A 57,042-nucleotide genomic window follows, 5' to 3' on the forward strand; every position below is an offset into this window, starting at 1 on the left:
GTCGCCGTCGGCGCGGTGCGACTCTCCACCCGGCTGGGTGTGCCAAGCCTGCTGGTCTACCTGGCGCTGGGCGTGGCGATCGGTGAGAGTGGTCTGGGCATCCACTTCGACGACGTCGAGTTGACCCGTACCCTCGGCTTCTGCGCACTGATCGTGATCATCGCGGAGGGCGGTCTGACCGCCCGGTGGTCCACGCTGCGACCGGTGCTCGGGCTGGCGTCCGTGCTCTCCACGGTCGGCGTGGTCGTGAGCATCGTGGTGGTCGGCGTCGCCGTGCACCTGTTGCTGGGGCTGGACTGGCGCCTGGCGCTGCTCTACGGGGCGGTGCTCTCGTCCACCGACGCGGCGGCTGTCTTCGCCACCCTGCGCCGGCTGCGGTTGCCGCCCCGCCTGGTGGCGACGCTGGAGGCCGAGTCGGGCATGAACGACGCCCCGGTGGTGCTGCTGGTGGTGCTGCTGTCGCACCAGGGCTGGTCGCACCCGTGGTGGTACGAGGTCCTGCTGGTCTGTTACGAGCTGGGCGTCGGCGCGGCGGTGGGCGTGGGCGCGGGCATCGCCGGCACCTGGGCGCTGCGGCGGGCCGCGCTGCCCTCGGCCGGGCTCTACCCGATCGCCGCGGTGGGCATCACCGTGCTGGCGTACGCGGCGGGGGCGGTGCTGCACGCCTCGGGGTTCCTCGCCGTCTACGTGGCCGGGGTGCTGCTGGGCAATGCCCGGCTGTCCCACCGGCAGGCGATCCTCGGCTTCGCGGACGGGCTGGCGTGGCTCGCCCAGATCGGGTTGTTCGTGCTGCTCGGGTTGCTGGCCTCGCCGGGCCGGCTGGACGCGGCGGTGGTGCCGGCGGTGGTCGCGGGGCTGGCCCTGGTGCTGCTGGCCCGCCCGCTGTCGGTGGCCGTCTCGGCGCTGCCGTTCCGGGTCGGCCTCCGCGAACAGGCGTTCCTGTCCTGGGCGGGGCTGCGCGGGGCGGTGCCGATCGTGCTGGCGACCATCCCGCTCTCCGAACGGGTGCCCGGGGCGGAGCGCCTCTTCGACGTGGTCTTCGTCCTGGTGGTGATCTTCACGCTGGTGCAGACCGGCACGCTGGGGCCGTTCGCCCGCCGGTTGCGGGTGACCGCGCCGGCGGAGGCCACCGAGATCCACCTGGAGACCGCGCCGCTGGAGCGGATGCGGGCGGATCTGCTCCAGTTGGAGGTGCCGCCGGGCTCGCGGCTGGCGGGCGTGCACGTCGACGAGTTGCGGCTTCCGTTGGGCGCGTCGGTCACGCTGGTGCTGCGCGACGGGGTGGGTTTCGTGCCCACTCCGGGCACCCGGCTGAAGACCGGCGACAGTTTGCTGATCGTGGCGACGGCCGGGGTGCGCGACGCCGCCGAACGGCGGCTGCGGGCGGTCAGTCGGCGCGGTCGGCTGGCCCGATGGTTTGGCGAGTACGGGGATGAGGCGGTCGGTTGACCTGCTAGCGTTCCCTTTGCCCCAGTTAGGCAGGGCTAGGGGTAGTTAAGCGGGGCGACGGTGCGGCACATTGTCGGACGCCTGTACGTTCCGTATTCTTGCCAACCTCCGGAGTGCGCGGCCATCGTCGCCGTGCGCCCCTTTTCGTACATCTAGGGGACGTCGTCATGATTGGCGCCCCCTGACCAGGTGCCGCGAACAACGCGGCTCCCCGGCCGAGGGAGCGACCCATGGCGAAGCCAGCCGACACCAGGACCGCCGGGCGCAAGCCGGTGGCCAAGGCCACCCGCAGCACCGCGGAGACCGAGAAGATCCGGGCGGCGCTGGCGGCGCGGCGGGACGAGCTTCGCGCCGAGTACGATCAGACGCTGAGTGAGATCACCGAGCTGCAGCGCGATCGGCTGACCGACTCGGCCGGGGACGACCAGGCCGACACGGGCACCAAGACGCTCGAGCGGGAGCAGGAGATCTCTCTCGCCAACAGCATTCTGGAACGGATCACACAGGTCGAGCGCGCTCTGGAGCGTCTCGACGAGGGTGGTTACGGCTGGTGCGAGCGGTGCGGCAACCCGATCCCGGTCGAGCGCCTCGCCGCCTTCCCGTCGGCCACCCAGTGTGTGACGTGCAAGCAGCTGGAGGAGCGGCGCTGAGGTCCGCTCCCCGGCGGCGATGAGACGGTGAGCGATCACCGCCGAGACACCTCGATGGGGAGCGCATGACCGCAGCACCGTCCGCCGAACCCGGCCGTACCGACCCGGGTGCCGGCATACGCCGGCCCCGGGCCGTCGCGATTCTCGCCGGAGTCGCCCTGGTGGCCCTGCTGGCCGACCTGGTCACCAAGCACCTCGCGCTGGCCGCGTTGACCGACCGGGAGCCGGTCCGGCTGCTCGGCGGGGCCGTCTACCTGAGTCTGACCCGCAACAGCGGTGCCGCCTGGAGCATCGGCGCGGACCACACCTGGATCTTCCCGCTGATCACCATCGGTGTGGTCGGCTGGATCGTCTGGATGGCGCTGCGTCTGCGCTCGCTGCCGTGGGCGATCTGCCTCGGCCTGGTGCTGGGCGGCGCGCTGGGCAACCTCGTCGATCGGATCTTCCGGGCCCCCGCGCCCTTCCACGGGCACGTGGTCGACATGATCAGCCTGTTCGACCCGTACGGCCAGGTCTGGCCGGTGTTCAACCTGGCGGACAGCTCGCTGGTCTGCGGCGTGCTGCTGGCCATGCTGTTGGAGTTGACCGGCCGCCAGCGGGACGGCCGGCGGGCCGGACGCGACGGCGCCCCGGTCGAGACGGACGCCACCCAGGGCGCGGACCAGCGGGAGCGGGCATGACCTCCGCGTTCGCCGCGGGCGGCGACCACCGTTCCCTCCCGGTCCCGGACGGCCTGGACGGCATGCGCCTGGACCAGGCGGTGTCCCGGCTGTTCGGGCTCTCCCGCACCGCCGCCGCGGCCCTGGTCGATGCCGGGGACGCGCTCGTCGACGGCACCTCGCGCGCCAACTCGCACAAGGTCAAGGCCGGCTCCTGGCTGGACGTCACGCTGCCCGCCCCGGTCGCCCCGCCGACGGTGGTGCCGCAGGCGGTGCCCGGCCTGCGGGTGGTCTACGCCGACGACGACATCGTGGTGGTCGACAAGCCGGTGGGGGTGGCCGCGCACCCCAGCCCCGGGTGGACCGGCCCGACCGTGATCGGTGCCCTCGCCGCGATCGGGCACCGCATCTCCACGAGCGGTGCCGCCGAGCGGCAGGGCGTGGTGCACCGGCTCGACGTGGGCACCACCGGGATCATGGTGGTGGCCAAGAGCGAACAGGCGTACACGGCGTTGAAGCGGGCCTTCAAGTACCGCGAGGTGGACAAGGGCTACCACGCGGTGGTGCAGGGTCACCTGGACCCGCTGCGCGGCACTGTCGACGCGCCGATCGACAGGCACCCCACCCACGACTACCGCTGGGCGGTGGTCTCCGGCGGTAAGCCGAGCATCACCCACTACGACACCCTGGAGGCGTTCCCGGCGGCCAGCCTGGTCGACGTCCGCCTGGAGACGGGTCGGACCCACCAGATCCGGGTGCACTTCTCCACCATGCGGCACCCGTGCGTGGGTGACCTGACCTACGGCGCCGATCCCACCCTCTCGGCCCGTCTCGGCCTGGCCCGACAGTGGCTGCACGCCCGCGAACTGAGCTTCCTGCACCCCCGAACGGGGGACGAGGTCCGGTTCGTCAGCGACTACCCTGACGACCTGGACCGCGCGCTCCAGATCCTGCGTGACTGAGCGGCGACCGCCCGACACCGACCCGACGAGGGGATCCCGCCCGTGCGCGCCGGCAACCTGCTACGGCAGCTGGACCAACGGTTGCTGCCGCAGCTGACCCGGGCCGTGGCCCGGCTGGGCGACCGGCCGAGCCGGTCCGGAGTGCTCACCTGGTCGGCCGCGCTGTCCGCGGCGGCGGTGCTGGGCACCGCGCTCTGGGCCGCCGACGAGACTCCGCTCGGCGACCGGACGGTGGGCGAGGTGACCCGGGTGGGCGTCTCCGACGGCGACTCCGTGCCCGGCTACCTGCGGTCCGCCGCCGCCGACCTGGCCGCGCTCACCCAGTCCGCCCCGGCCGCCGAGGACGGGACCTACGCGCTTGTCACACTCGTCGCGTACCTGCCGCCGCAGCGTCTGGCGACGGTGCTCGGCGACGTCGGAGTCTCGACGGTCTTCGGGCGGGTTCCGCTGCCGGGGCGGCAGACCGAGATTGTCAGGATCCCCGCGATGCGGGTGCCGGACGACGTGGTCGCCGGGATGGGTCAGGTGGCGGCCCGCAAGGAGACCGAAGCCGCCGACTACCGGGCCAGGGCCACCGCGGTCGACGGCGACGGCGACGGTGAGCGGGAGTTGCGGGCGCGCTATGCCAGCGGCGCCGAGGTGGCGACCGCCGAGGCGGCCGCGTACCGCTCCGGCTGCTCCTGCGTCTACGCGGCGGTGGTACGAGCGGTGCCGGGGGTGTTGCGCGGCATGGCGGCCCGACCGCACGTGCGTGCGGTCGACCCCGCCCCGGAGGTGTACCGGCTGGACCGCACGGTCTTCACGCCACCCCTGCCCGAGCAGGATGACGTGGTGCGCCCGCCGGCCGACACCGGGCCGAGCCCCGAGCCGACGCCCGCGCAACGGTCGGAGCCGGCACCTGGCACCCCGGAGCCCGTGGCGTCGGTGGGCGAATCGTCGGAACCCGCACCGGTCGTGACGATTCCGTTACCAACGCCGCCCTCGACGGAACCCACCGGGCCGCCCCCGCCGAGCATCACCACCTCGCCGGACGCCACCACCGCCGTCGAACCGCCGACGCCCACGTCGTCGTGATCTGCGTCGGCTGGTGTGCGTTCTGAGGTGTGGTCCGAATAGGGTTTGCTTCGTAGCCTGTCAGACGGAGATCGATGGTGCTGGGAGGGCGGGCCGTGGAGGGCAGTGAGACCGGCTGGGGCCGGCCGGCCGAACCAGCGCCGCGGTGGCGCGCGTTGTTGGACCGCGCCCGGTTGGGCGGTCGTGGCGCGGAGCAGACCGAGCCGGAGCGGCGGGCCGACGAGGCGCCGCCGGACCCGCTGCCACGGCGTGCGGCCCCGAACGGGTACGCCGGGCGGGCACCGGCCGTCGGGCAACCGGCGGAGTCGGCGTACGGCGGCACGGACCCCGCCTACCGGGCCGAGGCGACCTACCGCGTCGACCCCGCCTATCGGGCCGAGCCGGCGTACCGGGCGGATCCCGCCTACGGGGCCGAGCCGGACTACCGCTCGGAGCCGGCGTACCGGAGCGAGCCGACCTATCGCGCGGAGCCTGACTATCGCGCCGAGCCGACCTATCGCGCGGAACCTGACTATCGCGCGGAGCCTGACTACCGCGCGGAGCCGGAATTCCGTGCCGAGCCGACCTATCGGGCCGAGCCGGATCACCGGGGCGAGCCGGGCTACCGCGCCGAGCCGGGTTATCGCCCCGAGCCGGGCTACCGGGCGGAGCCGGGTTACCGGGCGGAGCCGGGTTACCGGGCGGAGCCGGGTTACCGGGCGGAGCCGGGTTACCGGGCGGAGCCGGGTTACCGGGCCGAGCCGGGCTACCGGACCGAGCCGGGCTACCAGGCGGAACCGGCGTACCGGGCTGAGCCCGAGTCGCCGCCTCCCGCGCCCGACCCCGCCCAGTCCCGCTACGCGCTGCTGGACAACGGCTATCGGCAGGGTGACCCGCCGGCGGAGTCGCGGTACGCGCTGTTGGAGACCGGCTACCAGCCGGAGACCGGTTACCCGGTGGCCGCGCCGCCATCCGCACCTGTCACACCCGCGCCTGCCCCGCCAGTCGTGCCGCCGCCCAGCCCGTCGGCTGGCTCGGTGGTCGCCGAACGCGCCTACCCGGCCCGGGTCGAGTGGCGTGCGCAGGGTGCCGACCCGGAGCACGAGCGGGCCAACGAGGTGCTCCGCCGCGACCTGGGCACGCCCCGGGTCTTCGCCTTCGCCAACCCCAAGGGCGGGGTGCACAAGACCACCGCCACCGTGCTCGCCGCCGCCACCGTCGGCAGCGTGCGCGGCCAGGGCGTTCTGGCCTGGGACGACAACGAGTTGCGCGGCACCCTCGGACTGCGTGCCGGCAGCGCCCGGCACGCCCGGACGATCCGGCACCTGGTGGCCGACCTGGCCCAGATCGAGATCCTGGAGGGCTCGACCCTGCTGGGTCGGCTCGACGACTACCTGCGGCACGCCTCCGACAGCTCGTACGACGTGCTGGCCGGCGAGGAGAGCCCGCGCTTCGCCCAGCGACTCGACCAGTTCACCGTCCGACGGGTGTTGGAGCTGCTGCGGCGTACCCACGACGTGGTGTGCGTGGACACCGGCAACAACGTGGAGAGCCCCAACTGGCGCACGGTGATGCAGGCCGCGGATCAGCTGGTGGTGACCACCGTGCCCCGCGAGGACGCGGCGTTCAGCGCGGACTGGATGCTCGACCTGCTGCACGAGGAGGGCATGGGCGAACTGGCGGACAACGCGATCACGCTCATCTCCTGCCCGACCCCGGGTCGCTCGGCCCTGCAGGACGACCTGGAGCGGCACTTCGCCACCCGTACCCGGGGGGTGGCGGTGGTGCCGTACGACCCGGCGTTGGAGACCGGGTCGTCGATCGAGTACCACCAGCTCCAGCCGGAGACCCGCCAGGCGTGGCTGCGCGCCGCGGCGATGATGGTGGAGCCGTTCGCCCGGTGAGCTGGTCTGCCGCCACCGGGGCTCCGGCCCGACACCGGGCCTGAGAGGATCATCGGGTGAGCCCGGACAACCCCGACCGTGAGAGACCCGCCGACGAGCCCGACCGACCCACACCGCCCGGAGCGTCGGGCCCGACACCGTCGGTCGGTGAGTCGCCGTCAGCGGGCGAGTCGCCGCTGGTGGGTGAGCAGTCGGCCGGCGCTGGCCCTTGGGGGGCGTACCAGAGCTCTCTGCAGCTCAGCTTCGACGAGCCGCGCCGCCCGCTGCGCGCCACCGTGACGGTGCTGGGCACCGTGCTCGCGCTGGCCGTGCTGGGTGTGCCGTTCGGACTGCTCTGGGCCGTGCTCGCGCCGGACACGCCGGTGGTCAAGACCGTCGAGGGGGCGATCTACGCCGACCCGCAACCGGAGCAGCCGATCGCCGCGGACGGCTGGTTCAGTCTGCTGGGGCTCGGCTTCGGGCTGCTGGTCGCGCTCGCCCTGTGGTTCGTGCTGCGGCGTCGGCGCGGTCCGGTGGGGCTGCTCGCCGCGGTGCTCGGCGCGTTGGTCGCCGCACCGGTGGCCTGGCAGGTGGGTCGGCGCGTCGGCCTGGCCACCTTCGACCGGCTACTGGCCACCGCTCCGGCCGGGCAGGCCTTCACCAAACCCGCGGACCTGCGGGCCGGTGGGGTCGACTGGCTGCTCGGCGTGCTGCCGGTGCCGCACGGCAACCTGCTGCTGCCGGCGTTCGGTGCCGCGATCATGTACACCCTGCTGGCCGGCTGGTCGCGCTGGCCGGGGCTGCGCCCGGAGCCCGAGCCGGCCGATCTCAGTTGGGTGTCGGCGGGGACGCCAGCTCCGACAGCGGCACCGGCACCGCCCGCACCTGACGAAGCAGAGCCGCCTCGCGGTTGAGCAGTCGCAGCTCGGCGCGGAGCCGGGCGGCGGTGTCGTCGATGGCCAGCAGGCGCTGCCGGTCGTCGACGGTGAGCGCCGCGGTCGCCGCCACCAGGTGGGAGAGCACCGTCGGGTCCTCCGGCAGTTGCTCGGAGATCTCCTCCGGGTCGGAGCGGATCAGGCCCAGGTACTGCCGGAACACCGCGATCACCCGGGCGGCCAGCAGCTCGGCCACCTCGTCCGGCCCGGCCGGGTCGGGCAACCACTCCACGTCGGCGGTCAGGTAGGGCGCGGCGCTGTCGTCGACCTCGGCGATCCGGAAGCGACGCCGGCCGACCGTGACGATGTCGAAGCCACCGTCGGCCAGCTCGGTCACCTGGCGCAGTTCGGCGGTGCAGCCCACCTCGTGCAGGGTGACGGCGCCGGCGCTCGGCGTGGCGTGGGCGCCGGGACCGGCGGGCGCGACCTCCCACCCGGCCTGGATGGCCACCACGCCGAACTCACGTGGCGCACCCTCGGGCAGGTCGATGAGGTGTCGCACCAGCGCCCGGTAGCGCTCCTCGAAGATGTGCAGCGGCAGCACCAAGCCGGGAAAGAGCACTGTTGCGAGCGGGAACACCGGCAGCCGTGCGGTCACATCGTCGAGCCTAACCAATCTCGCCCCCGGAGGCGTGGCCCGGCTCACCGTCCCGGCGGACGGGCGGCTCGGGTGCGCTCCGCGCCGGCCGCCTAGACTCGCAAGGGTGCTGAATCGGATCGACCTGCGCAACGGTCTCGGTGACCCGCGCCGCCTGCTGCCCCGTGCCCAGCTCGACGTCTCGGTTGCCGTCGAGCGGATCCGCCCTCTGGTGGAGGCGGTCCGCGAGCATGGATACCCGGCGATCCGGGAGGCCAGTGAGCGGTTCGACGGCATCTCCCCGGAGGTGCTGCGGGTGCCGGTCGAGGCGATCACCGAGGCCGAGGGGGTGCTCCACCCGGCCGTGCGCGCCGCGCTGCTGGAGTCGATCACCCGGGCCCGCCGGGTGCACGACGACCAGCGGCGCACCGACCACGTCACGCAGGTGGTGCCCGGCGGCACGGTCACCGAGCGCTGGCTGCCGGTCGACCGGGTCGGCCTCTACGTGCCCGGCGGCCTGGCGATGTACCCGTCGACGGTGGTGATGAACGTGGTGCCCGCCCAGGCGGCCGGGGTGCGGTCGCTGGTGGTGGTCAGCCCGCCGCAGAAGGACAACGGCGGCCTGCCCGACGCCCGGGTGCTCGCCGCGTGCGCGCTGCTCGGCGTCGACGAGGTGTACGCCGTGGGCGGAGCCCAGGCGGTGGCGATGCTGGCGTACGGCGCGGCGGTCGACCCGGTGGGTGAGCTGCGGTGCGACCCGGTCGACCTGATCACCGGCCCCGGCAACATCTGGGTGACCGCCGCCAAGCGGCTGCTGCGCGGCGTGGTCGGCATCGACGCCGAGGCCGGGCCGACCGAGATCGCCATCCTGGCCGACGACACGGCCGATCCGGCGCACGTCGCCGCCGACCTGATCAGTCAGGCCGAGCACGACCCGCTCGCCGCGAGTGTGCTGGTCACCCCGTCGCTGAGGCTCGTCGAGTCGGTTGAGCGGGAGTTGGCCCGGCAGGTGCCGGCGACCAAGCACGCCGACCGGGTCACCACCGCGTTGACAGGTGAGCAGAGCGGCGTGGTCCTGGTCGACGACCTGGCGGCGGGGCTGCGGGTGGTCGACGCGTACGCGGCCGAGCACCTGGAGATCCAGACGGTCGACGCCCGGGAGTGGGCGCTGCGGGTCCGCAACGCGGGAGCGATCTTCGTGGGGGCCTGGTCGCCGGTGTCGCTTGGCGACTACTGCGCCGGGTCCAACCACGTGCTGCCCACCGGCGGCTGCGCCCGGCACTCCTCCGGGTTGTCGGTGCAGTCGTTCCTGCGCGGGGTGCACCTGATCGAGTACACCGAGACCGCTCTGCGGGAGGTGGCCCCACACGTGGTCACCCTGGCCGGAGTGGAGGACCTGCCGGCGCACGGCCAGGCCGTCCAGGCCCGTTTCCCGGGAGGGACGGCGTGAGCGAGCGAACCGGCTTGGAGGAGCTGCCGATCCGCGACGACCTGCGGGGGCTGTCGCCGTACGGGGCGCCGCAGCTGGACGTGCCGGTGCGGCTGAACACCAACGAGAACTCCCACCCGGTGCCAGAGCCGGTGGTCGAGGCGATCAGCAAGGCCCTCGCGGCCGAGCTGCGCGAGTTGAACCGCTATCCGGACCGGGACGCGGTGGCGCTCCGCGCCGACCTGGCCGCATATCTCGGGCACGGGCTCACCGTCGAGCAGGTGTGGGCGGCCAACGGCTCCAACGAAATCCAGCAGCAGCTGTTGCAGGCGTTCGGTGGGCCGGGGCGCAGCGCGCTCGGGTTCGTTCCGGCGTACTCGATGCACCCGCTGCTGGCCCTCGGCACCGGCACCCGGTGGGTGCCCGCGCGGCGCGGCGTCGACTTCGGTCTGACCGTCGGGGAGGCGGTCGCCCAGGTCCGGGAGCACCGCCCCGACGTCGTGTTCCTCTGCTCACCGAACAACCCCACCGGCACGGCACTGGACCCGGCGGTGATCGCCGGGGTGCTCGACGTCGCGCCGGGGATGGTGGTCGTCGACGAGGCGTACGCCGAGTTCGCCCGACCCGGGACGGTCAGCGCCCTCGCGGTGCTGCCCGGCCACCCCCGGTTGGTGGTCACCCGGACGATGAGCAAGGCGTTCGGCTTCGCCGGCGGGCGGCTGGGTTACCTGGCCGCCGACCCCGCGGTGGTGCAGGCGGTGCAGCTCGTTCGACTGCCGTATCATCTGTCCACGCTGACCCAGGCCGCCGCCCGCGCTGCGGTGACCCACCGCGACACCCTCCTCGGTACGGTGAGCGCGATCATGGTGCAGCGGGATCGGATCGTGGCGACGCTGCGCGAGCGTGGGTTGCGGGTCGCCGACAGCGACGCCAACTTCGTGCTCTTCGAGGTGGGCGGCGACCAGACCACCGGGTGGCACGCCCTGCTGGCGCAGGGGGTGCTGGTCCGCGACGTGGGCCTGCCCGGCTGGCTGCGGGTGACCGCGGGCACCTCGGCCGAGACCGACGCCTTTCTTTCTGCAATGGAGACTGTGACGTGGGAGCGCGAGGAGTGAGCTTGCGAGCCCCGCAGTCGCGACCGAGAGGTAAGCAATGAGCCGGACCGCCCGGGTGGAGCGCATCACCAAGGAGACCAAGGTCCTCGTCGAGATCGACCTCGACGGCAACGGTGCCGCCGAGATCAGCACCGGGGTCGGCTTCTACGACCACATGCTGCACCAGATCGCCCGGCACGGCGGCTTCGACCTGACCGTACGCACCGTGGGTGACCTGGAGATCGACGCGCACCACACGATCGAGGACACCGCCCTGGCCCTGGGTGCCGCGTTCGACCAGGCGCTGGGCGACAAGGCCGGCATCCGGCGGTACGGCTCGGCGACGGTGCCGATGGACGAGGTGCTGGTCCGGGCCGCGGTGGACCTGTCCGGTCGGCCGTACGTGGTGCACGACGAGCCGGCGCTGGCCCCGTACATCGGGCCGGTCTACGCGACGAGCATGACCCGGCACATCTGGGAGTCCTTCGGCCAGGCGGCCCGGGTGACGTTGCACGTCGACGTGTTGCGGGCGGCCCGACCGGGTGGTCACCCGGACGCGCACCACGTGGTGGAGGCGCAGTTCAAGGCGGTCTCCCGCGCGTTGCGCGAGGCCACCTCGATCGACCCACTGTCGGCGGGCGCGATCCCCAGCACGAAGGGCGCACTCTGATGAGCGCGAGGAGTGCAGCGAAGCGGAGCCCCGCAGTCGCGATTCGAGGGCGGCTCTGATGGGTGCCGCGTTGCCGACGTTGCTGCTGATCCTGGCCGGGGTGCTGGTCGGTGGCACCTGGTCGCTTCACCGCCAGGGTGCGCCGAAGGTGGCGGTGCTGGTCACCGGGGTGCTCGCGGTGCTCGCCACGGTCGCCGGGGTGCTGCGGCTGCTGCCGGGGGGCGACGCGTGAGCGCCGTGGTGGTGCTCGACTACGGCTCGGGCAACCTGCGCTCGGCGGAGCGGGCGTTGGTCGCCGCCGGCGCGGACGTCCGGGTGACCGACGATCTGGCCGCCGCGGCCGCCGCCGATGGTCTGGTGGTGCCGGGGGTGGGGGCGTACGCGGCGTGCATGGCCGGGATCGAGGCGCTCGGCGCCGGCCCGGTGATTGCCGAGCGGGTCGCCGCCGGCCGGCCGGTGCTCGGCATCTGTGTGGGCATGCAGGTGCTCTTCGAGCACGGCGACGAGCACGGCGTGGTGACCAAGGGGTTGGGGTTGCTGCCCGGCGGGGTGACCCGACTGGCCGCCGCCAGGCTGCCGCACATGGGTTGGAACACGGTCCGGGCGCCTGCGGAGTCGGTGCTCTTCGCCGGGCTGACCGAGCAGAGCCGGTTCTACTTCGTCCACTCGTACGCGATGGGCGACCCGGCGGCGCTGGCCGCTGCCGGCGCCGTGGTGAGCACCACCCACCACGACACGGATTTTGTCGCCGCGGTGGAGCGGGGTCCGCTCTCGGCGGCACAGTTCCATCCGGAGAAGTCCGCCGACACCGGTGCCGCGCTGCTGCGCAACTGGCTCGCCACGCTGCCCACCGGTGGCTGAGCGTCGGTGTCCGACGCCCGACTCGGGGGCGTCGCGGTGAGCCGGGAACGGGCCCGCCGGCGGGCGGAGCGGGAGGCGGAGCAGGCCCGGGAGCGGGCGGTCCGGCAGCGTCAGGTAGCTCGCCGGCAGCGCCGTCGCGCGGTGGTTCGCCGGTTGACGCCACGGCTGCGGCGGGGTCGCTCCGGGCGGCTGGCCCGGCACACTCGGGGTGAGCGGGCCGCGATCGTGCTGCTCACCGGCGCGGCGTTGATCCTGATCTGGACGTTCGTCGACAACCTGGCGTTGCGTATCGCGCTGATCGTGCTCTTGCTGCTCGTACTGCCGGCGATCGTCGTGATCGCCCTGGACCGTCGTACCTGATCGAGGAGAAGACCTTGAGCCTCACCCTGTTACCCGCCGTGGACGTCGCTGACGGCCGGGCCGTCCGGCTCGTTCAGGGCGCCCTCGGAAGCGAGAGCATCTACGGCGACCCGTTGGACGCGGCACTGGCCTGGCAGCAGGACGGCGCGGAGTGGATCCACCTGGTCGACCTGGACGCGGCGTTCGGTCGGGGCACCAACGCGCACCTGCTCGCGGAGGTGGTGCGGCAGTTGGACGTGAAGGTGGAGCTCTCCGGGGGCATCCGTGACGACGAGTCGCTGCGCGCGGCGTTGGGTACCGGGGCGGCCCGGGTGAACATCGGCACCGCCGCCCTGGAGGACCCGGTCTGGTGTGACCGGGTCGTCGCGGAGTACGGCGACCGGGTGGCCATCGGGCTGGACGTGCGTGGTCACACCCTGTCGGCGCGGGGTTGGACCCGTGACGGCGGTGACCTGTACGAGGTCCTGGAGCGGCTGGACAAGGCGGGTGCGAGCCGGTACGTGGTCACCGACATCACCAAGGACGGCACGATGCGCGGGCCGAACATGGACCTGCTGCGTGAGGTGTGCGCCCGCACCGACCGGCCGGTGATCGCCTCGGGTGGGGTGTCCACGCTCGACGACCTGCGGACGTTGGCGACCCTGGAGTCGGCCGGGGTGGAGGGCGTTATCGCCGGTAAGGCGCTCTACGCGGGCGCGTTCACGGTGGCCGAGGCGCTGCGGACGTTGGCCGAGGCGTGACGGTCACCCGGCTCGGCTCGGGCGGTCCATGGGAGCAGGAGTACGGGTACTCCCGGGTCGTCCGGGCCGGCGAGCGGGCCTGGACAGCCGGCTGCACGGCGACGGTGGATGGCCGGGTGGTGCACGTCGGGGACGCCGCCGCGCAGACCGCGCAGGCGCTGCGGATCGGTCTGGCCGCGCTCGCCGAGGTGGGTGCGGAGCCCGGTGACGTGGTCCGGACCAGGATGTACGTGACCGACCGCCGGCACGCCGACGAGGTGGGCCGGGCGCACAACGCGGTCTTCGGCGCGGTGCGGCCGGCGGCGACGCTTGTGGTGGTGGCCGGTCTGCTGGACCCGGAGCACCTGGTCGAGGTGGAGTTGGAGGCGTACCTCGGCGATCGCTGAGATACGCGCCCGCCCGCCCGCCCGCCCGCCCGGCCTGCTGGCTGGCTGGCCCGTAGCCCGATAAGTTGTGCACAACTTAATTGTGAGCTACGGTTCGGCGGTGACCGATGACCTGGTGTTGCGCCGGCAGGTGTGCTTCGCGCTCTACGCCGCGTCGCGCGCCCTGACCGACGTGTACCGGCCGATCCTCGACGAGGTCGGGCTGACCTACCCGCAGTACCTGGTGCTGCTGGTGCTCTGGGAGCGCCCCGACGACGCCCCCGCGGTGTCCGAGCTGGGCGCCGAGCTGCGACTGGACTCCGGCACGCTCTCTCCGCTGCTCAAGCGACTGGAGGGGGCGGGGCTGGTGGTGCGACGGCGGTCGGCCCGCGACGAGCGGCGGGTCGAGGTCGTCCTCACCGAGCAGGGGCGGGCGCTGCGCGAGCAGCTCTGCGAGGTCCCGCTGCGCATCGCGCAGGCCACCGGGCTGGGCCTCGGCGAGCTGGTGGCGTTGCGCGACACCCTCACCCGGGTCACCGAGACCATCCACCAACAGAAGGAGCAGTGACTCTCATGCAGGTTCTCTACACCGCGTCCGCGACCGCCAGCGGCGATGGCCGCGACGGCCACGTCGAGACCTCCGACGGCACCCTCGCGCTCGACCTGGCCGTGCCGAAGGAGATGGGTGGCGCCGGTGGGGCCGCCAACCCCGAGCAGCTCTTCGCCGCCGGCTACGCGGCCTGCTTCCACAGCGCCCTGCGCCTGGTGGGCCGCCGCGCCAAGGCCGACGTGAGCGACTCCGTCGTCGCCGCCGAGGTCGGCATCGGCCCGAACGGCAGCGGCGGATTCGGGCTCACCGTACGGCTCGTCGTCGACCTGCCCGCCGTCTCCCGCGAGATTGCCGAGCAACTCGTCGAGCAGGCCCACCAGGTCTGCCCGTACTCCAACGCCACCCGCGGCAACATCGACGTCGCGCTGACCGTCCGCGAGACCTCGGCCGCATGACGTCGCGGACCCAGGCCCCCACCGCGGACGAGAGGACGACCACCCCGTGACCGGCAATCGTGAGATCCACCTGGCCAGCCGCCCGCAGGGCTGGCCCACCGAGGACACCTTCCGGCTCGTCGAGACCGACGTCCCGACGCCCGGACCGGGCCAGATCGTGGTCCGCAACCAGTTCCTGTCCGTCGACCCGTACATGCGGGGACGGATGAACGACGTCAAGTCGTACGTGCCGCCGTTCGCCCTCGACGCCCCGCTCGACGGTGCGGCGATCGGCGAGGTGGTGGCCAGCGAGTCGGCCGACGTCGCCGTCGGCACCACGGTCCTGCACGGGCTGGGCTGGCGGGAGTACGCGCTGCTCGACGCCAGCGCCGCCCGGCCGGTCGACCCGAGCCTGGCGCCGGTCAGCGCGTACCTCAGCGTGCTCGGCATGCCCGGGCTGACCGCGTACGCCGGTCTGCTGGAGGTCGCCGCGATGAAGCCCGGCGAGACGGTCTTCGTCTCCGCCGCGGCCGGCTCGGTCGGCAGCCTGGTGGGCCAGATCGCGAAGCTCAGGGGCGCGGGCCGGGTCGTCGGCAGCGCCGGCTCGGCCGCCAAGGTCGAGCGGCTGCGGGCGCTGGGCTTCGACGCCGCCTTCGACTACCACGACGGGCCGGTCCGTGAGTCGTTGCGGGCGGCCGCCCCGGACGGTGTCGACGTCTACTTCGACAACGTCGGCGGCGACCACCTGGAGGCGGCGATCTCGGCCATGAACCTGCACGGCCGGGCCGCGATCTGCGGCATGATCTCGCAGTACAACGCGACCGAACCGCCGGCCGCGCCGCGCAACCTGGCGCTGGTCATCGGCAAGCGGCTCACCCTGCGCGGCTTCCTGGTCAACGACCACAACAACGTGCGGGCGGAGTTCGTCCGTGACGTCGCCGGCTGGCTGCGCGAGGGCACGCTGTCCTACGACGAGACGGTCGTCGACGGTATCGAGAACGCCCCGGCGGCGTTCCTGGGCCTGCTGCGCGGCGAGAACCTGGGCAAGATGCTCGTTCGGGTCTGATCGGTTCGTGGTGCGCGGCGGTCGGCCCGGTCGGGTCGGCCGCCGCTCCTCGCGCGGAGGATAGGGTGGCGGCATGACGGTGGCGGTACGGGTGATCCCCTGTCTCGACGTGGACGCCGGGCGGGTGGTCAAGGGCGTCAACTTCCTCGACCTGCGCGATGCCGGTGACCCGGTGGAGTTGGCCGCCGCGTACGACCGGGCCGGGGCGGACGAGCTGACCTTCCTCGACGTCACCGCGTCCTCCAGCGACCGGGGCACCATGCTCGACGTGGTGCGCCGCACCGCCGAGTCGGTCTTCATCCCGCTGACCGTCGGGGGCGGGGTCCGGCAGGTCGCCGACGTCGACACGCTGCTGCGCGCGGGCGCGGACAAGGTCGGCGTGAACACCGCCGCCATCGCCCGGCCGGAGTTGATCGCCGAGATAGCCGACCGGTTCGGCCGGCAGGTGCTCGTGCTCTCCCTCGACGTGCGCCGGGCGCCGACCGACATCACCCCCAGCGGGTTCGAGGTCACCACGCACGGCGGCCGTCGGGGCACGGGCATCGACGCGGTGTGGTGGGCGCAGCGGGGGGCCGAGCTGGGCGCGGGGGAGATCCTGCTCAACTCGATGGACGCCGACGGCACCAAGGCCGGTTTCGATCTGGAGCTGATCGCCGCGGTACGGGCGATCGTGGACGTGCCGGTGGTGGCCAGCGGGGGTGCCGGCGAGGTGGCCCACTTTCCGCCCGCGATCGGCGCGGGCGCGGACGCGGTGCTCGCCGCCAGTGTCTTCCACTTCGGCGAGCTGACCGTGGCCGAGGTCAAGGACGCGCTGCGGGACAGCGGTCACCCGGTGCGCTGAGCCGGTCAGTGCCCGCCGGAGTGCCCCTCGGGTGACCGGCGGGGCGTGGGGATCGAGCGGACGGCGTACTCCTGGACGGCCGCGGCGTGGTCGGCCTCGTCCAGACTCCAGTCGGCGCTGCCGGGCGCGTGTCGGCGGGTCAGCACGCCCTGCACGGTGTCCACCATGGTCGCCACGCCGGCGCGCGGGCGGGTGCGCCAGAGCTGCTCACCCTCGGCGGTGATCCGGAACCAGCCGTCGACGACACTTACCAACCCGGCCCCGACCAGCCGCTGGACGGCGGCCTCCACCTCGTGCCGCTGCGGAATCGCGTGGTTGAGGTGGTCGGCGGTGGAGAGCACATCGGTCAGGCGGACACCCTCCGGCCGGCGACTCGTCGCCGACCGACGGTGCCGGCCGGCTCCGCTCGCGATCACCAGCGACACGAAGATCCAGGCGTCCGTCCAGCGCCAACCGTTCTCCCCCATGCAGAGATGATGACGGCGCGCGTCGCGGAAGGGAACACCCACCCTCCCATCCGGTACGCGGCACCACCACCACGTACCGGTTCGCGGACGGTCGGTGAGGATTCAGCCGGCGGGGGTGGCCGGCGCGGCGTTAGCGGGCGGGGGCGCGGCGCTGTCCGGCGTGGTGCCCTCCGGCACGGCGAACAGCGGGATGAAGAACTGGGCCAACGGCCCGATGGCCAGCGCGTACGCGACGGTGCCCACACCGACCGTGCCGCCGAGGAGCCAGCCGAGCGCCAGCACGGTGACCTCGATGACGGTGCGCACCAGCCGGACCGAGCGGCCGGGCCGGCGGGCCACGTACCCGGTCATCAGGCCGTCGCGAGGGCCGGGTCCCAGCCGGGCGCCGAGGTAGAGGGCGGTGGCGGCGCCGTTGGCGACGATCCCGGTGACCAGCATCGTGATCCGGACGCCGAGCGGGCCACCCCCGGGCAGCAGGGCCAGGGTGGCGTCGACGACCAGGCCGATCACCACGACGTTGCTGACCGTGCCGAGGCCGGGCCGCTGCCGCAGGGGGATCCAGAGCAGCAGCACCAGCGCGCCGACGGCGATGGTGACGGTGCCGAAGGAGAGGCCGGTCAGCTTGGACAGCCCCTGGTGGAACACGTCCCAGGGGTCGAGGCCCAGGTGGGAGCGGATCATCAGGGCCATGCTGACGCCGTAGAGGGCGAGCCCGAGGTAGAGCTGGACCAGCCGCCGGACCGGCCGCTGCCGCAGATTGCCAATCAGTGCCATGCATGCCACTGTAGGTGCCAATCTTCGTCGAGGAAGAAGCCAATATTCGAGGAGTGGTCATGGCTGGGCAGGTACGCGGTGTCCAATTGGCCCGTCTGCTCGGTCAGTGGCACGCCCTGCCGGGCCGACGGCGCAGCCCCGACTACGCGGCTCTGGCCGGCGCGGTGCGCGGTCTGCTCGCCGACGCCCGATTGCCGCTGGGCGTCCGGCTCCCGGCCGAACGGGAGCTGGCCGAGGCGCTGCGGATCAGCCGGACCACGGTCACCGCCGCGTACCGGCAACTGCGGGAGACCGGGCACCTGGCCAGCCGCCGGGGCGCCGGCAGTTGGACGATGCTGCCCGGCAACCACCGGGTGGCCAGCACCGGCCTGTGGACCCCGCTCGACGACCGGGACATGCTCGACCTCGGCGTCGCCGCGCTGGCCGCCCCGCCGCAACTCCTCACGGCGGCCCGAGCGGCAGCCGAGGACCTGCCTCGATACCTGGGCGGGGCCGGCTACCACCCGACCGGCATCATCGAGCTGCGCGAGGCGGTGGCCGGCGCGTACACGGCTCGGGGTCTGCCGACGTCGGCCGACCAGATCATGGTCACCAGCGGCACCCAGCACGCCCTGGACCTGGTGTTGCGACTCGCGCTGACCCCCGGCGGCAACGTCCTGGTCGAGTCCCCGACCTACCCCAACGCCCTCGCCGCGCTGGCCGGGCGACGGGCCCGGATCACCACCCACGGCCTGGCCACCGACGGCGGTGGGTGGGAGCCCGACCTGCTGCTGGGCAGTCTCCGGCAGACCCGGCCCATGCTGGCCTACCTGATCCCGGAGTTCCAGAATCCGACGGGCCACCTGATGCCCGCCGCCCTTCGTGAGCGGGTGGTGGCCGCCGCCCACGCGGTCGGCACCGACCTGATCGTCGACGAGTCCTTCGTGGATCTCGCGCTGGACGGCACCGAGGTGCCGCCCCCGGTCGCCGTCTACGACCGGCACAGTCGGGTGATCAGCATCGGGGGGATGAGCAAGCCCTACTGGGGTGGCCTGCGGATCGGCTGGGTGCGCGCCTCCGCGCCCCAGGTGCAGCGGCTGGCCGCCGTCCGGGTCGGGGTGGACATGGCCAGCCCGGTGTTGGACCAACTGGTCGCGGTGCACCTGCTCGCCGACGCCGCCGAGATCGTCGCCGACCGCCGCGTCCAGTTGACCGGCCAGCGCGACGCCCTGCTCGGCGCGTTGGCGCACCGGCTGCCGGACTGGCGGGTCACCGTGCCAACCGGTGGCGTGACGCTCTGGGCCGAGCTGGACGGCCCGGTCTCCAGCGCGCTGGCGCGGGCCGCCGAGGAGGTCGGCGTGCGGCTGGCGCCCGGCCCCCGGTTCGGCCTGGACGGCACGCTGGAACGCTTCCTGCGGCTGCCGTTCACCCTGCCCGCCGCGGACCTCGTGGAGGCCGTCGGGCGGATCGCCGCGGTCCGCTACGACCTGGACCGGACCGGGCCGCAGCGGTGGCGGGAGCCGGCCGTCATCGCCTGAGCGCCTCGCTGCCACGAACGCCGGTGGCCCCGCACCCGAGCGTGGGTGCGGGGCCACCGGCGACGCGTCACAGCTCGGCGAGGGTGCCGGCGTACATCTTGTCGATCTCGCCCGCGAAGTTGCTCTCCACACCACGCCGCTTGATCTTCAACGACGGGGTGATCTCGCCGTCCTCGATCGTCAGGTCGCGCGGCAGGATGGCCACCTTCTTGATCGTCTCCCAGCGGTTGAGCTTGGCGTTGAGCTGGGCGACGTACTCCTCGACCATCGTCTGGGCCTCCGCCGACGCGACGATCTCGGCGTAGCTGCGGCCTTCGAGGGGGCCGCCGGCGACCCAGCTCCGGATCGCGTCCGGGTCCAGGCTGACAAGCATCGTGCAGAAGTTGCGCGCCTGACCGACGACGACCGCCTGCGAGGCGTACGGGCAGACGGCCTTGAACATCCCCTCGATGTGCGAGGGCGCGATGTACTTGCCGCCCGAGGTCTTGACCAGGTCCTTCTTGCGGTCGGTGATCCGCAGGTAGCCCTGCTCGTCGAGGGTGCCGATGTCACCGGTACGGAAGAAGCCGTCCTCGGTGAACGCGGCGGCGGTCTCCTCCGGCAGGTTGTGGTAGCCACGCATCACCGGCCGACCGCGCAGCAGGACCTCCCCGTCGGTGTCGATCCGGCACTCCAGATCGCCCATCACCCGGCCCACCGTGCCGATCCGCAGACCCGCCGGAGTGTTGACGAAGCTGCCGGCGCTGGTCTCGGTCAGCCCGTAGCCCTCGGAGATCGGCAGGTTCGCGGCGGCGAAGAAGGTCGCGATCTCCGGGCTGAGCGGAGCGGCGCCGGACACCAGCACCCGTATCCGGCCACCCAGGCGGGCCTGGAGCTTGCTGAACACCAGCTTCTCGGCCAGCCCGTAGCGCAGCTTCAACCCGCCCGGCACCGGCTTGCCGGCCTGCTCCAGGGTGACCTTCTCCTTGCCGACGCCAACGGCCCAGGCGAAGATCTTCGCCTTCGCGCCGCCGGCGCCCTGCGCGGTCGTCACGGCCTTGTTGTAGACCTTCTCGAACACGCGGGGAGCGCCGCACATCAGCGTCGGGCGGATCACCGAGAGCAGATCGACGAGCCGGTCCACCCGCCCGTCGACGTAGGTGGGCAGGCCGACGTGGATGGCGCCGCAGAGCAGGGTCTTGCCGAACGAGTGGGCGAGCGGCAGCCACAGGTACTGCAGGTCGTCGTCGCGTATCAGCTCGCCCGCGGTCTGCGCCACGGCCTGCCAGCACCAGCCGCCGTGCAGCAGCTCGACGCCCTTGGGTTGGCCGGTGGTGCCGGAGGTGTAGATCAGGGTGGCCAGGTGGTCCGGCCCGATGCCGGCCACCAGCATGTCGATCAGCTCCGGCTCGGCGGCCAGCGCCTGGGTGCCGCGCTCCTCCAGGTCGGCGAGCGTCAACTGCGCGATCGGGGCGTTCGGATCGACGGCGCCGTCGAGGAGCACCACGTGGGTGAGCGCGGGCAGGGTCGCCCCGGCGATCTTCGCCGCCTGGGCCGGGTTCTCCGCGAACAGCACCTTCGACCCGGAGTCGGCGATGATGTATTTCGCGTCGGCCGGCTCGGTGGTCGGGTAGACGGTGGTGGTCGCGCCGCCGGCGCACATGATGCCGAGGTCGGCGATCACCCATTCCAGCCGGGTGTTGGCGAGGATCGCGACCGGGTCCTCCTGGCCGACGCCCAGGCCGTGCAGACCGGCGGCGACCGCCGTGGCGCGCTGGCCGACCTGCGCCCAGGTCAACCAGACCGGCCCCGAGTCGTCGGCGTTCGGGGACGCGAACGCGTGCCGGTCGGGGGTGGCCGCCACGCGCTTGAGAAACATGTCCGGGATGGAACGGTACGGTACATCGAGAGCCATCGCGGTAGCCGCCTTCGGGGGTGGTGGCGTGACGGTCGTCACGTCATGATGGTTACCGAAGAGTATTGCCTGGCGCGGTGCGTCGGCTAGCCCCGGTGATCGTCCGGCCGTCCCAGCCACCGAACCGGTACGGTCGAATCAGGCGTACCGGTCGGCAACGACTGACCAGTCGTAGGTGGCACGGACCCAGTTCCGCCGTGCCGCGAGCGCGTGGCGCATGCCGTCGTCCCCGTCGGCCAGCAGCGACTTCTCGACATCCAGGTACGCGGCCAGCCCCTGGTTGAACTGGTCCGCCGCGGCCCGCAGCGCGCTCGCCTCATCCGCGCCGCTGGCGCGGGCGAGCACCGTCACCAGGTTGTGCGCGTCCGGGTCGACCTGACTCTCCTTGCCGTAGGAGAAGAGGTCGTTGCACCAGCACACCAGGTCGACCGCCAGCAGATCCAGGGTGACCAGCGCCGGATGGGCGTGCTGGGTCGACCCGAGTGGCTGGGCCGCCGCCAGGTCGGTGAGCGTGAGGCACGGGCGTACGCCACCGATGTGCCGCCGCAGTTGGACGTACTCCGCCGCCTCGGGTACCCGCCGACGCTCTCGGTTGGCCGCCTCCCAGAGCAATGCCAGCAGGTACTCCCGCATCTGACTGACGAACCGCAACAGCAGGGCGGGATTGTCGTGCAGCCGGGTGCGGCGGCACAGGTCGTGCAGCGCGTCACCGAGCGGCCCGACGGCGGGCGGTACGACGTCCGGGTCGCCGCAGCGGTCCAGCACGTCGATCAGGGTGCTGATCGCCGGCCCCAGCCGGGCCGGGTCGGCGCCGAGGCCGTCCTCGTCGCAGGCGTCGTCCATCACGAAGAGCCAACTGATCAGATCGGTGAGCAGGCGCAGCCCGTCCACCGACCCGTCCGAGCAGGCTCGGCCGGCCAGGCCGGCGGCGTCGGCCCGTTGCAACCGACGCACCCGCTGGCCGGAATCGACCAGCCCGAACGCCCGCGCCCACTCGACGCTCTCGCTCCCCACCTGCTCGGCAGCCGCGTGGCGCCCCGCGCGGAAGGGAGGCTCCCGCAGCGCCGAAATCGCGAAATTCCGCACAGTGCGCCCCCACTTCATACCGCCCGGCGCGGAGCGGCGCGGTGAAGCGTACGGGAGGGGACATCAGCGTGTTTCGCTGGGTGTGGGCAACGCCACACTTGACTGGTGACCGCTTCAGCTCAGGGAGTCACATGCCCAGCTTGGCGGCGCGTAGCCGACGCGCGGCGTCCGTCGGCCCGTCCAGTTGGACCTTCGCCACCCGCTGTCGGCCGGACAGGAATAGGACCAGTTCGGCGGGGGCGCCGACCAACCGCAGCGGCTCCCCACCCCGACCGACGGAGATCTCGCCGTGGCCGGGCGCCTGCACGTACAGGTCCGCCGGGAAGCGGCGCAGGGTCAGCCGGGCCAGCGGGGCGGCACGCTTCCACAGGGCGCTCTGCAGGCCGGCGGGCAGGTCGCGCCGTTGCCATCCGGGGCTGGCCCGCCGCACGTCCTCGTGATGGATGAAGAACTCCATCGTGTTGGCCAACTCGTCGGTCAGGGGGTTGCTGACCGGGCTCCACAGCGGCGGCCGTCGTACCTGCGCCACCAGCTCCGGGTAGGGCCGCGCGGCGAGTCGGCCACGCACCCGTTCGGCGTAGCCGCGCAGCGGCGGCAGCATGATCCCACCGGCGGCGTCCGGGCGGCGTTCCCGCAGCACCAGGTGCGCGGCGAGGTCACGGGTCGCCCACCCCTCGTTGATCGTCGGGGCGTCCGGCCCGAGGGCCAGCAGGAGATCGGCCAGCGCCTCGCGCTCGGCTCGGGCGTACCGCGGCATGCGCCGATCGTAGGCTCGTCGGCTCGTCGGCGCGCGATACCGGCCGCTGGCCCGTCGCCGGCCGCTCGTCGCCACCCGGTACGTGACGGTCGACATATCCGGTCCGGGTCGGCAGCGCTGGCCCGGACCGGTAAGGATGAGGGAGATAATTGCGGCTTACGGCGGGGGAGAGCGTGGCGAGCAAGACAAGTCGGGATGTGCTCAGCCGAGGGCTGGGCGTCCTGCGGCAGGCGATCCGCGAGCAGCCCCGGATCTTCACGGTCGCGGTCGTCGGCAGCGTGCTGTTCGGCGGGATGATCATCCTCAGCGCGCGGGTCGTCGGGACGGTCATCGGCGAGGTGGCGCTGCCGGCCATCGCCCGGGGCGAGGTGGGCGCCGGCACCCTGGCGTTGGCCGCGGCCGCGCTGTTCGGGATCAGCGTGCTGCGGGTGGCGGGCATCTTCGGGCGTCGGCTCGGTGCCGGCTACATGCAGTACCGCCTCCAGGCCTCCTACCGCCGCCGGGTCACCCGTCGCTACCTGGAGCTGCCGCTGTCCTGGCACCACCGCAACTCCACCGGCACCCTGCTGTCCAACGCCAACTCGGACGTGGAGGCGGCCTGGTACCCGATCGCGCCGCTGCCGTTCGCCGTCGGCACGTTGGTGATGCTCGTCGGCGCGATCGTGTCGCTCTTCGCCACCGACTGGGCGCTGGCCCTGGTCGGGCTCGCGGTCTTCCCCGCGCTGTTCGCCCTCAACGTCGTCTACTCCCGCCGGATGGCCCCCCGCCAGGCCCGGGCGCAGCGGCTGCGCGCCGAGGTCAGCGCGATCGCCCACGAGAGCTTCGACGGCGCCCTGGTGGTCAAGACGATGGGCCGCGAGGCCCAGGAGACCGCCCGGTTCGCGGGCCGCGCCGGTGAGCTGCGCGACTCGCTGATCGCGGTCGGCCGGCTGCGCGGCATCTTCGACCCGCTGCTGGAGACGCTGCCCAGCCTCGGCACCCTCGCCGTCCTGGTGGTCGGGGCGTTCCGGCTGCGCCAGGGCGCCATCAGCGTCACCGAGCTGGTCAGCGTCGCCTTCCTCTTCACCGTGCTGGCCTTCCCGGTCCGGGCCATCGGGTGGGTCCTGGCCGAGCTGCCGCGCAGCGTCGCCGGCTGGGACCGGGTGCGCCGGGTGCTCGACGCCACCGGCGAGATGCCGTACGGCCAGCGCGTGCTCGACCCGGCCAGCGCCGGCGCCGGCGCGGCGACCCTCACCTTCACCGACGTGCACTTCTCCTACCCGCCGGCCGAGGCGCACGAGGTCGGCGCACAGGTCCTCGGTGAGGTCGGCTTCACGGTGCCAGCCGGTCGGACGGTGGCCCTGGTCGGGCCCACCGGCGCCGGCAAGTCCACGATCGCCTCGCTGGCGGTACGCCTCGTCGACCCGGACTCCGGCACCGTCGCCCTGGACGGGGTGGACGTGCGCGAGCTGACCGCCGCCTCGCTGGCCGGCACGGTGGCCCTGGTCGCCCAGGTGCCGTTCGTCTTCGACGACTCGGTACGCGCCAACATCGCCCTCGACCGGCCCGGCATCGACGACGAGGCAGTCTGGGCGGCGCTGCGGCTGGCCGAGGCGGACGGGTTCGTCGCCGCGCTGCCCGACGGTCTGGACACCATGGTCGGCGAGCGGGGCACGTCGCTCTCCGGCGGGCAGCGGCAGCGGCTCACCCTGGCCCGCGCGCTGGCCGGCCGGCCGCGCCTGCTGGTGCTCGACGACGCGACGAGCGCGGTGGATCCGCGGGTGGAGGCAGCCATCCTGGCCGGGCTGCGATCGTCGACCGCCGAGCCGGGGGTGCCGGTCGCGTCGATCCTCGTGGTGGCGTACCGCCGGGCCACCATCGCGCTCGCCGACGAGGTCATCTACGTGGAGCAGGGGCGGGTGCTCGCCCGGGGCCCGCACAGCGAGTTGCTGGCCAGCGTGCCCGGTTACGTCGACCTGGTCACCGCCTACGAGCAGGCGGAGGTCGAGCGCGCGCAGGAGAGCGCGTACGGCGACGAGGTCGTGCCGGTGCCCTCGGGCCTGGAGATCGAGGTGGACCGGTGAGCGCGAGGAGTGCAGCGCAGCGGAGCCCCGCAGTCGCGAACGAAAGGCGGGTCCGGTGAGCGTCAAGACTGATGAACGGGTTGATCGGGACGAGACGACCTGGCAGACCCTGCGCCGGGGCCTGGCGCTCTCTCCGGAGCTGCGGACCGGCCTGGCCGGCACCCTGGCGCTGGCGTTGGTCTACATGGTTGGTCGGGTGGCCGTGCCGGTCGCCGTGCAGCAGGGCATCGACCGCGGCCTCGTCGGTAGTTTGAACCTCGACGTGGTGTGGACGGTGGTGGCGGTCACCGCGGCGATCCTGGCGGTCACGACGGTCTGCGGTTACCTGATGATGCGCCGGCTGTTCACGGTCAGCGAGACGGCGCTGGCAAACGTCCGGACGCGGGCGTTCCGGCACGTGCACGACCTGTCGATGTTGCACCAGCAGTCGGAGCGGCGGGGCTCGTTGGTCTCGCGGGTCACCAGCGACGTCGACCAGATCACCCAGTTCCTCCAGTGGGGCGGGGTGATCCTGCTGGTCAACCTCGGTCAGCTGGTGGTCACCACCGCCGTTATGCTCGCGTACTCCTGGCAGTTGACCCTCGTGGTGTTGGCCGCGTTCCTGCCTGCGGTGTTCGTCATCCGGCAGTTGCAGCAGCGGCTGGGCTCGGCGTACGCGACGGTGCGTCAGCGCACCGGCACGCTGCTCGGCACGATCGGCGAGAGCGTGGTCGGCGCGCCGGTGATCCGGGCGTACGGGATCGCGGGCCGCACCGAGCGGCGGTTGGACGAGGCGATCGACGCGCAGCGTCTGGCGCAGCAGCGGGCGATCCGGATCAGCATCGTGGGCAGCTCGGTCGGCGAGTTGGCGGCGGGGCTCGCGCTGGCGGGTGTGGTGGTGCTCGGGGTGACGCTGGGGGTGGACGGCACGCTGTCGATCGGCCAGTTGACCGCGTTCCTGTTCCTGGTGACGCTCTTCATCCAGCCGGTGCAGATCGCCACCGAGGTGCTCAACGAGGCGCAGAACGCGATCGCCGGCTGGCGTCGGGTGCTGGATGTGCTGGACGTCGCCCCCGACGTGGCCGATCCAGGGGAGCAGGGGCGCAAGCTGCCGGCCGGGCCGCTGGACATCCGGTTCGCCGGTGTGCGGTTCGCCTATCCGGGTGGCCCGCCGGTGCTGCACGACATCGACCTGGAGATCGCGGCGAAGAGTCGGGTGGCGGTGGTCGGCGAGACCGGCAGCGGCAAGACCACCTTCGCCAAGTTGCTGACCCGTCTGATGGATCCGTCGGCCGGGGCGGTGCTGCTGTCCGGGGTGCCGTTGGCGGAGGTGCGGTTCGACTCGCTGCGCTCCCGGGTGGTGATGGTGCCGCAGGACGGGTTCCTCTTCGACGCGACGGTGGGGGACAACGTCCGGTTCGCCCGGCCGCAGCTGACCGACGAGGAGCTGAGCGCGGCCTTCACCGAGCTGGGCCTGTCGGACTGGCTGGAGGGTCTCCCGGCGGGTCTGGACACGCCGGTCGGGGAGCGCGGCGAGGCGCTCAGCGTCGGTGAGCGGCAGTTGGTCGCGTTGGCCCGCGCGTACGTGGCCGATCCGGACCTGTTGGTGCTGGACGAGGCGACTAGCGCCGTGGACCCGGCGACCGAGGTGCGCCTGCAACGCACCCTGGACGCGGTCACCCGGGGCCGGACGACCCTCGCGATCGCGCACCGGCTCTCCACGGCGCAGGCCGCCGACGAGGTGATCGTGGTGGACCGGGGGCGGGTGGTGCAGCGCGGTCCGCACGACGAGTTGGTCCGCGACGCCGACTCGGTATATGGCCTGCTCTATGCCTCGTGGCTGGAGCAGACCCGGTGAGCTGTCCCGGCCACGCGAGGGTGGTGGACGCCGACGGTCGGGTGCTCTAGGCTCCGGGTTAGGTAAGCCTAACCTTCGAAGGAGGTCGCGCCATGCGGCCCAAACCCGCCGAGATCGTCCGTACCCTCGTCGCCGGCCGCCTGCCCGGTCTCGTCCATCTCGCGCACCGGCCGGGCCCGCACCACGCCCGGCACGTGACCGACCCGGACGGGCGGGTGCTGCTGCTGGTGCCGGTGGCCAGCCACCTGGCCGCCGCACTCCAGCCGGTCGCCGGGGCCAGCGACGTCGCGGTGGTGCTCGACGTGCTCGACCTGCCGCCCGCCGCCGGTGCGCCAGGTCTGGGTCGCGCCTGGGTCTCCGGCTGGGCGGGCGAGTTGCACGGCGACGAGGCCCGCCGGGCGGCGCTCGACTTCGCCGCGGTCGAGCCGACCGGCGACCTGCTCGACCTGGGCACCCGGTTCCGGCTGTTCCGCTTCGAGGTGGTCGAGGTCCGCTGGGAGCGCGCCGGCGCCGTGCGCCGGATCGACCCGGGAGAGTACGCCGAGGCCGAGCCGGATCCGGTGCACCCGGTCGAGGCGCGTCTGCTCGCCGACCTCGCCGAGCGCCACGGCGCCCAGGTGACCGCGTACCTGCGCCGGCAGCTCGGGTTGACCGAGCAGACCCTCGACGGGCCGCCCCGGGTGGTGCGCATCGACCGCTACGGGCTGGTGGTCGCCCTCGGCCACCCCGGCGCCCGACGGCGGATCCGGTTGGCCTTTCCCGGCCCGGTGGCCGACCCGGCCGACCTGCCGCGACTGCTGCCACCGCTGCGCCTCCCCGCCACCACCCACCCCCCGCGCTGAACCACCCCACCCCCACCCCCGCCGCGCCGATCTTGCACTTTCGGTCGCCGTTAGATGAGTTGTGTCCCTTTCGTCGGGACAGAAAGTGCAAGATCGCGAGGGGGCGTGCGGGAGGGTGCGGGGTTAGCCGGGCAGGGGGCCGGTCAGGTAGCGCTGGATCGTCGGGCCGATCGCCGCGACCAGGGTTTCCGGGTCCGCCGAGGCGACCGGCTCCAGGCGCACCACGTGCCGCATCATGGCCAGGCCGATCATCTGGGTGGCCACCAGGGAGCCGCGCAGCGGTAGCTCGGCCGGATCGACGTCGAGGTTTTCCAGCACCCGGCGCAGCACCTGGGTGGTGACGAACTCACGCAGCAGTCGAGCGGTCCACTCGTTGCTCACCGCGGAGCGCAGCAGCGCCTGCGCGGCGCTGCCGCTCGGGGAGTCCCAGACGCCGAGGAAGATGCGCACCATTCGCTCGCCGGCGCCGTCCCGGTCACCGGCGAGCACCTTCGGCACCAGCTGAGCGGGGTCGACCGGAAAGTCCATCGCGGTCAGGAAGAGCTGGTCCTTGCTGCCGAAGTAGTGGTGCACCAGCGCCGGGTCGACCTCCGCCGCGCCGGCGATGGCCCGGATCGAGGCGGCGTCGAAGCCACGTTCGGCGAACGCCGTCCGCGCCGCGTCGAGAATCGCCTCCCGGGTGCCCGGTTTGCCGGGTCGCCGGCCGGTTCGCCGCGTCATCGCCGCCCTTCGTTCGTCCGCCTGGCCCGTGGTGGGCCGGCCCTGCCCGCGCCGGGGTCGGCTGCCGCGCTGGCCGCCGCCCCGGCGCGAGCGGTCAGCCGCTGCGTCGGCGCAGGGTGGCCGCCGCGAGCACCAGCGCCAGCACCACCGCACCGAGCACCACCGCCACGTCCCGCCACATCGTGCCGGTCGGCTCGGCGTGGGCGCCGACCTCCTGCAACGCCTCGATGGCGTACGAGAGGGGGAAGGCGTCACTGAGTGCCTGGAGCCAGCCGGCCATCTGGTCACGGGCCACGAACAGCCCGCAGAGCAGCAGTTGGGGGACCACCACGACTGGCAGGAACTGTACTGCCTGGAACTCGGTACGAGCGAAGGCGCTGCACAGCAGCCCGAGGGCGACACCGAGCACGGCGTCGACGACGGCGATCCCGATCACCAGTCCGATGCTGCCGGCGGTCTCCAGGTCGAAGACCCAGTACGCGACGGCGGCGGCGACGGCCGCCTGCACGGCGGCGGCCAGCCCGAACGCGATGCCGTACCCGAAGAGCAGGTCGAGCTTGCCCAGCGGTGTGGTGAGCAGACGTTCCAGGGTGCCTGAGGTGCGTTCGCGGAGCATGGCGATGCTGGTCACCAGGAACATGATCACGAAGGGGAAGATGCCCAGCATCACCAGCGCGACCCGGTCGAACGTCGTCGGCTGGCCGGGTGGGGTCGGCTGGTCGGCGTACATGAAGTAGACCAGGGTGAGCAGGACGGCCGGCACCACCACGAGCAGCGCGATCGTCCGCCGGTCGTGGCGGAGCTGACGCAGGATGCGGCCGGTGGTGGCCGCCAGGATCCGGGGGTTCATGACTGCTCCTGTGCGGCGTTCGAAACGGTGGTGGTGGGACCCGCCTCGCCGGCCCGGATCAGGCGCAGGAACGCCTCGTCGAGATCGTCCACACCGGCGGCGGCGCGGATGGCGGCCGGGCTGTCGTCGGCGATCAACCGTCCCCGGCGGATCAGCAGCAACCGGTCGCAGCGGGCCGCCTCGTCCATCACGTGACTGGACACCAGCAGGGTGGTGCCCGCGGCGGCCATCGCGTGGAACCGGGCCCACAGGTCGGCCCGCAGCACCGGATCCTGACCGACTGTCGGCTCGTCGAGAATGACCAGCTCCGGCTCCCCGACCAGGGCGCAGGCCAGCGAGGCCCGGCTGCGTTGACCGCCGGAGAGGGTGGCGACCAGTTGACCGGCGGCCTCGGCCAGGCCGACATCGCTGATCGCCCGGTCGGCCTCGACCCGCCCGCGCCCGTAGAGGGCCGCGAAGTAGCGGGCGTTCTCCCGGACGGTCAGGTCGGCGTAGACGCTCGGCGCCTGGGTCAGGTGACCCACCCGGTGCCGCAGCGCCGGGGTGCCCGCCGGTTGGCCCAGCACGGTGACCGTGCCGCCGCTGACCACCTGCACCCCGACCACGGCGCGCATGAACGTGGTCTTGCCGCTGCCGCTGGGGCCGAGCAGCCCGGTGACGGCCCCACGGGGGACCCGGCAGCTGATGCGGTCCAGCACCCGCCGCCCGCCCCGGTCGACGACCAGGTCGCGGACGGCAATCGCGTCGTCCATCACGTGCCTCCCAAGAAACTCATCAGGTGTTGAACTCAACGCTAGATGAAATACTGCCTCCGGTGCAACGGCCGGAACCGACGATCGGCTAACTACCGTGCGCCGAGCAGGAGAACGGGCAGTAGGCTTCGGACCGGACAGCGAGTCCGCCAACGGGCATTGCGCACTGATCGGGCGTACGGCACGATGGCGCCGTGGGTCACGCTCCGTTACCGAATAGCGGTTTTCTTGAGGACTGGGCCGCGCGGTTGCGGCAGACCGTCGAGCGGCCGGTCGTCGGCATCCTGCTGCGCGGCAGCCACGCCCGCCGAGCGGCCACCGCGCACAGCGACGTCGACCTCGACGTGCTGGTCGGCGGCGCGCCGTACGCGGCGCGGCAGGCGTACCTGGCCGAATCCGCAGGTCGGGTCACCCACGTCTCGGTCGCCGCCCGCGACGTCCGCTCCTGGGTGCACCGGCTCGGCGAACCGGCCGACTGGGCGTTCGGGCTGCCGGTCACCGCGCCGGCGCGGCTGCTCTGGGCCGACCCGCACTGGCGACCCCGGATCGACCTGCCGGTGCTCTGCCAGCCCGCCGAACCACCCCGACTCGAGGAACTGATCGCCACGCTCGGTAAGGCAGCGGCCGCCCGGTCCGCCCACGACCGCCTCGGGGTCCGGCTCGCCGTCGCCGACCTGGCCCGACTCTGCCCATCGGTGCTGCGCCCCGCGAACCCGTCGGTGCGGGTCCACTCCCGCCGGGCGGCCTTCGCGGCGGCGCTGGACCTGCCGGTGGCCCCACCGGGCTACCGGGCGGACATGCTGCTCTGCCTCGGGCTCCGACCGGGCGCCACCGGCCAACTGTGGGCCGCCGCCGTCCGGCTTGTCGCCGGCACCCTGCCGTTGATCCGACCGTACGCCGAGGAGATCGCCGAGGCGGCCGGTGCGGACCTGGCCGCCGCCCTGCTCGACGGCCGGCTGGACCGTTACGTGGCCCAGTTGGCCCGGCCGGCCGGACCCGCGCCGCAGCCCTGCCGGGAGCGGTCACCGGTGCCCGCGCCACGTGCGGGACACTTGGACACTGTGTCCGTACCTGACTCGCCGGCGACCGGCGTCCCCAGCGCTCCGAGCGACCCGGTGGCCCCCGGGTGGGCTCGCCCGTCCCGACTCGACGCGGCCATCGCCGCCCGACTGCGCCGTACCGCCGACGGTCTGGTCGCCGCGGTGGTCCGCGCGCACGACTCCGGCGAGGTGCTGATGGTCGCCTGGATGGACGACGAGGCGCTGCACCGCACCCTCACCACCGGTCGGGCCACCTACTGGTCGCGCAGCCGACGCGAATACTGGGTCAAGGGGGCCACCTCCGGGCACCACCAGTACGTCCGATCGGTCGCGCTGGACTGCGACGGAGACGCGCTGCTGGTCAGCGTGGACCAGGTCGGCGCGGCGTGCCACACCGGCCATCGGACCTGCTTCTTCACCGAGTTGCCCGTCACCTCCCCGGAGGCACGGTGAGCGCGCGCGGCGCAGCCCGGCGCAGTCCCGCAGCCGCGAACGAAAGGCAGACCCAGCCATGACCGACGGCACCGTCAGCCCCGACCTGGGCACATTCACCGAACTGGCCGCCGACTGGCGGGTGGTGCCGGTGACCCGGCGGCTCCTCGCCGACGCGGAGACGCCGGTCGGGGTCTACCGGAAGCTGGCCGGTGGACCGGGCACGTTCCTGCTGGAGTCGGCCGAGCAGGGCGTCGGCTCGGCCGGCCTGGCCTGGTCGCGGTACTCGTTCATCGGCGTACGCAGCAGCGCCACCCTCGTCGAGCGCGACGGCGTCGCGACCTGGCTCGGCACGCCGCCGGCGGGGCTGCCCACCGGCGGTGACCCGGTGCGGGTGCTGCGGGAGACGGTGGCGGCGCTCGCCGGCCCGGTCGGGGACCCGTCCGACGGTCTGCCGCCGCTGACCGGGGGCATGGTCGGCTACCTCGGGTACGACCTGGTCCGCCGCTTCGAGCGGCTGCCCGAGTTGACCGAGGACGACCTCGGCGTGCCGGAGTTGGGCATGATGCTCGCCACCGACCTGGTGGTGCTCGACCACTACGACGGCTCGGCGATCCTGGTCGCCAACGCGGTGCTGCCGCCGCTGGACGCCCCGGACCGCGCCCCGCAGGTCGCCGCCGCGTACCACCACGCGGTGGGCCGACTCGACGCGATGACCACGGCGCTGTCCCGGCCCATCCCGCCGATGATCTCCACCGTCGAGCGTCCGCCGGCCGGGGAGGTGCTCTGCCGTACGCCCGACGGCGGCTACCCGAAGGCCGTGGAGGCCGCCAAGGAGGCGATCCGGGCCGGTGAGTGCTTCCAGATCGTGCTCTCCCAGCGCTTCGAGCGCTCGACGCACGCCGACCCGCTGGACGTCTACCGGGTGCTGCGCACCAGCAACCCCAGCCCGTACATGTACCTGCTGCGCTTCGACGGGTTCGACATCGTCGGCTCGTCCCCGGAGGCGCACCTGAAGGTCACCGGCGGCGCGGGCGGGCGGCGTCGGGCGTTGCTGCACCCGATCGCCGGCACCCGGCCGCGCGGCGGCACCCCCGCCGCCGACGCCGTGCTCGCCGCGGAGCTGCTCGCCGACCCCAAGGAACGGGCCGAGCACGTGATGCTCGTCGACCTCGGCCGCAACGACCTGGGCCGGGTGTGTCAGCCCGGCAGCGTCGAGGTGCCCGAGTTCGCCACCATCGAGCGGTACAGCCACGTCATGCACATCGTCTCCACCGTCACCGGCACGCTTCGTGACGACCAGAGCGCGTTCGACGCGCTGGCCGCGACCTTCCCGGCCGGGACCCTCTCCGGTGCGCCGAAGGTGCGGGCCATGGAGATCATCGAGGAGTTGGAGCCGGTCCGCCGGGGCCTCTACGGCGGCACGGTGGGCTACTTCGGCTTCGGTGGCGACCTGGACATGGCGATCGCCATCCGGACCGCGCTCATCCGTGACGGCCGCGCCTACGTGCAGGCCGGTGCCGGGGTGGTGGCCGACTCGGACCCGGCCGCCGAGGACCAGGAGACGCGGAACAAGGCCGCCGCCGTACTGGCGGCGATCGCCGCCGCCGAGACCCTGCGGCCCGCCCGGTGAGCGCGAGGAGTGCAGCGCAGCGGAGCCCCGCAGTCGCGAACGAAAAGCCAGCCCGATGAGGGCTGGTGAGCGGTCCGTCGTGGGCCGGCGTGAGTTGACGTACGCCGTACTTCTCTGTCTGGTCGGCGCGGCCCTGGCGCTGTGGGCCGCAACGCGGACCTGGTCGGTCGAGCTGACCGTGCGCCCGGCGCCGCTGCCGCCGGTCCGCGACACGCGAAGCGGTGCCGGGCTGCTGCCCTGGCTGCCGGCGTTGGCCCTGGTGACGTTGGCCGGCGGTGGCGCGCTGCTGGCTACCCGGGGTCGGCTGCGGCAGGTGCTCGGTGCGCTGCTCGGTGTGCTCGCTCTGGCCGTGGCGGCCGGCGGTGGGTACGGGCTGGGCGTGGACGTCGACGGGTCGGTGAGCCGGCAGTGGCCGGTGCTCTGTTTGCTCGGCGGCCTGCTGGCCGCTGCGGGCGGTTTCTGGACGGCGCTACGCGGTGGCGGCTGGCCCGCGATGGGTGCCCGCTACGAACGGCCGGCCCGCACCGCCCCGCAGGCCGCGCCCGCGCCGACCGGCGCGTCGGAGTCGCCCGCGCCGATGGCCGGGCGACGGACCACCGAGGCGTGGGACGCGCTGGATCGGGGTGAGGACCCGACGGCCGAGTGAGGGCGGCGGCCGCTACGACAGGTGGGTGTCAGCCGACCGGTTGACGGTCCCGCCGCGGTCGCTGGCTGGCGGCGCGCGCGGCGGTCAGTTCGGCCACCAGGCGGTTCAGTTCGGCGCGCTGGTCGGCGCGGGCACGGTCGGCGCAGACCGCCTCCCAGGCGTTGCCACGCGCCGTGCGCATCCGCCCCTCGCCCACCACGGCCCGTTCCACGCTGTGCACCACCCCGACGGCGAGCGACGCCACCGTCCGCGAGATGGTCGTCAGGCCGATTGTCGCTTGCGGCTCGGACATGCTCATGGTCACCTCGCACGAGGAGTTGCGACGGTCGGGGCAGGCGCATCATCGAGTCTGCCCGAGGACGATGCTGGCCGGCTGACGTTTCGCCGTCGTGACCGCCGGGTCAACTGTCCCGCCTCGGCCGTGACCAGGGGCCGTCCGTTCGGCCTTGAGATTGCTCACAACATCGACTGACGCCGTTGTCGTCGGGCACGGGCCGGGAACTGGTGGCATGATCGATGCATCGGCACGGTCTGACCGCGGCCGCCAGGCTCCATACCGCGTTGCGATTGTCGATACGGGAGGTTGCGCTGCGTGACATACCGTTCACGGCAAGTCGGCCATTATGCCGCAGCCCTTTTCGTGAGCAGCGCCATACCCCCGGCATTCGGCGTCGGTCGGCTGCCCCTAGCATCGGCCCATGACGCCCGGAGAGGGGAGTCCGTTGGTGACTGCTGAGCATGCGCACGCGGAGGGGGACGAGGCCGGTCAGGCAGCGTCCGTAAGCGTGCTCGACGAGATTCTGGCTGGCGTGCGTGAGGACGTCGCCCGACGCCAGGAGCAGGTTCCGCTGGAGCGGATCCGTGAACTGGCAGCGGCGGCGCCGCCGCCGTTGGACGCGTACGCGGCGCTGCGTAAGCCCGGCGTCGCCGTGATCGCCGAGGTGAAGCGCTCGTCGCCGTCCAAGGGGCGGCTGGCCGAGATCGCCGATCCAGCCGACCTGGCGGTCGACTACGCCGCCGGTGGGGCGCGGGCGATCAGCGTGCTGACCGAGGGGCGCTGGTTCGGTGGCTCACTCGACGACCTGGCCGCCGTTCGGGCCGCGGTCAGCGTGCCCGTGCTGCGCAAGGACTTCGTGGTCTCCAGCTACCAGATCCACGAGGCGCGCGCGCACGGCGCCGACCTGGTGCTGCTGATCGTCGCCGCGCTCGAGCAGAACGTGCTGATGGGCCTGCTGGAGCGGATCGAGTCGCTGGGCATGACCGCGTTGGTCGAGGTGCACGACGAGGAAGAGGCCGACCGCGCGCTGGAGGCGGGCGCTCAGGTGATCGGGGTCAACGCCCGTGACCTGCGTACCCTGGAGGTCGACAGGTCGGTGTTCGAGCGGATCGCGCCGGGCCTGCCCAGCAGCGTCGTCAAGATCGCCGAGTCCGGCGTTCGTGGTCCGCACGACCTGATCCGGTACGCCTCCGCGGGTGCTGACGCGGTCCTCGTGGGTGAGGGCCTGGTCACGCAGAAGAGCCCTCGCGAGGCGGTCGCCGAGCTGGTCAACGCGGGTAACCACCCGGCAACGCCCCGGCCGGTGCGCTGACCTCGCACCGAACGCCCCACCGAGAGGATTTCCGATGAGCGCCGACGCGCTGGCCCCGGTGGCCGGCCCGCAGCCCGACTCCGCCGGCCACTTCGGCCGCTTCGGCGGTCGGTTCGTTCCCGAGGCACTGGTGGCCGCGCTCGACGAGCTCGACGGGGCGTGGCGCACGGCCATGGCGGACGAGTCCTTCCGAGCCGAGTTCGGCGCGCTGCTGCGCGACTACGCGGGCACGCCGTCGCTGCTCTACGAGGCCCGGCGGTTCTCCGCGAAGGTCGGGGCGCGGGTGTTGCTCAAGCGCGAGGACCTCAACCACACGGGCGCGCACAAGGTGCGCAACGTGCTCGGCCAGGCGCTGCTCACCAAGCGGATGGGCAAGACCAGGGTGATCGCCGAGACCGGCGCCGGCCAGCACGGCGTGGCCACGGCGACGGCCGCCGCCCTGTTCGACCTGGAGTGCGTGGTCTACATGGGCCAGGTCGACACCGAGCGGCAGTCGCTCAACGTTGCCCGGATGCGGATGCTCGGCGCCACCGTCGTTCCGGTCACCAACGGCTCGCGCACCCTCAAGGACGCGATGAACGAGGCGATGCGCGACTGGGTGGCAAACGTCGACGAGACGCACTACCTGATCGGCACCGCCGCCGGTCCGCACCCGTTCCCGGCGATGGTCCGCGACTTCGTGCGGGGCATCGGTGACGAGGCCCGTCAGCAGTGCCTCGACCTGACCGGCGCGTTGCCGGACGCGGTCACCGCCTGCGTCGGCGGCGGCTCCAACGCGCTGGGCATCTTCCACGCGTTCGTCGGCGACGACGACGTGCGCCTGTACGGCTTCGAGGCCGGCGGCGACGGCGTGGCCACCGGCCGGCACGCGGCGAGCATCACGGGTGGGTCGGCCGGTGTCCTGCACGGCACCCGCACCTACGTGTTGCAGGACGCCGACGGGCAGACGCTGGAGTCGCACTCGATCTCCGCCGGTCTGGACTACCCGGGCGTGGGACCCGAGCACGCCTGGCTGCACGACACCGGCCGGGCGAGTTACCTCCCGGTCACCGACGTCGAGGCGATGGCCGCCTTCGAGCTGCTGTGCCGCACGGAGGGGATCATCCCGGCGATCGAGAGCGCCCACGCGCTCGCCGGCACCGTCGCGCTGGGTCCGAAGCTCGCCGCCGAGCTGGGTCGGGAGCCGACCATCGTGGTCAATCTCTCCGGTCGGGGCGACAAGGACGTGCACACCGCCGGCGACTACTTCGGCATCCTCGACAAGGAGCAGTGAGATGAGCCGGATCGGGGTGGCCTTCGACAAGGCCCGCGCCGACGGACGGGCCCTGCTGATCGGCTGCATGCCGGCCGGTTTCCCGAGCGTCGACGGCAGCATCGCCGCGATGACCGCCATGGTCGAGGCCGGTGTCGACGTCATCGAGGTGGAGATTCCCTACTCCGACCCGGTGATGGACGGGCCGGTGATCCAGAAGGCCAGCGACATCGCGCTGGCCGGCGGCGTCCGCACCAGGGACACCCTGCGCATCATCGAGGCGGTGGCGGCCACCGGCGCTTCGGTGGTCACCATGACCTACTGGAACCCGGTCGAACGGTACGGCGTGGACGTGTTCGCCCGTGACCTCGCCGCCGCCGGTGGCACCGGCCTGATCACTCCCGACCTCATTCCCGACGAGGCGGCCGAGTGGCTGGCCGCCTCGGACGCACACGGACTGGACCGCACGTTCCTGGTCTCCCCGTCGTCCACCGACGCGCGGCTGGCGATGACCGTGTCGCACTGCCGTGGTTTCGTCTACGCGACAGCGGTCATGGGTGTCACCGGCGCCCGGGCGCGTACCTCGGACGCCGCGCCGACGCTTGTCTCCCGGGTCCGGGAGGTCACCGACCTGCCGGTGGGTGTCGGTCTCGGCGTGGGCACGGGTGCGCAGGCCGGCACCGTCGCCGGTTACGCCGACGGGGTGATCGTCGGCAGTGCCCTGATCAGGTGTCTGCTCGACGCGCCCACCGAGGCGGAGGGGCTGGCTGCCCTGCGTGCCCTCAGTGCCGAACTCGCCGAGGGCGTCCGCAACCCCACCCGCTGACCCCACCGGCGGCGAGGGTTTCCGCGACCCTGCGCCGGGCCTCGGGCCGCCGACGGGTTCGTCAGTAGCGCCGGGACGGGTCCGCAGCCACGCCGCGTTGCTCGGGTGGCTGCGCCGCTCTTGACCGCCCGTCCTGGCTGGTCGCCGTTCGGCCCTGCTCGGCTGGGCGAGCGGCTGGCGGCGAGATCTCGGTGGCGCCGGGCAGCGGCGGGACGTCGCGGAGCATGCCGGAGCGGCCGGCGCTCGCGTCGGCGACGGCGGCCCGGGTGAGCGGGGTGACCGCCTCGGGCAGCGCGTCGGGGGAGTGCCAGGACAACCGACAACCCGGCAGTGGGTCGGCCGGCGGCCGGCCGTCGGTGGCGGACGCCCGAAAGACGTGCACGAGTACGTCGGGCAGCGGCCCGACGCGCCCGGGCGACGTCTGCCCGGTGGGGCCGCCCAGGTGGTAGACGCCGACCAGGTCGACCAGCTCGATCTCCCAGCCGGTCTCCGCGCGAATGTCCCGTAGGGCAGCCCGCGCCGGGCTCTCCGCCGGACGCAGCCGCCCACCGGGTAACGCGTAGCGGCGTTCTCCCCGGCCCTGCTGGCAGAGCAGCACCTGGCCGGTGTCGTCGGTGACGACCGCGGCGACCGCCCAGGTGAGCGCGCTCATGGACAAAGAGCGTACGGGGGCGCAAACCAGAAGTCACCGAGATGCGGGCTCCCGTGCCCGGGGTGCCGCTACGGGGGTGTGCAGCGGTAGCGTGTGCACCCGTGACCCTCGCCTCGCTGTCCCCCCAGGCGGCCCTGCCCAGTCCCAGCACCGCGGTCTGGCAACTCGGGCCGGTGCCGATCCGGGCGTACGCGCTCTGCATCATCGCCGGCATCGTGCTGGCCTGCTGGGTGACGGAGCGCCGGCTGCGGCAGCGCGGCGTCGCGCCCGGCGCGGTACTCGACATCGCCGTCTGGGCGGTGCCGGCCGGCATCATCGGCGCCCGGGTCTACCACGTGATCACCTCACCGGAGAAATACTTCGGCGCCGGCGGTGACCCGATGAAGGCCTTCGCCATCTGGGAGGGCGGTCTCGGCATCTGGGGTGCCGTCGCCGGTGGCGCGGTCGGTGCCTGGATCGCCGCCCGGCAGTTGGGCATCCCGCTCAGCGTGGTGGCCGACGCGCTGGCCCCCGGGCTGCCGTTGGCCCAGGCGGTCGGCCGGCTCGGCAACTGGTTCAACAACGAGCTGTTCGGTGCCCGCACCACCCTGCCGTGGGGCCTGCAGATCCACCGGATGGATCCGGACAACCCCGGGCACGCGCTACGGGACGACGCCGGGCAGCCGATCCTCGAACCCGGCCTCTACCAGCCGACCTTCCTCTACGAGGCGCTGTGGAACCTCGGCGTCGTCGCCCTGGTCCTTCTCCTGGACCGCCGGCTGAAGCTGGGTCGTGGTCGCGCGTTCGCCCTCTACGTGATGGGCTACACCGTCGGCCGGTTCTGGATCGAGATGATGCGCACCGACGAGGCCAACCAGATTCTGGGCGTACGACTCAACGTCTGGACCGCCGGCCTGGTCTTCCTCGGCGCGTTGATCTACTTCGTCCGGGTGCGCGGCCCACGGGACTACCTGATCCCGCTCGGCGCGGTGGCGACGCCGACCCCGCCTCCCACCTCCGACCTGTCCCAGATCGACCTCTCGGAGCGGGAGACCCCCGCGCGGGCCACCGCCCCGGAGGGCTACCGGGTGGTCAGCGAGGAGCAGTACGCCGCCTGGCAGGACACCGGCGTCATCCCAGCGGAGCCGGCCACCGACCAGGGCGCCGAGCCGCTCGATGACGCGGCGCCGGTCGACGGCCCGTCGACCGACGACGAGCCGGTGGACGACCCGTCGGGTGCGCGTACCGACCGGGCCGACGCCGCAGGCGTGCGGCCCACCGACCGGGACAGCTGAGCGGGGGCGGCACCGATGCGAAGCGCGGTGGTGGTCGGCGCGGGGGTCGGTGGCCTCGCGGTGGCCGGTGCGCTGGCCCGCTCGGGCTGGCAGGTCACCGTGCTGGAACGCGCCGAGCGGATTCGCCCCGAGCCGACCGCCGTGGTGCTCTGGCCCAACGGCGTCCGCGCGTTGCAGGCCCTCGGCCTCGGCGCGGGTCTGACCGCCATCGCCACCCCGCTGTCCGACGGCGGGGTCCGTCGCCCGGACGGGCACTGGCTCGTGCAGCCCCGGCCCATCCCGGCCGACCGGATGCCGGTGGTGGTGCACCGCGAAGACCTGCACGACGCGCTGATCGCGGGCCTCGGTGAGCGGGTCGAGCTGCGTACCGGCGTGACCGTGCGCCACGTCCGCGTCGAGCCGGGCGAGCGACCGGGAGTCAGCGACGGGCGGCAGACCATCGAGGCCGACCTGGTGGTCGCGGCCGACGGCACGGACAGCGGCATCCGCCGCCAACTCGCGCCCGAGTCCCGGGTGGTCAGCTCCGGCTGCGCCGCGTGGCGGGCCGTCATTCCCTGGTACCAGGCGCCGCGGCTGCCCGACGACCAACCGCTGGTCGGTGAGATCCTCGGTGCCGGTTACCGGTTCGTGGCCGCGTCGTTGGGTGAGCGCGGCTCCTCGGGTGGGTCCACCCGGGGCGGGATCTACTGGGTGGCCACTGCCGCCGGCGCCCCTCGCCCGGAACCCCCGGAGACCCAGCTCGCCCTGCTGCGCCGCTGGTACGCGGGCTGGCCCCCCCCGATCGGCGCGCTGCTCGACGCCACCGACCCGGCCGACCTGGTCCAGCAGGAGGTCCGCGAGCTGCGTCCACTGCCCCGTGCGTACGGCTTCGGAGTCGGGCCGGGCGGGGTGGTGCTGCTCGGCGACGCGGCGCACGCCATGCCGCCGCACCTCGGGCAGGGCGCCTGCCTCGCGTTCGAGGACGCCGCCACGCTCGCCTCGCTGCTGCGCGAGGCTCGACTGCCCGACGCGGTGCAGGCGTACGACCGGATTCGTCGCCCCCGGGCCACGACCGTGGTCCGGCAGACCCGGCGGATGTCGGCGGTGCTCCAGGCCCGGGGCCGGTTGGCGTTGCGCGCCCGGGACGCCGCACTCGGCACAATCAACACGCGGCTGCTCTCCAGCGCCGCCGCCTCGGCCGCCCAGTGGCGTCCCCCGGCCTGACCCGCACCCCGCACCCCGCGCTCCGCACCCCGCGCTCCGCACCCCGCGCTCCGCACCCCGCGCTCCGCGCTCCGCACCCCGCACCCCGCGCCCCGCTCCGCACCCCGCGCTCCGCACCCCGCGCCGCGCTCCGCGCCGCGCTCCGCGCCCCGCGCCGATCTTGCACTTTCTGTCGCCGATACGCGTCGAGTGCCCCGTTTTGTCGCGGCAGAAAGTGCAAGATCGCGCGGGGCGGGGCGGGGCGGCGCGGGGCGGTCAGGCGATGAGCGCGGCGGGTTCGGCGATGCAGGCGGTGCCGATGCGGCGGAAGCCCACCCGCAGGTAGACCCGGGCGATGTCGTCGCTGCCCGCGGAGAGGAAGATCAGGTCGGTGCCGGCCGCGTGCAGCTCCCGGGCGAGGGCGGCGGTGAGTGCGGCGCCCAGCCCGCGCCGCCGGGCGGCCGGCAACGTGGCCACGCCGGCGATCTCCGCGACGTCGCCCACGCGCATGGCCATGCCGCTGGCCAGCGCCCCGTCGGTCGCCGTTCCGGCGAGCGCGGAGATCCGTCGGCCGTCGGCGATCCGGGTCCGCTCCTCGTCGAGCGCGGCCAACTCCAGTTCGGTGACCGCGGCGTCCCGCTCGGCCGGACCAGCCGCACCGGGCGCGGTGCCGGCGGCGGCGAACGACACCGCTGCCACCGCGCGTCGGGCCGCGACGTCGGCGGCGAAGCCGGGGGAGTCGGCCGCCAGCACCCGCACCGCCGCGTCGGACAGGGTCGCCGGGTCGGGCAGTGCGGCCGGGTCGAGCACCATCAGCGGCGCCTCCAGCACGTGCAGCCCCGCCGAGCGGGCCACCGCCAGCAGCTCGGGAGTCGTCTCGTGCACCCACTCGAAGGCTTCCGGCAGACCCAGCTCGCGCTGCCGCCCGCGGACCGAGGTCACGTCGGCGAGCGACGGCGGCTCGGCGGCCCCGATCCGGGGGCGGGCGTAGAACGGCCAGCCGGCGCCTTCGCGCACGAAAAGCACCAGCCCGCCATGGTCCTCCGCGGCGGCGACGTCGCGGGGCACCGCGTCGTAGAAGCGTTCCAACCGGTCGAAGACGTCCTTGTAAAGCGGATCCACCGCGCGAGACTACACGTCCCAGCCTGTGGACGGTGTGATCAATCTCAGGTGGCCGTGCGCGCCGGGCCCTAACGTAGACTCAATAGACCCACGGGCCGACGTCGTCCCCATCATGATCCACCTGAGTGACGACAGGAGGCCCGGTGGCTCAGCCGTACGCGGAAATGACACAGCCGCACCCGCACAGCCCGCAGGCGTCCCCGATGCCCGGTGCCCGCCCGTCCGCCCAGGGCCTCTACGACCCCGTGCAGGAGCACGACGCCTGCGGGGTGGCCTTCGTGGCGGATCTGCACGGTCGCCGTTCCCACGCGGTCGTCGCCAACGGGCTCGGCGCGCTCTGCCGGCTGGACCACCGGGGTGCCCGGGGCGCGGAGCCCAACACCGGCGACGGCGCGGGCATCATGATCCAGGTGCCGGACACGTTCCTGCGTGCGGCGGCCGACGTGGCGCTACCCCCGGCGGGCGAGTACGCCACCGGGCTGGTCTTCCTCCCCGACGACGACGCCGGCGAGGCGCGTGCCCGGCAGGTGGTCGAGAAGTACGCGCTGGTCGAGGGTGCCGAGGTGCTCGGCTGGCGGGAGGTGCCGATCGCCCCGGAAGGGCTCGGCGAGACCGCCCTGGCGGCGATGCCCCGGGTCCGTCAGGTCTTCGTGGCCGCGCGCCGGCTCACCGGCTCACCGGCCGGCCCGGCCGGCTCCGCGCTGAGCGGCATCGAGCTGGACCGGGTGGCGTTCTGCCTGCGCAAGCAGGCCGAACGGGAGACCGCCGAGCGGGGCGTGCCGGCATACTTCCCGTCGCTGTCCAGCCGGACGATGGTCTACAAGGGAATGCTCACCCCCGACCAGTTGCCGGCGTTCTACCCGGATCTGCGCGACGAGCGGGTGGACAGCGCCATCGCGCTCGTGCACTCCCGCTTCTCCACCAACACGTTCCCGTCCTGGCCGCTGGCGCACCCGTACCGGTTCATCGCGCACAACGGTGAGATCAACACCATCCGGGGCAACCGCAACTGGATGCAGGCCCGCGAGGCGCTCCTGCGCTCGCCGAACGTGCCGGGCAACATCCGGCGGGTCTTCCCGGTCTGCACCCCCGCCGCCTCCGACTCGGCGAACTTCGACGAGGTTCTGGAGCTGCTGCACCTGGCCGGGCGGAGCCTGCCGCACGCGGTGCTCATGATGATCCCCGAGGCCTGGGAGAACGACCCGGGCATGGAACCGGCCAAGCGTGCCTTCTACCGCTTCCACGCCAGCCTCATGGAGCCGTGGGACGGGCCGGCCTCGGTGGCCTTCACCGACGGTGAGATCGTCGGCGCGGTGCTGGACCGCAACGGGTTGCGCCCGGGGCGCTGGTGGCAGACCGACGACGGGCTCGTGGTTCTCGGCTCCGAGGCGGGCGTGCTCGACCTCGACCCGGCGCACGTGGTCGCGAAGGGGCGGCTCCAGCCGGGCCGGATGTTCCTGGTCGACACCGTGGCCGGCCGGATCGTGCACGACGAGGAGATCAAGTCCGAGTTGGCCGCCGCCCAGCCGTACGGCGAGTGGCTGCACGCCGGGCTGATCGAGCTGGGTGACCTGCCCCCCCGCGAGCACACCGTCTACACCCACGACTCGGTGCGCCGCCGGCAGCAGACCTTCGGCTACACCGAGGAGGAGCTGAAGATCCTGCTCGCGCCGATGGCCCGTACCGGCGCCGAGCCGCTCGGCTCGATGGGCACGGACACCCCGATCTCGCCGTTGTCCACCCGGCCGCGGCTGCTCTACGACTACTTCCACCAGCTCTTCGCCCAGGTCACCAACCCGCCGCTGGACGCCATCCGCGAGGAGCTGGTGACCAGCCTGGCGTCGACCATCGGCCCGGAGGGCAACCTGCTCGACCCGGGCGCGGCGAGCTGCCGGCAGATCGTGCTGCCGCACCCGATCCTCGACAACGACGAGTTGGCGAAGATCCTCTCCATCGACGAGGACGGTGACCTGCCCGGCTTCAAGGCGGTGCGGGTGTCCGGGCTGTACCGGATCCGGGAGGGCGCCGCCGGGATCAAGGCGCGGCTGACCGAGATCTGCCGGCACGTCTCCGAGGCCATCGAGGACGGTGTCCGCATCCTGGTGCTCTCCGACCGGGACTCCAACGCCGACCTGGCGCCGATCCCGTCGTTGCTGCTCACCGCCGCCGTCCACCAGCACCTGGTACGGGAGCAGACCCGCACCCAGGCGGCGCTGATCGTGGAGTCCGGCGACTGCCGGGAGGTGCACCACGCGGCGGTCCTGATCGGCTACGGCGCGGCGGCGGTCAACCCGTACCTGGCGTTCGAGTCCGTCGAGGACATGATCGCCTACGGTCATGATTCGGCCTCCGCGCCGACAGGCGGCACTCCGGACCGCATGACGGCCGCCGGCGCACTCGTCGGCGTCGAGCCCGCCACGGCAGTGCGCAACTACGCCAAGGCGCTCGGCAAGGGCGTTTTGAAGATCATGTCGAAGATGGGCATCTCGACGGTCTCGTCCTACTGCGGCGCGCAGGTCTTCGAGGCGGTCGGCCTGGAAACCCGGCTGGTCGAGCGCTATTTCCGGGGCACCCCCAGCCGGATCGGCGGGGTCGGCCTGGCGGGCGTACACACCGAGATCGCGGCACGGCACGCGCTGGCCTGGCCCCCGGCCGGCACCGCGGCGTCCGCCCGACTGGAGGTCGGCGGCGAGTACCAGTGGCGCCGCGAGGGTGAGCTGCACCTGTTCAACCCGGAGACGGTCTTCCTGTTGCAGCACGCCACCCGCAGCCGGCAGTACGACGTCTTCCGGCAGTACACCGCCAAGGTCGACGCGCTCGCCGCGCAGGCCGGCTCGCTGCGGGGGTTGTTCACCCTGCGTACCGGGCTGCGCCCGGCGGTGCCGATCGAGGAGGTCGAGCCGGCCACCGAGATCGTCAAGCGCTTCGCCACCGGCGCCATGTCGTACGGGTCGATCTCGGCGGAGGCGCACGAGACGCTCGCCATTGCGATGAACCGCCTCGGCGGCAAGTCCAACACCGGTGAGGGCGGCGAGGACGTCGATCGACTGCACGACCCGAGGCGCCGCTCGGCGGTCAAGCAGATCGCCAGCGGCCGGTTCGGGGTGACCAGCGAATACCTGGTCAACGCGGACGACCTCCAGATCAAGATGGCCCAGGGCGCCAAGCCCGGTGAGGGCGGTCAGCTGCCCGGCAACAAGGTCTGGCCGTGGATCGCCCGCACCCGGCACGCCACGCCCGGCGTGGGTCTGATCTCCCCGCCGCCGCACCACGACATCTACTCCATCGAGGACCTCGCCCAGTTGGTGCACGACCTCAAGTGCGTCAACCCGGCGGCTCGGGTGCACGTCAAGCTGGTCAGCGAGTTCGGTGTCGGCACCGTCGCGGCCGGTGTGGCGAAGCTCAAGGCGGACGTCATCCTGATCTCCGGCCACGACGGCGGCACGGGCGCCTCCCCGATGAACTCGCTCAAGCACGCCGGCACTCCCTGGGAGCTGGGGTTGGCCGAGGCGCAGCAGACGTTGCTGCTCAACAAGCTGCGGGAACGGGTCACCGTGCAGGTCGACGGTCAGCTCAAGACCGGCCGGGACGTGCTGATCGCGGCGCTGCTCGGCGCGGAGGAGTTCGGCTTCGCGACCGCGCCGTTGATCGTCGAGGGCTGCGTGATGATGCGGGTGTGTCACCTGGACACCTGCCCGGTCGGCATCGCCACCCAGAACCCGGTGTTGCGGGAGCGGTTCACCGGCAAGCCGGAGTTCGTGGAGAACTTCTTCCTCTTCCTCGCCGAGGAGGTCCGGGGTTACCTGGCCGAGCTGGGTTTCTCCTCGATCGAGGAGGCGATCGGGCAGTCCGAGGTGCTCGACGTGGCCCCGGCGCTGACGCACTGGAAGGCGCACGGGTTGGACCTGACGCCCGTCCTGCATTTGCCGGAGCTGCCCGCCGGTGCGGCCCGACGCGGGGTCCGCGCGCAGGACCACGGCCTGGAGCAGGCGCTCGACAACGAGCTGATCGCGCTGGCCCGTCCGGCTCTGACGGACGGGGCGCCGGTGCGGGTCGAGGTGGCGGTGCGCAACGAGCACCGCAGCGTCGGCGCGATGCTCGGCGGCGAGGTGACCCGTCGGTTCGGCGGCGCCGGCCTTCCCGAGGACACCATCGAGTTCGTGCTGCACGGCACGGCTGGGCAGTCGTTCGGCGCGTTCCTGCCGCGCGGGGTGACCCTGCGCCTGCACGGCGACGCCAACGACTACGTGGGCAAGGGCCTCTCCGGGGGCCGGCTCGTCGTCCGTCCGGACGCCGCCGCGCCGTTCCTCGACCCGGACGCCGAGCCGGGGCAGCGGGCCGAGGATCAGATCATTGCCGGCAACACCATCCTGTACGGGGCCACGGCCGGCGAGGTCTTCCTTCGTGGCCGGGTGGGGGAACGGTTCGCGGTTCGTAACTCCGGCGCGATCGCCGTGGTGGAGGGTGTCGGCGACCACGGCTGCGAGTACATGACCGGTGGCACGGTGGTGGTGCTCGGCGCGACCGGCCGGAACTTCGCGGCCGGCATGTCCGGCGGCACGGCGTACGTGCTCCACCTGGATCGTTCGCGGGTCAACGGGGAGATGGTCGACCTGGCGCCGCTGGGCGAGCAGGAGCAGTCACTGCTGCACGAGCTGGTCCAGCGGCATGTGGCCGAGACCGGCTCGGCAGTCGCCGAGGAGCTGCTCAAGCGCTGGCCGGAGGCGGTGGCCGAGTTCACCGCGGTGGTACCCCGCGACTACCGCCGGGTGCTGGAGATCATGAAGGCCGCCGAAGCCGCCGGCCGCGACGTCGATGACGCGGTGATGAAAGAACTGACACCGTCCACTGAGCCGGCGATGCCGGTGCCGCCCGCCCCGCGGGTGGCGGCCCAGGAGGTGGCACGTGCCTGACCCGAACGGTTTCCTGCGCTACGACCGGCGTCTGCCGGCCCGCCGCCCGGTGCCGGTGCGGATCAGCGACTGGCGCGAGGTGTACCCGCCGGCCGGCGAGGAGTTGGTCCGAGAGCAGGCCACCCGCTGCATGGACTGCGGCATCCCGTTCTGCCACGACGGGTGCCCGCTGGGCAACCGCATCCCGGACTGGAACGACCTGGTCCGCACCGGCAACTGGGACGCCGCGGTGGAGTCGCTGCACGCCACCAACAACTTCCCGGAGTTCACCGGCCGGCTCTGCCCGGCGCCCTGCGAGGCGGCCTGCGTGCTCGGCATCTCCGGCGGGCAGCCGGTGACCATCAAGCAGGTCGAGGTGGAGATCGCCGACGCCGCCGCGGCGCGCGGGTTCGTCCCTCGGCCGGTGCCGGCGCCGTCCGGTCGGTCGGTCGCCGTCGTCGGTTCGGGGCCGGCCGGCCTCGCCGCCGCCCAGCAGTTGGTCCGCGCGGGTCACGCGGTGACCGTGTACGAGCGGGACGACGCGATCGGGGGCCTGCTGCGGTACGGCATCCCCGACTTCAAGTTGGAGAAGCGGCACATCGACGCCCGGCTGGCCCAGCTCGCCGCCGAGGGGGTGCGCTTCCGCACCGGTGTGCACGTCGGGGTGGACGTCACCGCCGAGCAGTTGCGCGCCGAGCATGACGCGGTGCTGCTGGCCGCTGGTGCCTTGCAGGGGCGGGACACGCCGGAGACCCCGGGGCGGGCGCTGCGGGGCGTACACCAGGCGATGGCGCATCTCGTCGCGGCGAATCGCGCGGTCGCCACCGCGGCCACCGGCGAGCCGGGCGTCCCGGCCACCGGCGAGGGCCGGCCGACGCGTGCGCTGCTGCCGGACGGCACCCCGATCGACGCGGCCGGCAAGCACGTGGTGATCATCGGTGGCGGTGACACCGCGGCCGACTGTCTGGGCGTGGCGCACCGGCAGGGCGCCGCTGGCGTGCACCAGCTCGACCTGTACCCGCAGCCGCCGCAGGAGCGCGACGAGGGACGGGACCCGTGGCCGACCTGGCCGTGGGTGCTGCGCAGCTACCCGGCGCACGAGGAGGGCGGCGAGCGGGTCTTCGCCGTCGCGGTGCAGGAGTTCGTGGACGACGGCACCGGCCAGGTGCGGGCGGTGCGGATCGCCGAGGTGACCGTGGAGAAGCGCGACGGCCGGCGGGTCGTCACCGTGGTGCCGGGTTCCGAGCGGGAGTTGCCGGCCGATCTGGTGCTGTTGGCGATCGGCTTCGAGGGCACCGAGCAGCAGCCGTTGCTGGACCAGTTCGGCGTGACCCGCAATCAGCGGGGCGCGGTCGACGCCCGGGACGACTGGCAGACCGACGCCGACGGGGTCTTCGTGGCCGGTGACATGCACCGGGGCGCCTCGCTGATCGTCTGGGCCATCGCCGAGGGCCGGGCGGCGGCTGCCGCCATCCACGGCTACCTGGGCGGTGTCGGTGCGCTGCCGGCCCCGGTGGGTCCGGCCGCGCAGGCTCTCGCCGTTCGCTGAGGTGCGGGCGCCCCGGTCGGTGTAGCAGGTCCGCTGCCGCACCGACCGGGCATTCCCGCTGGTGAAGCCGCTCACAAAGCTGGGCAAAGAGGTTTGGGCCGGCAAGACTTGCCGGCTGCCGAACCGCGCCGCGATCGGCATGAATGATCATGCTGCCGATCGCTGGAGGTTCGTCGTGGCCAGAGGTGCCACCTTCGCCGCACTGCGCCACCGAAACTATCGGATCTGGGCGCTCGCCGGATTCGTCTCCGTCATCGGCACCTGGATGCAGGTCCTCGGCGTCAACTGGTACGTCCTGAAGGAAACCGGCTCCGCGACGTCCATGGGCTTCGCCGTGCTGCTCCAGGCGGCGCCCACGCTGCTGCTCAGCGTCTGGGGCGGTGTGCTGGCCGATCGCCTGCCCGCCCGTCCGTTGCTGATCGCCGCCCAGGTGGCCCACGCGACGCTCGCCGCCGGACTGGCTGCGGTCGCCCTGACCGGGGTCGGCGGTCTGCCACTGATCTTCGCGATCTCCCTGGGCACCGGTGCCGTGTCCGCGATCGAGGGCCCGGTGATGGGGCGCTGGGCCGCCACCCTCGTCGACCGGGAGACGCTCGGCAACGCTTTGGCGCTCGGGTCCCTCACCAACTCCGCCGGGCGCATCCTCGGCATGAGCCTCGGGGCCGTCGTGGTGGCCGCCGTCGGACCCGCCCTGCTGTTCGCCAGCAACGCGGCGAGCTTCGCCGCCGTGGTGGTGGCGCTGTTCGCGGTACGTCCGGGAACCCCACCGACGGTGACGGCGACCAGCGGCGGCCGAACCCACGACGGCGTCCGCGCCGGCTTCGCGTACCTGCGCGGGCAGCCGGTGCTGCTGCTCGCGCTCGCCCTGGCGTTCGTCCTCGGCAGCCTGGGCCGCAACTACCAGGTGACGATGGCCGCGATGAGCGACGGGCCACTGCACGCCGGTGCGTCCGGCTACGGCGTCCTGTCGACCGTGTTCGCGGTCGGGACCGTGCTGGGCGCGCTCGTCGCGGCCCGCCGAGGTTCCCTGGGGTACCGGACGCTGGTCGCCGCGGGTCTGTTCGCCAGCGGGCTGCAGATCGTCGCCGGCCTGGCACCGGGGACCTGGAGCTTCGCCGCGATGATCCTGCCGATCGCCGCCGCCGCGGTGGTCATCGACACCACCGTCGGCACCCGCGCCCAACTCGACACCGACGGCGCGATGCGGGGCCGGGTGCTCGCCGCGCTCGCGGTCACCGGCTCGGTCTCGGCCGCGGTCGGTGCTCCGCTGCTCGGCTGGCTCGCCGAACACGCCGGGCCGCGCCAGACGCTCGTGCTCGCCGGATCCACCGCGGCGATCGCGACGGTGGCGGCGGCTGTCGCCCTGGACCGCCAGCACGCCCGCGCGGCCCTCGCGCTGGTCGTGCCACGGCCTCGCCATCCGGTACGGCGAGTGGCGTTCCGGGCCGCCCGCATCGTCCGACCCGCCGGGGCGGTCTGTGTCATCGCGCCCGCCGGGGTGGGGCTGGGCGCGTACCGACTCGGGGAGTTGGCCACGGCCGGACCGGCGGCGCGTCGCTGAGACAGCGGTCACCCCCGGTGGCCCGCTCGGGGGACAGGACGACACGGAGATCATCGTTACGCTGCGATCATGGAGATCGAGGAGCGGCTACGACGGACCCGTCGGTGGCTGTGGATCGTGCTGATCGGGCTCTTCCTGAGCGGTGCCACCGCATTTCCGCTGGAGATCGAGGTGCGCTGGCTGCTGCGCGTACTGGACCCGCTCTCCGACCAGTTGCCCGCCCTGGTCGACTGGATCGAACGGGTGCACACCGGGCTGGTGACGGCCGGCGAGGACTACCCGTTCCTGCTCTACGGCACCGACTGGCTGGCGTTCGCCCACCTGGTGCTGGCGGTGGCGTTCTGGGGGCCGCTACGCGACCCGGTGCGCAACGTCTGGGTCGTGCAGGTCGGCATGATCGCCTGCGCGGGCATCGTCCCACTGGCGGTGATCTGCGGCCCGATCCGGGACATCCCCTGGTTCTGGACGCTCATCGACTTGTCCTTCGCGGTCGGGGCGTTCCCGCCGCTCTGGTTCGCCTACCGGCACATCCGCGCCATTGAGGCGAGCACCGCCGATGCGTTGACGCCGACGTCCTGAGCTGCGGGCTCCCCGCCCGTCGTCCCGCGCCGACGTCATCCCTGCCGCTGCCAGCGCCGGCTCGGCGGGAGAGGCCGGCGACCATCAGGTCCTCGCGTCCTTTGCTCTGCTTCACCCCACGCAACGGTCGACGTCCGATATTCGGACAACCGCTGTTGCGCCCGTTGAAGCAGAGCAAAGGACGCGCACGGGGGACGGGGCCCGGGGCGCGGTACTGGTGGCGACCGCCTCTGCCCGGCAGGACCACCGTGGACCGACGGGAGGGCCGCCGCGTCAGCGACGGCCCTTCCGGTCGGTGCCTGGTCTGCCTCTAGTGCGACAGCAGGTCGTGGGACTCGCTGATCTTGACCCACGACTTCGGTGCGGTCGGCGCGGTGGTGGCCTTGCGTGCGGTGGTGGCCACGTCGGGTCGGCCGGCGGTGAACAGCCAGGTGGTGAACAGGTCGTCCAGGTCCAGCCCGGAGATCTGTTCGGCGAGTGCCTGGAACTGCTCGATGGTGCCGTTGCCGTACCGGTGCTCGGCGGTCCAGGCCGGCAGGATCTCGAAGAACGCGTCGTCGCCGACGGCCAGCCGCAGCTGGTGCAGGGTCATCGCGCCCCGGTCGTAGACGGCGTTGTCGAAGATCCGGGCCGCGCCCGGGTCACCGGGCAGCACCTGCCAGAACTCGTCGTCGGCCGGGTAGCTGGCGTAGGCGAAGTCGAACACCTCCTGCGCGGTGCCCTCGCCCTGCTCCTCGGACCAGAGCCACTCGGCGTACGAGGCGAATCCCTCGTTGAGCCAGATGTTGCGCCAGTCGGCCACCGAGACCGAGTCACCGAACCACTGGTGGGCGAGCTCGTGCGTCACCACGTACGTGTTGGCGCCGCGCCGCCAGAAGCCCGGCCCGTACACCGGTCGGGTCTGGGTCTCCAGCGCGAAGCCGATGCCGTCCACCGGACCGGCCACGCCGCCCTGCGCCTCGAACGGGTACGGGCCGAAGATCCCGCTCTCCCAGTCGACGATCTCGGCGGTCCGCTCGATGCTGGCCCGGGCGGCCGGACCGAGCGCACCCAGCGAGGTGCTGTACGCGTTGACCACCGGCTGACCGCCGGGGGTGGTTTCGGTGACGATGTCGTACTGCCCGATGGCCAGGAAGGCCAGGTAGGGGGCGGTGGGGGAGGTGGTCCGCCAGATCCACCGGGTGCGGTTGCCGGCCTCGGCGGCCGGCGGCCGCGGCTGCACACCGTTGCTGATCACCTCGACGCCGGTGGGCACCGACACGGAGATGTCGAAGGTGGCCTTGTCCAGTGGGTGGTCGTTGCTCGGGAACCACCACCACGCCGACTCGGGCTCGTTGACGGCGAGGGCCCCGTCGTCGGTACGGGTCCAGCCGGTGTAGCCGCCGACCAGGGTCTCCGACGGGATGCCGGTGTAGCGCACCACGATGGTGAGCTGCTGGCCCCGGGTCACCGTGCGGGCCGGGGTGACCACCAGCTCGTGTGCTCCCGCGGTGGTGGTGGTCGCCGCCCACCCGTTGACCCGCACCGACTCGACGTCGAGCAGGAAGTCCAGGTTGAACGCCGAGAGATCCTGTGTGGCGGTGGCGAGGATCGTGGTGGTGCCGCTGAGCTGGTCGGACGCCGGGTCGTACCGCAGTCGGACGTCGTAGTGCTCGACGTCGTAGCCGCCGTTGCCGTAGTCGGGGAAGTAGGTGTCGCCCAGGCCGGGTGCGCCGGGTTGCGGCGCGGCGGTGACGACGGGTCGCCCCCAGCCGGTCGGGGCGGCCTGGCCGGGCGTGCCGGCGAGCATTGTGCCGGCGGTGGTGAGGGTCAGGGCGGCGGTGGCCGCCGTGAACATTCGTCGCACGGGGTGGACTCCCTCCATCGGGTGTTCGCCACGCAAACCTAATCGACAATGGTGAACGTCGCGGCCCATCGCGCCCGGCCTGTCGTCGGCGTCCCCGGTGGACGGTTGGCCGCCGGTTGCTGGCGTGCCTTGCGGCGCAAGGTCACACTGTGTGGATCGGAGGTGACGCGTGCCGCGATCCGAGGTGCCCAAGCGGGAGTTGATCGGCCAGCGACAGCCGCCCGGCGGTCGGGACCGGCTGCCGGCCGGTGGCCTGGAATTCTTCGCGCTGCTCGCCCGGCTGCTGCGGCGACCCCGCCGCGGTGACCGGAGACTGCCGCTGCTCTGGCTGGTCCGCTCCGACACCTCGGATCTGATGGTGCCGCTGCGCCGGTTCCTCGGCCAGGGGCCCCGACGGCGGGTGCCGCACGCCGTGCTGGACGCCGACGCGCCGCCGGGCGCCGGGGACGTGCCGGCGTTGCTGCGGGAGCTGCACCGGCAGCTCTCCCTGGAGGCGTTCGGCGCCGCGCGGCTGCGCTTCCGGCACTACCCGCTCGCCGACTGGCTGATGCACCAGAGTCTCAGCTTCGGCGTCGACGCCGACGACAGCCGGGCGGCCCTGGTACGCCGGCTGCGGGATCGCCGGGGCGCGCGTACCCCCGAGGCGTTGCCCACCGGTGGTGACGCGGTCAGCATCGTCTCGCAGGTGCTGCTCTGGCTGGTCCGCCGCGCCGTGCCGAGCGTGGTCTTCCGGGCCGCCGTCTCCGGCCGGGTGCCGGTGCTCGGGCGGCACTACAACTGGTTCATGCGCCAGCAGTATCTGGCGCCCCGGCAGTCGGTCACGTTCCTCGGCTTCGCCGAGCGCCTCACCGCCGGGTGGCGCGACGGCGAGCAACCCGACCAGGTCAACAAACTGCTGCTGCACGCGTTCCTGGAGGACCTGCGGCAGGCGTACCGGCGTCGGCCGTGGCGTCCGTCGGACTGGCGGCGCACCGCGTACCCCGCGCTGCTGCTCGACCACGTCGCCCCCGGCAACGTCGGCGGCGAACTGGTCCGCCTGATCGGTGACGTCCGCACCGAAACGGGCCGCAACGACCCGCTGCTCATCGTCGCCTCCGGCGGGCAACCCCCACCCGAGCTGCCCGAACCGCACCCACTGACCGAGGCCGACGAGGCGTACGACGAGTGGGCCGAGGCGCTGCCGGAGATGCGGCGGCTGCGCCGCCCGGCCGCCTGGCTGGTCGCGTTGCGGCCCGATGACACCGACATCGGCCCACCCTCGCGGGGCGCGATGCGACCGTTCTTCGCGCCCGACCCGCCCTGGTGGTCGCGGCGCTTCCTGCCGGCCGCGCTCTGCCTGGTGCTACTGGCCGCCGGCGGTGCGTGGGTGGGCAGCCGGTGGGGGCCGGGCTGCCACCCCTCGCTCACCGGCGGCCGGGTCTCGGTCGAGGTCGCCGGCAGCGGCGAGTGCGTCGGCTACAGCGACAGCGCCGCGCAGGTGTTCAACAACGACCCCGGCCAGGACCGGCTGCGCACCGTTCAGGAGCGCATCTTCGCGCAGAACCGCGCCGCCGAGGAGGTGTGGCAGCGCAGCGAGCGACGCCGGCCCTTCCTCACCCTGGTCTACCTGGGCACGCTCACCGGCAACCGGACCCGTGCCGACGAGGAGTCGTACGTCTCCGAGCGAGAGGAACTGGAGGGGATGGCGACCGCCCAGTACGCGTTGCTGAAGGAGTCGGCCGGCGCCGACGGTGCGGCGCTGCTGCGGATCGTGGTGGCCAACGGCGGCCGGCAGATGGTCTACGCCGACCGGGCGGTGGCGATGCTGGCCGAGTTGGCCCGGGACGACCCCACGGTGCTCGGGGTGGTCGGGCTGGTGGAGAGCCGGACCAGCACCGCCCGGGCGTTGCGGGAGCTGAACCAGATCGGCCTGCCGGTGCTGGCGCCCACCCTCTTCGCCGACAAGATGGACGCCAACTCCCGCCTCTATCTCCAGATCTCCGCGCCGAACAAGGATCAGGTGAAGCTTGTCGACGCGTACGCCCAACAGGTGCTGAAGGTCAACGAGGCGCACGTCTTCTACACCACCCTGGAGGGCAGCACGCTCACCGAGGACCTCTACGTGGGCACCCTCGTCGACGGGCTTCGACAACAGTTCGGTGCCCGGGTCACCCGCCTCGACGAGTGGCGCAACGGGCAGCGGCTGGTCGACGAGTGTGGGTACGCCGGGCTGCTCTTCTACGCGGGTCGATGGTCGGAGTTCGACGGTTTCCTGCGGGCGCTGCGCGAGTGCGGGGGCAACCCGCCCCGGCACCTCGTCGCCGACGACTCGGCCAACCGCTACATGGCCAACCCGGGGCTGCGCGCCGCCGCGCCCGGCAACCTGCCCGTCACGTACGTCTCCAAGGCGTCCCTGGCCACCTGCGCGGCGCTCCGGGCCGCCCAGGACCGGCGCGACGACGCGCGGGCCAGCTTCCTGTCCTGGATCCAGGCCGACGACCTGCTCGAACCGGCGCGCTGCCGGCCGGGCTCCGAGGCGCAGGTCGGCGAGCGGGTCAGCCTCGCCTACGACGCGTCGATGATGCTCATCCGGGCGGTGGAGAGCCTCGCCGCCCGGCTGCACCACGCCGACCCCCGGCAACGCTGGGAGCCGACCTCGGTCAACCCGGTGGGCGTGCACGCCGAGGTGCTGCGGCAGAACGCCGGCCAGGGCTACCCGGGGGTGGCCGGGCTGATCCGTTTCACCCCCGACTCGGGCGAGCCGGTCGACAAGCGGCTGGCCCTGATGCGGGTGGAGCAGGTGCCCGACGTGGCGACGGCACCGGTGGAGGTGTTCCGCTGCGGGGCGGCCGACGCGTCCGGCCCGGCGGCGTGCGGCCCCGCCTGACCGGTCCGGCGGGACACGTCCGCGCAGGACTGTCCGGGTGCCACCGGTGTCCGTTAGGGTTCCTGGGACCAGGCGGCCGTGGCGTTGGGGGCAGAGGGTGGGCAGGCTCGCGTCGGCGTACGGGCAAGCGGTCAGCTCCCACCGGGCGGCTCGGGCGCATCTGGACAGTGCCCGCGGCGCCCTGGGGGCGACGCCCACCTCCGTCGCGCCGGTCGGTGCCGACGACCTGGTTGCCCGCCTCGCCCGCCTCGGGGCCGCCCTGGCCACCCCCGCACCGGGCGTCACCCCGCTGACGGACGAGCCGGCCGCGGTGCGGATCGGCGAGGCGTCCACCCCGGACGGCGGCTTTCCGGTGCTGGTCCCGCTGGGCGGCGGCCACCACCTCGCCGTGGACACCGACGCCCGGGACCCGCGGGTCGCCGGGCTGCTGCGGGCGCTGGTGCTGCGGCTGGTCGCCACCGCGCCGCCCGGCCAGGTCCGCGTCGCCGGGATCGACACCGCCGCGCTCGGCGCGACCTTCGGCCCGCTGCGACCACTGCTCGACGCCGGGGTGCTCGACCCGCCGGCCACCGGTGAGGCCGAGGTGGCCGCGCTGCTGGACGCCGCCGAGCGGCACGCCCGCGCCGCGCAGCACGCCCAGCGCGCCGCCCGGCACCTGCTGGTGGTGGTGGCCACCGCCGCGCCGCCGCCGCGCGAGCTGGCCCGGCTCGCCGCGCTCACCCATGCCGGCCCGGCCGCCGCCGTGTGCGTGCTGCTCGCCGGCCACCCGTCCCGGCTGCCCGGCGAGACCCCGACGCCGCTGGGCGGCACCACCGCGGTCCGGCTCGACCAGGGGTACGCCTCCGTCGGCGACCCGCCCGGCACCCCGTTCAGCGCCGACGGCACCGGTCTCGCCGCTCCCGTACTGCTCGACGGTGACCCGCCCTCCGCGTCGGTACGCGCGCTCGCCGAACACCTGGCCGCCGCCGCCCGCCGCTCCGACGCGCTGCCCTTCACCGACCTGCTGCCCGAGCGGCGCTGGGTCGAGTCCGCCGGCAACGGCCTGCGCACGGTGATCGGTCGGGCCGGCACCGCCGCGCTGACGTTGGCCTTCGACGACGCCACCCCGCACTGGCTCGTCGGTGGTCGCACCGGCGCCGGTAAGACCGTCTTCCTGCTCGACGTCCTCTACGGGTTGGCGGCCCGCTACTCGCCGGCCGAGTTGCAGCTCTACCTGCTCGACTTCAAGGAGGGCGTGAGCTTCACCGAGTTCGTGCCCACCAGCCGGGACCCGTCCTGGCTGCCCCACGCCCGTGCCGTCGGCATCGAGTCCGACCGCGAGTACGGCCTCGCCGTCCTGCGCGAGCTGCGGCGGGAGGCGCAACGGCGGGCCACCGCGCTGAAGCGGCACGGCGTCACCAAACTCGCCGACCTGCCGCGGGACAATCCGCTGCCGCGCATCGTGGCGGTGATCGACGAGTTCCACGTGTTGCTGGCCGGCAACGACACGCTGGCCCGGGAATCCGTGGACCTGCTGGAGGAGTTGGCCCGCAAGGGCCGCTCGTACGGCATCCACCTGGTGCTGGCCAGCCAGAGCATGACCGGCATCGAGGCCCTCTACGGGCGGGCCGAGGCGATCTTCGGGCAGTTCGCGTTGCGGGTGGCGCTACCCGGCGGTGGCGGGGTGCTCGACCAGCTCAACACCGCCGCCGCGGCCCTGCCGATCGGCTCCGCCGTCATCAACACCGCCGCCGGCGCGGTCGGCGCCGACACGGTGCTGCGCTTTCCCGACGCGCACGCCGCCGCGGCGGACCTGGCCGCGTTGCGCCACGACCTGTGGCAGGCCCGGCCGGCGGGCTCGCGGGCACCTGCGGTCTTCAAGGGGTACGAGGCCGCGCGGGTCGAGGACGACCCCACGTTCGCCGGGTTGCGTCCCGGTGGCCGGCGTCCGATGGCACTGGTCGGCCGGACCGTCGACGTGCACG

At 73.2% G+C, this 57,042-nt stretch carries 50 protein-coding genes and 1 pseudogene (2 of these 51 only partly in view); 38 read left to right on the forward strand and 13 right to left on the reverse strand.

What is annotated here, in order from left to right; genetic code table 11:
- The 7 genes from ACFYPM_RS18050 to ACFYPM_RS18080 form a co-directional block, all read left to right on the forward strand.
- Positions 1-1,449, forward strand: partial view of a potassium/proton antiporter gene (locus ACFYPM_RS18050; protein WP_387197772.1) — the 3' portion only. Its footprint begins 51 nt before the window's first position; only the last 1,449 of its 1,500 coding nucleotides appear in the window; its start codon lies off the left edge, out of view; it ends in the stop codon at positions 1,447-1,449.
- 230 nt (positions 1,450-1,679) lie between these two features.
- Positions 1,680-2,099, forward strand: coding sequence for a TraR/DksA C4-type zinc finger protein (locus ACFYPM_RS18055; RefSeq protein ID WP_124770807.1), 420 nt, complete (start codon positions 1,680-1,682; stop codon positions 2,097-2,099).
- 65 nt (positions 2,100-2,164) lie between these two features.
- Complete coding sequence (gene lspA / locus ACFYPM_RS18060; protein WP_387197776.1) at positions 2,165-2,779, forward strand: signal peptidase II; 615 nt, start codon at positions 2,165-2,167, stop codon at positions 2,777-2,779.
- Entirely contained in the window at positions 2,776-3,720 is a 945-nt protein-coding gene (locus ACFYPM_RS18065) for an RluA family pseudouridine synthase (protein ID WP_357251084.1), read from the forward strand. The genes lspA and ACFYPM_RS18065 overlap by 4 nt, the downstream gene beginning before the upstream one ends.
- 42 nt (positions 3,721-3,762) lie before the next feature.
- Positions 3,763-4,794 (forward strand): hypothetical protein, encoded by a 1,032-nt coding sequence (locus ACFYPM_RS18070; RefSeq protein WP_387197779.1) that lies wholly within the window; start codon positions 3,763-3,765, stop codon positions 4,792-4,794.
- A 74-nt stretch (positions 4,795-4,868) separates the two neighbouring features.
- Entirely contained in the window at positions 4,869-6,677 is a 1,809-nt protein-coding gene (locus tag ACFYPM_RS18075) for an AAA family ATPase (RefSeq protein WP_387197782.1), read from the forward strand.
- 56 nt (positions 6,678-6,733) lie between these two features.
- Complete coding sequence (locus tag ACFYPM_RS18080) at positions 6,734-7,570, forward strand: DUF2567 domain-containing protein (RefSeq protein WP_387197785.1); 837 nt, start codon at positions 6,734-6,736, stop codon at positions 7,568-7,570.
- Here the strand turns inward: ACFYPM_RS18080 and ACFYPM_RS18085 are convergent.
- Positions 7,485-8,189 carry an LON peptidase substrate-binding domain-containing protein gene (locus ACFYPM_RS18085; protein WP_387197788.1) on the reverse strand — a complete coding sequence of 235 codons (705 nt, stop codon included), beginning with the start codon at positions 8,187-8,189 and terminating at the stop codon, positions 7,485-7,487. The genes ACFYPM_RS18080 and ACFYPM_RS18085 overlap by 86 nt on opposite strands.
- A 106-nt stretch (positions 8,190-8,295) precedes the next feature.
- Here ACFYPM_RS18085 and hisD point away from each other — a divergent pair, with 106 nt between their 5' ends.
- The 12 genes from hisD to hisF all read left to right on the forward strand — a co-directional run bounded on the left by hisD (position 8,296) and on the right by hisF (position 16,578).
- On the forward strand, positions 8,296-9,618 hold the full coding sequence (gene hisD, locus ACFYPM_RS18090; RefSeq protein ID WP_387197791.1) for a histidinol dehydrogenase: 1,323 nt from the start codon (positions 8,296-8,298) through the stop codon (positions 9,616-9,618).
- Complete coding sequence (locus ACFYPM_RS18095; protein WP_387197794.1) at positions 9,615-10,712, forward strand: histidinol-phosphate transaminase; 1,098 nt, start codon at positions 9,615-9,617, stop codon at positions 10,710-10,712. The genes hisD and ACFYPM_RS18095 overlap by 4 nt, the downstream gene beginning before the upstream one ends.
- Before the next feature lie 37 nt (positions 10,713-10,749).
- Positions 10,750-11,361, forward strand: coding sequence for an imidazoleglycerol-phosphate dehydratase HisB (hisB, locus tag ACFYPM_RS18100; RefSeq protein WP_387197797.1), 612 nt, complete (start codon positions 10,750-10,752; stop codon positions 11,359-11,361).
- A 58-nt stretch (positions 11,362-11,419) separates the two neighbouring features.
- Positions 11,420-11,593, forward strand: coding sequence for a hypothetical protein (locus ACFYPM_RS18105; RefSeq protein ID WP_357251106.1), 174 nt, complete (start codon positions 11,420-11,422; stop codon positions 11,591-11,593).
- The gene (hisH, locus tag ACFYPM_RS18110) at positions 11,590-12,222 is read left to right on the forward strand and encodes an imidazole glycerol phosphate synthase subunit HisH (protein WP_387197800.1); all 633 of its coding nucleotides are present in this window, start codon (positions 11,590-11,592) and stop codon (positions 12,220-12,222) included. Before ACFYPM_RS18105 ends, hisH begins: the two co-directional genes overlap by 4 nt.
- Positions 12,223-12,258: 36 nt before the next feature.
- Complete coding sequence (locus tag ACFYPM_RS18115) at positions 12,259-12,582, forward strand: hypothetical protein (RefSeq protein WP_184177053.1); 324 nt, start codon at positions 12,259-12,261, stop codon at positions 12,580-12,582.
- A gap of 14 nt (positions 12,583-12,596) precedes the next feature.
- Positions 12,597-13,322, forward strand: a complete 726-nt coding sequence (gene priA, locus ACFYPM_RS18120; protein ID WP_387197803.1) for a bifunctional 1-(5-phosphoribosyl)-5-((5-phosphoribosylamino)methylideneamino)imidazole-4-carboxamide isomerase/phosphoribosylanthranilate isomerase PriA — start codon at positions 12,597-12,599, stop codon at positions 13,320-13,322.
- Complete coding sequence (locus ACFYPM_RS18125; RefSeq protein ID WP_387197806.1) at positions 13,319-13,708, forward strand: RidA family protein; 390 nt, start codon at positions 13,319-13,321, stop codon at positions 13,706-13,708. Before priA ends, ACFYPM_RS18125 begins: the two co-directional genes overlap by 4 nt.
- A 100-nt stretch (positions 13,709-13,808) precedes the next feature.
- A complete protein-coding gene (locus tag ACFYPM_RS18130; protein ID WP_387197808.1) occupies positions 13,809-14,255 on the forward strand; it encodes a MarR family winged helix-turn-helix transcriptional regulator in 447 nt (148 codons plus the stop codon).
- A 5-nt stretch (positions 14,256-14,260) separates the two neighbouring features.
- Entirely contained in the window at positions 14,261-14,692 is a 432-nt protein-coding gene (locus ACFYPM_RS18135; protein ID WP_387197811.1) for an organic hydroperoxide resistance protein, read from the forward strand.
- Positions 14,693-14,738: 46 nt separating this feature from the next.
- Positions 14,739-15,737: an NADP-dependent oxidoreductase gene (locus ACFYPM_RS18140; protein ID WP_387197814.1), complete on the forward strand. Its 999-nt coding sequence runs from the start codon at positions 14,739-14,741 to the stop codon at positions 15,735-15,737.
- Positions 15,738-15,810: 73 nt separating this feature from the next.
- Positions 15,811-16,578, forward strand: a complete 768-nt coding sequence (hisF, locus tag ACFYPM_RS18145) for an imidazole glycerol phosphate synthase subunit HisF (protein WP_365067906.1) — start codon at positions 15,811-15,813, stop codon at positions 16,576-16,578.
- Between the two features lie 5 nt (positions 16,579-16,583).
- Here the strand turns inward: hisF and ACFYPM_RS18150 are convergent, their stop codons facing one another.
- Positions 16,584-17,045 carry a hypothetical protein gene (locus tag ACFYPM_RS18150; protein WP_387197819.1) on the reverse strand — a complete coding sequence of 154 codons (462 nt, stop codon included), beginning with the start codon at positions 17,043-17,045 and terminating at the stop codon, positions 16,584-16,586.
- Positions 17,046-17,147: 102 nt separating this feature from the next.
- Positions 17,148-17,819: a YitT family protein gene (locus ACFYPM_RS18155; protein ID WP_387197822.1), complete on the reverse strand. Its 672-nt coding sequence runs from the start codon at positions 17,817-17,819 to the stop codon at positions 17,148-17,150.
- Positions 17,820-17,878: 59 nt separating this feature from the next.
- On the opposite strand from ACFYPM_RS18155, the gene ACFYPM_RS18160 reads away from it, so the two are divergent.
- Positions 17,879-19,336, forward strand: a complete 1,458-nt coding sequence (locus tag ACFYPM_RS18160) for a PLP-dependent aminotransferase family protein (protein WP_387197825.1) — start codon at positions 17,879-17,881, stop codon at positions 19,334-19,336.
- A gap of 67 nt (positions 19,337-19,403) precedes the next feature.
- Here the strand turns inward: ACFYPM_RS18160 and ACFYPM_RS18165 are convergent, their stop codons facing one another.
- From ACFYPM_RS18165 to ACFYPM_RS18175, 3 genes are all read right to left on the reverse strand, one after another.
- Complete coding sequence (locus tag ACFYPM_RS18165; protein WP_387198051.1) at positions 19,404-21,230, reverse strand: AMP-dependent synthetase/ligase; 1,827 nt, start codon at positions 21,228-21,230, stop codon at positions 19,404-19,406.
- Between the two features lie 138 nt (positions 21,231-21,368).
- Positions 21,369-22,316: a terpene synthase gene (locus ACFYPM_RS18170; protein WP_387197828.1), complete on the reverse strand. Its 948-nt coding sequence runs from the start codon at positions 22,314-22,316 to the stop codon at positions 21,369-21,371.
- A 127-nt stretch (positions 22,317-22,443) separates the two neighbouring features.
- Positions 22,444-23,073, reverse strand: coding sequence for a TIGR03085 family metal-binding protein (locus ACFYPM_RS18175; protein ID WP_387197831.1), 630 nt, complete (start codon positions 23,071-23,073; stop codon positions 22,444-22,446).
- A 173-nt stretch (positions 23,074-23,246) separates the two neighbouring features.
- On the opposite strand from ACFYPM_RS18175, the gene ACFYPM_RS18180 reads away from it, so the two are divergent.
- The 3 genes from ACFYPM_RS18180 (at position 23,247) to ACFYPM_RS18190 (ending at position 27,815) form a co-directional block, all read left to right on the forward strand.
- Positions 23,247-25,136, forward strand: a complete 1,890-nt coding sequence (locus ACFYPM_RS18180) for an ABC transporter ATP-binding protein (RefSeq protein ID WP_387197834.1) — start codon at positions 23,247-23,249, stop codon at positions 25,134-25,136.
- A 55-nt stretch (positions 25,137-25,191) separates the two neighbouring features.
- Complete coding sequence (locus ACFYPM_RS18185) at positions 25,192-26,973, forward strand: ABC transporter ATP-binding protein (protein WP_387197837.1); 1,782 nt, start codon at positions 25,192-25,194, stop codon at positions 26,971-26,973.
- Between the two features lie 92 nt (positions 26,974-27,065).
- Positions 27,066-27,815, forward strand: a complete 750-nt coding sequence (locus ACFYPM_RS18190; protein ID WP_387197840.1) for a DUF2470 domain-containing protein — start codon at positions 27,066-27,068, stop codon at positions 27,813-27,815.
- 123 nt (positions 27,816-27,938) lie between these two features.
- Here the strand turns inward: ACFYPM_RS18190 and ACFYPM_RS18195 are convergent, their stop codons facing one another.
- The 3 genes from ACFYPM_RS18195 to ACFYPM_RS18205 form a co-directional block, all read right to left on the reverse strand.
- The gene (locus tag ACFYPM_RS18195) at positions 27,939-28,535 is read right to left on the reverse strand and encodes a TetR family transcriptional regulator (RefSeq protein ID WP_387197842.1); all 597 of its coding nucleotides are present in this window, start codon (positions 28,533-28,535) and stop codon (positions 27,939-27,941) included.
- Between the two features lie 94 nt (positions 28,536-28,629).
- Positions 28,630-29,385: an ABC transporter permease gene (locus tag ACFYPM_RS18200; RefSeq protein WP_357251158.1), complete on the reverse strand. Its 756-nt coding sequence runs from the start codon at positions 29,383-29,385 to the stop codon at positions 28,630-28,632.
- On the reverse strand, positions 29,382-30,137 hold the full coding sequence (locus ACFYPM_RS18205) for an ABC transporter ATP-binding protein (RefSeq protein ID WP_387197845.1): 756 nt from the start codon (positions 30,135-30,137) through the stop codon (positions 29,382-29,384). The genes ACFYPM_RS18200 and ACFYPM_RS18205 overlap by 4 nt, the downstream gene beginning before the upstream one ends.
- A gap of 557 nt (positions 30,138-30,694) precedes the next feature.
- Here ACFYPM_RS18205 and ACFYPM_RS18210 point away from each other — a divergent pair.
- The 4 genes and pseudogenes from ACFYPM_RS18210 to ACFYPM_RS18225 all read left to right on the forward strand — a co-directional run.
- Positions 30,695-31,018: pseudogene (locus ACFYPM_RS18210) on the forward strand (phosphoribosyl-AMP cyclohydrolase); the annotation flags it as partial.
- Between the two features lie 180 nt (positions 31,019-31,198).
- The gene (gene hisI / locus ACFYPM_RS18215) at positions 31,199-31,630 is read left to right on the forward strand and encodes a phosphoribosyl-AMP cyclohydrolase (protein ID WP_387198054.1); all 432 of its coding nucleotides are present in this window, start codon (positions 31,199-31,201) and stop codon (positions 31,628-31,630) included.
- 58 nt (positions 31,631-31,688) lie between these two features.
- Complete coding sequence (locus ACFYPM_RS18220; protein WP_387197848.1) at positions 31,689-33,242, forward strand: anthranilate synthase component I; 1,554 nt, start codon at positions 31,689-31,691, stop codon at positions 33,240-33,242.
- A 55-nt stretch (positions 33,243-33,297) separates the two neighbouring features.
- Positions 33,298-33,888: a Trp biosynthesis-associated membrane protein gene (locus ACFYPM_RS18225; RefSeq protein ID WP_387197851.1), complete on the forward strand. Its 591-nt coding sequence runs from the start codon at positions 33,298-33,300 to the stop codon at positions 33,886-33,888.
- 28 nt (positions 33,889-33,916) lie between these two features.
- On the opposite strand, the gene ACFYPM_RS18230 is transcribed toward ACFYPM_RS18225, so the two are convergent.
- Entirely contained in the window at positions 33,917-34,186 is a 270-nt protein-coding gene (locus ACFYPM_RS18230) for a hypothetical protein (RefSeq protein WP_387197854.1), read from the reverse strand.
- A gap of 487 nt (positions 34,187-34,673) precedes the next feature.
- Here ACFYPM_RS18230 and trpC point away from each other — a divergent pair, with 487 nt between their 5' ends.
- The 3 genes from trpC to trpA are packed head-to-tail and all read left to right on the forward strand — an operon-like array spanning position 34,674 to position 37,555.
- A complete protein-coding gene (gene trpC / locus ACFYPM_RS18235) occupies positions 34,674-35,477 on the forward strand; it encodes an indole-3-glycerol phosphate synthase TrpC (protein ID WP_357251431.1) in 804 nt (267 codons plus the stop codon).
- A gap of 34 nt (positions 35,478-35,511) precedes the next feature.
- Positions 35,512-36,750: a tryptophan synthase subunit beta gene (gene trpB, locus ACFYPM_RS18240; RefSeq protein WP_387197857.1), complete on the forward strand. Its 1,239-nt coding sequence runs from the start codon at positions 35,512-35,514 to the stop codon at positions 36,748-36,750.
- Position 36,751: 1 nt separating this feature from the next.
- Positions 36,752-37,555: a tryptophan synthase subunit alpha gene (gene trpA, locus ACFYPM_RS18245; protein ID WP_387197860.1), complete on the forward strand. Its 804-nt coding sequence runs from the start codon at positions 36,752-36,754 to the stop codon at positions 37,553-37,555.
- Between the two features lie 61 nt (positions 37,556-37,616).
- On the opposite strand, the gene ACFYPM_RS18250 is transcribed toward trpA, so the two are convergent.
- On the reverse strand, positions 37,617-38,207 hold the full coding sequence (locus tag ACFYPM_RS18250; protein WP_387197863.1) for an NUDIX hydrolase: 591 nt from the start codon (positions 38,205-38,207) through the stop codon (positions 37,617-37,619).
- 101 nt (positions 38,208-38,308) lie between these two features.
- Here ACFYPM_RS18250 and lgt point away from each other — a divergent pair, with 101 nt between their 5' ends.
- Both lgt and ACFYPM_RS18260 read left to right on the forward strand, forming a co-directional pair.
- Positions 38,309-39,481 carry a prolipoprotein diacylglyceryl transferase gene (gene lgt, locus ACFYPM_RS18255; RefSeq protein ID WP_387197866.1) on the forward strand — a complete coding sequence of 391 codons (1,173 nt, stop codon included), beginning with the start codon at positions 38,309-38,311 and terminating at the stop codon, positions 39,479-39,481.
- Between the two features lie 15 nt (positions 39,482-39,496).
- Entirely contained in the window at positions 39,497-40,684 is a 1,188-nt protein-coding gene (locus ACFYPM_RS18260; RefSeq protein WP_387197869.1) for an FAD-dependent oxidoreductase, read from the forward strand.
- A 255-nt stretch (positions 40,685-40,939) separates the two neighbouring features.
- On the opposite strand, the gene ACFYPM_RS18265 is transcribed toward ACFYPM_RS18260, so the two are convergent.
- Positions 40,940-41,785: a GNAT family N-acetyltransferase gene (locus tag ACFYPM_RS18265; RefSeq protein WP_387197872.1), complete on the reverse strand. Its 846-nt coding sequence runs from the start codon at positions 41,783-41,785 to the stop codon at positions 40,940-40,942.
- 164 nt (positions 41,786-41,949) lie between these two features.
- Between ACFYPM_RS18265 and gltB the strand changes: the two genes are divergently transcribed.
- From gltB to ACFYPM_RS18285, 4 genes are all read left to right on the forward strand, one after another.
- Positions 41,950-46,698 (forward strand): glutamate synthase large subunit, encoded by a 4,749-nt coding sequence (gene gltB / locus ACFYPM_RS18270; RefSeq protein ID WP_387198058.1) that lies wholly within the window; start codon positions 41,950-41,952, stop codon positions 46,696-46,698.
- Positions 46,691-48,226, forward strand: a complete 1,536-nt coding sequence (locus ACFYPM_RS18275; protein WP_387197875.1) for a glutamate synthase subunit beta — start codon at positions 46,691-46,693, stop codon at positions 48,224-48,226. The genes gltB and ACFYPM_RS18275 overlap by 8 nt, the downstream gene beginning before the upstream one ends.
- A 175-nt stretch (positions 48,227-48,401) precedes the next feature.
- Positions 48,402-49,787 (forward strand): MFS transporter, encoded by a 1,386-nt coding sequence (locus tag ACFYPM_RS18280; RefSeq protein ID WP_387197878.1) that lies wholly within the window; start codon positions 48,402-48,404, stop codon positions 49,785-49,787.
- Positions 49,788-49,856: 69 nt separating this feature from the next.
- Entirely contained in the window at positions 49,857-50,366 is a 510-nt protein-coding gene (locus ACFYPM_RS18285; RefSeq protein WP_387197880.1) for a hypothetical protein, read from the forward strand.
- 310 nt (positions 50,367-50,676) lie between these two features.
- On the opposite strand, the gene ACFYPM_RS18290 is transcribed toward ACFYPM_RS18285, so the two are convergent.
- Positions 50,677-52,212, reverse strand: coding sequence for a M1 family metallopeptidase (locus tag ACFYPM_RS18290; protein WP_387197883.1), 1,536 nt, complete (start codon positions 52,210-52,212; stop codon positions 50,677-50,679).
- Positions 52,213-52,381: 169 nt separating this feature from the next.
- Here ACFYPM_RS18290 and ACFYPM_RS18295 point away from each other — a divergent pair, with 169 nt between their 5' ends.
- On the forward strand, positions 52,382-55,078 hold the full coding sequence (locus tag ACFYPM_RS18295) for a hypothetical protein (protein ID WP_387197886.1): 2,697 nt from the start codon (positions 52,382-52,384) through the stop codon (positions 55,076-55,078).
- A 97-nt stretch (positions 55,079-55,175) separates the two neighbouring features.
- Positions 55,176-57,042, forward strand: partial view of an FtsK/SpoIIIE domain-containing protein gene (locus ACFYPM_RS18300; protein ID WP_387197888.1) — the 5' portion only. It continues 827 nt past the right edge of the window; only the first 1,867 of its 2,694 coding nucleotides appear in the window; its start codon is at positions 55,176-55,178; the stop codon falls past the right edge of the window.

Source organism: Micromonospora sp. NPDC005203 (genome assembly GCF_042872705.1).
Lineage (GTDB): Bacteria > Actinomycetota > Actinomycetes > Mycobacteriales > Micromonosporaceae > Micromonospora.

What these genes read in the sequence shown, in the direction of transcription:
- ACFYPM_RS18225 (WP_387197851.1), top strand. Translation starts at nt 33,298, where the DNA reads ATGAGGGCTGGTGAGCGGTCCGTCGTGGGCCGGCGTGAGTTGACGTAC.
- ACFYPM_RS18200 (WP_357251158.1), bottom strand. Translation starts at nt 29,385, where the DNA reads ATGAACCCCCGGATCCTGGCGGCCACCACCGGCCGCATCCTGCGTCAG.
- ACFYPM_RS18135 (WP_387197811.1), top strand. Translation starts at nt 14,261, where the DNA reads ATGCAGGTTCTCTACACCGCGTCCGCGACCGCCAGCGGCGATGGCCGC.
- ACFYPM_RS18105 (WP_357251106.1), top strand. Translation starts at nt 11,420, where the DNA reads ATGGGTGCCGCGTTGCCGACGTTGCTGCTGATCCTGGCCGGGGTGCTG.
- ACFYPM_RS18285 (WP_387197880.1), top strand. Translation starts at nt 49,857, where the DNA reads ATGGAGATCGAGGAGCGGCTACGACGGACCCGTCGGTGGCTGTGGATC.
- ACFYPM_RS18160 (WP_387197825.1), top strand. Translation starts at nt 17,879, where the DNA reads ATGGCTGGGCAGGTACGCGGTGTCCAATTGGCCCGTCTGCTCGGTCAG.
- ACFYPM_RS18155 (WP_387197822.1), bottom strand. Translation starts at nt 17,819, where the DNA reads ATGGCACTGATTGGCAATCTGCGGCAGCGGCCGGTCCGGCGGCTGGTC.
- ACFYPM_RS18190 (WP_387197840.1), top strand. Translation starts at nt 27,066, where the DNA reads ATGCGGCCCAAACCCGCCGAGATCGTCCGTACCCTCGTCGCCGGCCGC.
- ACFYPM_RS18205 (WP_387197845.1), bottom strand. Translation starts at nt 30,137, where the DNA reads ATGGACGACGCGATTGCCGTCCGCGACCTGGTCGTCGACCGGGGCGGG.
- ACFYPM_RS18260 (WP_387197869.1), top strand. Translation starts at nt 39,497, where the DNA reads ATGCGAAGCGCGGTGGTGGTCGGCGCGGGGGTCGGTGGCCTCGCGGTG.
- ACFYPM_RS18195 (WP_387197842.1), bottom strand. Translation starts at nt 28,535, where the DNA reads ATGACGCGGCGAACCGGCCGGCGACCCGGCAAACCGGGCACCCGGGAG.
- lspA (WP_387197776.1), top strand. Translation starts at nt 2,165, where the DNA reads ATGACCGCAGCACCGTCCGCCGAACCCGGCCGTACCGACCCGGGTGCC.
- trpB (WP_387197857.1), top strand. Translation starts at nt 35,512, where the DNA reads ATGAGCGCCGACGCGCTGGCCCCGGTGGCCGGCCCGCAGCCCGACTCC.
- ACFYPM_RS18175 (WP_387197831.1), bottom strand. Translation starts at nt 23,073, where the DNA reads ATGCCGCGGTACGCCCGAGCCGAGCGCGAGGCGCTGGCCGATCTCCTG.
- ACFYPM_RS18150 (WP_387197819.1), bottom strand. Translation starts at nt 17,045, where the DNA reads ATGGGGGAGAACGGTTGGCGCTGGACGGACGCCTGGATCTTCGTGTCG.
- ACFYPM_RS18220 (WP_387197848.1), top strand. Translation starts at nt 31,689, where the DNA reads ATGACCGACGGCACCGTCAGCCCCGACCTGGGCACATTCACCGAACTG.
- hisB (WP_387197797.1), top strand. Translation starts at nt 10,750, where the DNA reads ATGAGCCGGACCGCCCGGGTGGAGCGCATCACCAAGGAGACCAAGGTC.
- ACFYPM_RS18075 (WP_387197782.1), top strand. Translation starts at nt 4,869, where the DNA reads ATGGTGCTGGGAGGGCGGGCCGTGGAGGGCAGTGAGACCGGCTGGGGC.
- ACFYPM_RS18165 (WP_387198051.1), bottom strand. Translation starts at nt 21,230, where the DNA reads ATGGCTCTCGATGTACCGTACCGTTCCATCCCGGACATGTTTCTCAAG.
- gltB (WP_387198058.1), top strand. Translation starts at nt 41,950, where the DNA reads ATGACACAGCCGCACCCGCACAGCCCGCAGGCGTCCCCGATGCCCGGT.
- hisF (WP_365067906.1), top strand. Translation starts at nt 15,811, where the DNA reads ATGACGGTGGCGGTACGGGTGATCCCCTGTCTCGACGTGGACGCCGGG.
- ACFYPM_RS18230 (WP_387197854.1), bottom strand. Translation starts at nt 34,186, where the DNA reads ATGAGCATGTCCGAGCCGCAAGCGACAATCGGCCTGACGACCATCTCG.
- ACFYPM_RS18250 (WP_387197863.1), bottom strand. Translation starts at nt 38,207, where the DNA reads ATGAGCGCGCTCACCTGGGCGGTCGCCGCGGTCGTCACCGACGACACC.
- trpA (WP_387197860.1), top strand. Translation starts at nt 36,752, where the DNA reads ATGAGCCGGATCGGGGTGGCCTTCGACAAGGCCCGCGCCGACGGACGG.
- ACFYPM_RS18065 (WP_357251084.1), top strand. Translation starts at nt 2,776, where the DNA reads ATGACCTCCGCGTTCGCCGCGGGCGGCGACCACCGTTCCCTCCCGGTC.
- ACFYPM_RS18055 (WP_124770807.1), top strand. Translation starts at nt 1,680, where the DNA reads ATGGCGAAGCCAGCCGACACCAGGACCGCCGGGCGCAAGCCGGTGGCC.